Annotated in this window: 51 protein-coding genes, 4 tRNA genes, 2 rRNA genes and 1 pseudogene (2 of these 58 cut by a window edge); 47 read left to right on the top strand and 11 right to left on the bottom strand. The window is 62.9% G+C overall.

Annotation, left to right across the window (positions count from 1 at the left end):
- Together AAA969_RS03855 and rrf are read left to right on the top strand one after the other, a co-directional pair.
- Positions 1-1098 (top strand): 23S ribosomal RNA (locus AAA969_RS03855); it begins 1694 nt to the left of the window's first position.
- A 97-nt stretch (positions 1099-1195) separates the two neighbouring features.
- Positions 1196-1310: ribosomal RNA gene (gene rrf, locus AAA969_RS03860) — 5S ribosomal RNA — on the top strand.
- A gap of 166 nt (positions 1311-1476) precedes the next feature.
- Here rrf and pyrC read toward each other — a convergent pair.
- The 3 genes from pyrC to AAA969_RS03875 all read right to left on the bottom strand — a co-directional run bounded on the left by pyrC (position 1477) and on the right by AAA969_RS03875 (position 3678).
- Complete coding sequence (pyrC, locus tag AAA969_RS03865; RefSeq protein ID WP_338243824.1) at positions 1477-2571, bottom strand: dihydroorotase; 1095 nt, start codon at positions 2569-2571, stop codon at positions 1477-1479.
- Positions 2572-3082: 511 nt separating this feature from the next.
- Positions 3083-3158: transfer RNA gene (locus tag AAA969_RS03870), tRNA-Thr, on the bottom strand.
- Positions 3159-3243: 85 nt separating this feature from the next.
- Complete coding sequence (locus AAA969_RS03875) at positions 3244-3678, bottom strand: DUF1761 domain-containing protein (RefSeq protein ID WP_338243825.1); 435 nt, start codon at positions 3676-3678, stop codon at positions 3244-3246.
- Between the two features lie 120 nt (positions 3679-3798).
- Here AAA969_RS03875 and metG point away from each other — a divergent pair, with 120 nt between their 5' ends.
- The 3 genes from metG to AAA969_RS03890 all read left to right on the top strand — a co-directional run bounded on the left by metG (position 3799) and on the right by AAA969_RS03890 (position 6882).
- The gene (gene metG, locus AAA969_RS03880; RefSeq protein WP_338243827.1) at positions 3799-5514 is read left to right on the top strand and encodes a methionine--tRNA ligase; all 1716 of its coding nucleotides are present in this window, start codon (positions 3799-3801) and stop codon (positions 5512-5514) included.
- A gap of 209 nt (positions 5515-5723) precedes the next feature.
- The gene (locus tag AAA969_RS03885) at positions 5724-6590 is read left to right on the top strand and encodes a peptidylprolyl isomerase (RefSeq protein ID WP_338243829.1); all 867 of its coding nucleotides are present in this window, start codon (positions 5724-5726) and stop codon (positions 6588-6590) included.
- A complete protein-coding gene (locus AAA969_RS03890) occupies positions 6583-6882 on the top strand; it encodes a hypothetical protein (protein ID WP_338243831.1) in 300 nt (99 codons plus the stop codon). Before AAA969_RS03885 ends, AAA969_RS03890 begins: the two co-directional genes overlap by 8 nt.
- 22 nt (positions 6883-6904) lie before the next feature.
- Here AAA969_RS03890 and AAA969_RS03895 read toward each other — a convergent pair whose 3' ends face one another.
- Complete coding sequence (locus tag AAA969_RS03895) at positions 6905-7630, bottom strand: ABC transporter permease (protein WP_338243833.1); 726 nt, start codon at positions 7628-7630, stop codon at positions 6905-6907.
- A complete protein-coding gene (locus AAA969_RS03900; protein ID WP_338243835.1) occupies positions 7627-8520 on the bottom strand; it encodes an ABC transporter ATP-binding protein in 894 nt (297 codons plus the stop codon). Before AAA969_RS03900 ends, AAA969_RS03895 begins: the two co-directional genes overlap by 4 nt.
- A gap of 202 nt (positions 8521-8722) precedes the next feature.
- Here AAA969_RS03900 and AAA969_RS03905 point away from each other — a divergent pair, with 202 nt between their 5' ends.
- The 5 genes and pseudogenes from AAA969_RS03905 to AAA969_RS03925 all read left to right on the top strand — a co-directional run.
- Positions 8723-10084, top strand: coding sequence for a M20 metallopeptidase family protein (locus AAA969_RS03905; protein WP_338243837.1), 1362 nt, complete (start codon positions 8723-8725; stop codon positions 10082-10084).
- Between the two features lie 2 nt (positions 10085-10086).
- A complete protein-coding gene (locus AAA969_RS03910; protein WP_338243839.1) occupies positions 10087-10485 on the top strand; it encodes a RidA family protein in 399 nt (132 codons plus the stop codon).
- A gap of 23 nt (positions 10486-10508) precedes the next feature.
- Positions 10509-11120, top strand: coding sequence for a glutathione S-transferase family protein (locus AAA969_RS03915; protein WP_338243841.1), 612 nt, complete (start codon positions 10509-10511; stop codon positions 11118-11120).
- Between the two features lie 61 nt (positions 11121-11181).
- Positions 11182-12366, top strand: coding sequence for a DUF819 domain-containing protein (locus tag AAA969_RS03920; protein WP_338243843.1), 1185 nt, complete (start codon positions 11182-11184; stop codon positions 12364-12366).
- A 322-nt stretch (positions 12367-12688) separates the two neighbouring features.
- A pseudogene (locus AAA969_RS03925) lies at positions 12689-13429 on the top strand (GIN domain-containing protein); the annotation flags it as partial.
- A gap of 93 nt (positions 13430-13522) precedes the next feature.
- Here AAA969_RS03925 and rlmB read toward each other — a convergent pair.
- The gene (gene rlmB, locus AAA969_RS03930; RefSeq protein ID WP_338243848.1) at positions 13523-14323 is read right to left on the bottom strand and encodes a 23S rRNA (guanosine(2251)-2'-O)-methyltransferase RlmB; all 801 of its coding nucleotides are present in this window, start codon (positions 14321-14323) and stop codon (positions 13523-13525) included.
- A 144-nt stretch (positions 14324-14467) separates the two neighbouring features.
- Between rlmB and AAA969_RS03935 the strand changes: the two genes are divergently transcribed.
- The 4 genes from AAA969_RS03935 (at position 14468) to AAA969_RS03950 (ending at position 16872) form a co-directional block, all read left to right on the top strand.
- Positions 14468-14553, top strand: a tRNA-Tyr gene (locus AAA969_RS03935).
- 178 nt (positions 14554-14731) lie between these two features.
- Positions 14732-15877: a GGDEF domain-containing protein gene (locus AAA969_RS03940; RefSeq protein ID WP_338243850.1), complete on the top strand. Its 1146-nt coding sequence runs from the start codon at positions 14732-14734 to the stop codon at positions 15875-15877.
- Between the two features lie 168 nt (positions 15878-16045).
- Positions 16046-16119 (top strand) — tRNA-Gly (locus AAA969_RS03945).
- A 132-nt stretch (positions 16120-16251) separates the two neighbouring features.
- Positions 16252-16872: a DedA family protein gene (locus AAA969_RS03950; RefSeq protein WP_338243852.1), complete on the top strand. Its 621-nt coding sequence runs from the start codon at positions 16252-16254 to the stop codon at positions 16870-16872.
- Here AAA969_RS03950 and AAA969_RS03955 read toward each other — a convergent pair.
- From AAA969_RS03955 to AAA969_RS03975, 5 genes are read right to left on the bottom strand one after another with little or no spacing between them, the layout of a single operon-like run.
- Positions 16829-18091, bottom strand: a complete 1263-nt coding sequence (locus AAA969_RS03955; protein ID WP_338243854.1) for a glycosyltransferase — start codon at positions 18089-18091, stop codon at positions 16829-16831. The genes AAA969_RS03950 and AAA969_RS03955 overlap by 44 nt on opposite strands.
- A complete protein-coding gene (locus AAA969_RS03960; protein ID WP_338243856.1) occupies positions 18088-19368 on the bottom strand; it encodes a hypothetical protein in 1281 nt (426 codons plus the stop codon). Before AAA969_RS03960 ends, AAA969_RS03955 begins: the two co-directional genes overlap by 4 nt.
- On the bottom strand, positions 19365-20162 hold the full coding sequence (locus AAA969_RS03965; protein ID WP_338243859.1) for an MBL fold metallo-hydrolase: 798 nt from the start codon (positions 20160-20162) through the stop codon (positions 19365-19367). The genes AAA969_RS03960 and AAA969_RS03965 overlap by 4 nt, the downstream gene beginning before the upstream one ends.
- Positions 20159-21139, bottom strand: coding sequence for an NAD-dependent epimerase/dehydratase family protein (locus tag AAA969_RS03970; protein WP_338243861.1), 981 nt, complete (start codon positions 21137-21139; stop codon positions 20159-20161). The genes AAA969_RS03965 and AAA969_RS03970 overlap by 4 nt, the downstream gene beginning before the upstream one ends.
- Positions 21140-21143: 4 nt before the next feature.
- Entirely contained in the window at positions 21144-22193 is a 1050-nt protein-coding gene (locus tag AAA969_RS03975; RefSeq protein ID WP_338243864.1) for a 3-oxoacyl-ACP synthase III family protein, read from the bottom strand.
- Positions 22194-22620: 427 nt separating this feature from the next.
- Between AAA969_RS03975 and tuf (AAA969_RS03980) the strand changes: the two genes are divergently transcribed.
- The 33 genes from tuf (AAA969_RS03980) to rplE form a co-directional block, all read left to right on the top strand.
- Positions 22621-23811 carry an elongation factor Tu gene (gene tuf, locus AAA969_RS03980; RefSeq protein WP_338243866.1) on the top strand — a complete coding sequence of 397 codons (1191 nt, stop codon included), beginning with the start codon at positions 22621-22623 and terminating at the stop codon, positions 23809-23811.
- Positions 23812-23969: 158 nt separating this feature from the next.
- Positions 23970-24737: a 2OG-Fe(II) oxygenase gene (locus AAA969_RS03985; RefSeq protein WP_338243869.1), complete on the top strand. Its 768-nt coding sequence runs from the start codon at positions 23970-23972 to the stop codon at positions 24735-24737.
- Positions 24734-26866, top strand: coding sequence for a tetratricopeptide repeat-containing sulfotransferase family protein (locus AAA969_RS03990; RefSeq protein ID WP_338243871.1), 2133 nt, complete (start codon positions 24734-24736; stop codon positions 26864-26866). Before AAA969_RS03985 ends, AAA969_RS03990 begins: the two co-directional genes overlap by 4 nt.
- Positions 26863-28653 (top strand): tetratricopeptide repeat protein, encoded by a 1791-nt coding sequence (locus AAA969_RS03995; RefSeq protein WP_338243873.1) that lies wholly within the window; start codon positions 26863-26865, stop codon positions 28651-28653. Before AAA969_RS03990 ends, AAA969_RS03995 begins: the two co-directional genes overlap by 4 nt.
- Positions 28654-28932: 279 nt before the next feature.
- On the top strand, positions 28933-31773 hold the full coding sequence (locus tag AAA969_RS04000) for a TonB-dependent receptor domain-containing protein (protein ID WP_338243875.1): 2841 nt from the start codon (positions 28933-28935) through the stop codon (positions 31771-31773).
- A 163-nt stretch (positions 31774-31936) separates the two neighbouring features.
- Positions 31937-32953 carry a class I SAM-dependent methyltransferase gene (locus AAA969_RS04005; RefSeq protein WP_338243877.1) on the top strand — a complete coding sequence of 339 codons (1017 nt, stop codon included), beginning with the start codon at positions 31937-31939 and terminating at the stop codon, positions 32951-32953.
- Between the two features lie 115 nt (positions 32954-33068).
- Positions 33069-33144, top strand: a tRNA-Trp gene (locus tag AAA969_RS04010).
- 81 nt (positions 33145-33225) lie between these two features.
- The gene (secE, locus tag AAA969_RS04015; RefSeq protein WP_047160215.1) at positions 33226-33486 is read left to right on the top strand and encodes a preprotein translocase subunit SecE; all 261 of its coding nucleotides are present in this window, start codon (positions 33226-33228) and stop codon (positions 33484-33486) included.
- Positions 33487-33498: 12 nt separating this feature from the next.
- The gene (gene nusG / locus AAA969_RS04020) at positions 33499-34032 is read left to right on the top strand and encodes a transcription termination/antitermination protein NusG (protein WP_338243881.1); all 534 of its coding nucleotides are present in this window, start codon (positions 33499-33501) and stop codon (positions 34030-34032) included.
- A gap of 98 nt (positions 34033-34130) precedes the next feature.
- Complete coding sequence (gene rplK, locus AAA969_RS04025; RefSeq protein ID WP_338243882.1) at positions 34131-34559, top strand: 50S ribosomal protein L11; 429 nt, start codon at positions 34131-34133, stop codon at positions 34557-34559.
- A 4-nt stretch (positions 34560-34563) separates the two neighbouring features.
- On the top strand, positions 34564-35262 hold the full coding sequence (rplA, locus tag AAA969_RS04030) for a 50S ribosomal protein L1 (protein ID WP_338243884.1): 699 nt from the start codon (positions 34564-34566) through the stop codon (positions 35260-35262).
- Between the two features lie 303 nt (positions 35263-35565).
- Complete coding sequence (gene rplJ / locus AAA969_RS04035; protein ID WP_338243886.1) at positions 35566-36081, top strand: 50S ribosomal protein L10; 516 nt, start codon at positions 35566-35568, stop codon at positions 36079-36081.
- 56 nt (positions 36082-36137) lie between these two features.
- Positions 36138-36509: a 50S ribosomal protein L7/L12 gene (rplL, locus tag AAA969_RS04040; protein WP_338243888.1), complete on the top strand. Its 372-nt coding sequence runs from the start codon at positions 36138-36140 to the stop codon at positions 36507-36509.
- 213 nt (positions 36510-36722) lie between these two features.
- A complete protein-coding gene (gene rpoB, locus AAA969_RS04045) occupies positions 36723-40796 on the top strand; it encodes a DNA-directed RNA polymerase subunit beta (RefSeq protein ID WP_338243890.1) in 4074 nt (1357 codons plus the stop codon).
- Between the two features lie 65 nt (positions 40797-40861).
- Positions 40862-45079, top strand: a complete 4218-nt coding sequence (gene rpoC, locus AAA969_RS04050; RefSeq protein ID WP_338243892.1) for a DNA-directed RNA polymerase subunit beta' — start codon at positions 40862-40864, stop codon at positions 45077-45079.
- A gap of 328 nt (positions 45080-45407) precedes the next feature.
- Entirely contained in the window at positions 45408-45779 is a 372-nt protein-coding gene (rpsL, locus tag AAA969_RS04055; RefSeq protein ID WP_338243894.1) for a 30S ribosomal protein S12, read from the top strand.
- 11 nt (positions 45780-45790) lie between these two features.
- Entirely contained in the window at positions 45791-46261 is a 471-nt protein-coding gene (gene rpsG / locus AAA969_RS04060; RefSeq protein ID WP_338243895.1) for a 30S ribosomal protein S7, read from the top strand.
- A gap of 39 nt (positions 46262-46300) precedes the next feature.
- The gene (gene fusA, locus AAA969_RS04065; protein ID WP_338243897.1) at positions 46301-48376 is read left to right on the top strand and encodes an elongation factor G; all 2076 of its coding nucleotides are present in this window, start codon (positions 46301-46303) and stop codon (positions 48374-48376) included.
- A 53-nt stretch (positions 48377-48429) separates the two neighbouring features.
- Complete coding sequence (tuf, locus tag AAA969_RS04070; RefSeq protein WP_338243866.1) at positions 48430-49620, top strand: elongation factor Tu; 1191 nt, start codon at positions 48430-48432, stop codon at positions 49618-49620.
- Between the two features lie 83 nt (positions 49621-49703).
- Positions 49704-50018, top strand: coding sequence for a 30S ribosomal protein S10 (gene rpsJ, locus AAA969_RS04075; protein ID WP_011643734.1), 315 nt, complete (start codon positions 49704-49706; stop codon positions 50016-50018).
- Between the two features lie 4 nt (positions 50019-50022).
- Complete coding sequence (gene rplC / locus AAA969_RS04080; RefSeq protein ID WP_338243903.1) at positions 50023-50796, top strand: 50S ribosomal protein L3; 774 nt, start codon at positions 50023-50025, stop codon at positions 50794-50796.
- On the top strand, positions 50793-51428 hold the full coding sequence (rplD, locus tag AAA969_RS04085; protein ID WP_338243905.1) for a 50S ribosomal protein L4: 636 nt from the start codon (positions 50793-50795) through the stop codon (positions 51426-51428). The genes rplC and rplD overlap by 4 nt, the downstream gene beginning before the upstream one ends.
- A 1-nt stretch (position 51429) precedes the next feature.
- Positions 51430-51726 (top strand): 50S ribosomal protein L23, encoded by a 297-nt coding sequence (locus AAA969_RS04090; RefSeq protein ID WP_338243907.1) that lies wholly within the window; start codon positions 51430-51432, stop codon positions 51724-51726.
- A 1-nt stretch (position 51727) separates the two neighbouring features.
- A complete protein-coding gene (gene rplB, locus AAA969_RS04095) occupies positions 51728-52564 on the top strand; it encodes a 50S ribosomal protein L2 (protein ID WP_338243909.1) in 837 nt (278 codons plus the stop codon).
- Between the two features lie 10 nt (positions 52565-52574).
- A complete protein-coding gene (gene rpsS, locus AAA969_RS04100; protein WP_011643729.1) occupies positions 52575-52853 on the top strand; it encodes a 30S ribosomal protein S19 in 279 nt (92 codons plus the stop codon).
- A 3-nt stretch (positions 52854-52856) separates the two neighbouring features.
- Entirely contained in the window at positions 52857-53237 is a 381-nt protein-coding gene (gene rplV, locus AAA969_RS04105) for a 50S ribosomal protein L22 (RefSeq protein ID WP_338243912.1), read from the top strand.
- The gene (gene rpsC, locus AAA969_RS04110; RefSeq protein ID WP_338243914.1) at positions 53237-53941 is read left to right on the top strand and encodes a 30S ribosomal protein S3; all 705 of its coding nucleotides are present in this window, start codon (positions 53237-53239) and stop codon (positions 53939-53941) included. The genes rplV and rpsC overlap by 1 nt, the downstream gene beginning before the upstream one ends.
- A gap of 11 nt (positions 53942-53952) precedes the next feature.
- Entirely contained in the window at positions 53953-54366 is a 414-nt protein-coding gene (gene rplP, locus AAA969_RS04115; protein WP_338243917.1) for a 50S ribosomal protein L16, read from the top strand.
- 13 nt (positions 54367-54379) lie between these two features.
- The gene (rpmC, locus tag AAA969_RS04120) at positions 54380-54586 is read left to right on the top strand and encodes a 50S ribosomal protein L29 (RefSeq protein WP_047162727.1); all 207 of its coding nucleotides are present in this window, start codon (positions 54380-54382) and stop codon (positions 54584-54586) included.
- Positions 54587-54588: 2 nt separating this feature from the next.
- The gene (gene rpsQ, locus AAA969_RS04125; RefSeq protein ID WP_047162728.1) at positions 54589-54825 is read left to right on the top strand and encodes a 30S ribosomal protein S17; all 237 of its coding nucleotides are present in this window, start codon (positions 54589-54591) and stop codon (positions 54823-54825) included.
- A 40-nt stretch (positions 54826-54865) separates the two neighbouring features.
- Positions 54866-55234, top strand: a complete 369-nt coding sequence (rplN, locus tag AAA969_RS04130; protein WP_011643723.1) for a 50S ribosomal protein L14 — start codon at positions 54866-54868, stop codon at positions 55232-55234.
- Positions 55234-55548 (top strand): 50S ribosomal protein L24, encoded by a 315-nt coding sequence (gene rplX / locus AAA969_RS04135; protein WP_338243924.1) that lies wholly within the window; start codon positions 55234-55236, stop codon positions 55546-55548. The genes rplN and rplX overlap by 1 nt, the downstream gene beginning before the upstream one ends.
- Positions 55541-56100, top strand: partial view of a 50S ribosomal protein L5 gene (rplE, locus tag AAA969_RS04140; protein WP_338243925.1) — the 5' portion only. The gene runs 1 nt beyond the window's last position; 560 of the gene's 561 nt are visible here — the first part of the coding sequence; it begins with the start codon at positions 55541-55543; the stop codon is cut by the window's right edge — 2 of its three bases fall inside, at positions 56099-56100. The genes rplX and rplE overlap by 8 nt, the downstream gene beginning before the upstream one ends.

Below are 56100 nucleotides of genomic sequence, written 5' to 3' on the forward strand. Positions count from 1 at the left end.
TAAAAACACAGGGCTCTGCGAAGTCGCAAGACGACGTATAGGGTCTGACGCCTGCCCGGTGCCGGAAGGTTAAAAGGAGGAGTGAGAGCTCCGAATTGAAGCCCCGGTAAACGGCGGCCGTAACTATAACGGTCCTAAGGTAGCGAAATTCCTTGTCGGGTAAGTTCCGACCTGCACGAATGGCGTAACGACTTCCCCGCTGTCTCCAGCATAGACTCAGCGAAATTGAATTCTCCGTGAAGATGCGGAGTTCCCGCGGTCAGACGGAAAGACCCCGTGCACCTTTACTACAGCTTGACAGTGGTATTAGCGATTATTTGTGTAGGATAGGCGGGAGTCTATGAAACCAGGGCGCCAGCTCTGGTGGAGACATCCTTGAAATACCGCCCTGATAATTGTTGGTATCTAACCGCGGCCCATGAACCTGGGTCCGGGACCCTGTCTGGTGGGTAGTTTGACTGGGGCGGTCGCCTCCCAAAGAGTAACGGAGGCGCGCGATGGTGGGCTCAGAGCGGTCGGAAATCGCTCGTTGAGTGCAATGGCATAAGCCCGCCTGACTGTGAGACTGACAGGTCGAGCAGAGTCGAAAGACGGCCATAGTGATCCGGTGGTCCCGCATGGAAGGGCCATCGCTCAACGGATAAAAGGTACGCCGGGGATAACAGGCTGATGATGCCCAAGAGTCCATATCGACGGCATTGTTTGGCACCTCGATGTCGGCTCATCGCATCCTGGGGCTGGAGCAGGTCCCAAGGGTTTGGCTGTTCGCCAATTAAAGCGGTACGTGAGCTGGGTTTAGAACGTCGTGAGACAGTTCGGTCCCTATCTGCCGTGGGTGTCGGAAAATTGAGAGGAGCTGCCCCTAGTACGAGAGGACCGGGGTGGACGTATCTCTGGTGGACCTGTTGTTGCGCCAGCAGCATAGCAGGGTAGCTATATACGGAAGGGATAACCGCTGAATGCATCTAAGCGGGAAGCCCCCCTCAAAACCAGTTTTCCCTTGAGAGTCGTGGAAGACCACCACGTTGATAGGCCAGATGTGGAAGCGTGGCGACACGTGAAGCTGACTGGTACTAATTACTCGATTGTCTTGATCTTGAAGATGCTCATGTCCGGCGAACGCTTCGTCGAACAAAGCAACACCTCGAAAATACAGATCAGAATGTCTCTTCAATCCTTGGATCTAACGCGCTGACCGGGTGGTTATTGCAGGGGGACCGCACCCGTTCCCATCCCGAACACGGCCGTTAAGACCCCTAGCGCCGATGGTACTGCATCTTAAGGTGTGGGAGAGTAGGTCGCTGCCCGGTCTGCACGCTAGATCTAAGTCCTCCATAACATGATCAAACATAACGCCCCCGAGCCAAAAGCCGGGGGCGTTCTGCTGTCCAAATTCCACTCACAACTCAACAAAACAAACACAAGACCAGCCGCCTGCGGGGCCGTAAGGCCGCAGCCTTTTCCCCGGATGGCACCTTAGTTCGCGCCCGCTCCGGCGATCCGCCAGGCGAGCGTCTCGCCGGCGTGGAAGGGGCTGATCATGGCGCCGTTGGCCTCGATGCGCGCCGGCACGGGCTGCGGGTTGCGTTCCAGGACGATCTGGTCGGTATTCAGCGGCAGGCCGTAAAAGCGCGGACCATGTTCGGAGGCGAAACCCTCGAGGCGATCGAGTGCGTTTTCTTCTTCAAAGGTCTTGGCGTAGCTCTCGATCGCGTGGGGAGCATTGAAAACGCCGGCGCAGCCGCAGGCGGCTTCCTTGGCTCCGATGGGGTGGGGCGCTGAGTCCGTGCCAAGGAAAAACTTGGCCGATCCGGACGTTGCGGCGCGGCGCAGGGCCAGACGGTGCTGTTCCCGCTTGGCCACCGGCAGGCAGTAGAAATGCGGGCGAATGCCGCCCTCGAACATGGCATTGCGGTTGAATTCGAGGTGATGCGGCGTGATTGTCGCCGCCAGCGTCGGACCACCGGCCTCGACGAAGGCGACCGCGTCGGCCGAGGTGATATGTTCGAAGACGATCTTGAGCTCGGGGAAGTCGGCGATCAGCCCTTTGAGGATCCGCTCGATGAAGACCGCCTCGCGGTCAAAGATGTCGACATGGCGATCGGTGACCTCGCCATGCAGCAGGAGTGGCATGCCGATCCGTTGCATGGTCTCCAGCACACCATGGATATGCTTGATGTCGGTGACGCCATGATCGGAATTGGTGGTCGCATTGGCCGGGTAGAGCTTGCAGGCGGTGAACACCTGGTCGGCAAAGCCTCGCTCGATCTCGGCCGCGTCGATCGTGTCCGTCAGATAGCAGGTCATAAGTGGCGTGAAATCGAGGCCGGGCTCGACGGCGTCCAGGATACGCTGTCGATAGGCGTCTGCTGCGGCGACGGTGGTGACCGGCGGGGCGAGGTTCGGCATGACGATGGCGCGGGCAAACTGCCGCGCTGTGAAATTCACCACCGAGGACAGCATCGCCCCGTCCCGCAGGTGGACATGCCAGTCATCCGGTCGGCGCAGGACAAGCCGGTCGACGGCGCTGATTTCGGCTGCGGCGGTCGGATGCGGCGTTGCGTCGGTCATCAGTCTCGGGCCCCTGGAAAGCGTGGTGGCGTGTCAGTTCAAGCGTTGGCCGGACCATAACCCGGTTTGTCGCAACCCAGCTAGATGGATGCAGTGGCTGACTGCACGACGGGTGCAACAAACCTACCGGCCACGTCGAGGGCGGCTTCGTCCGTTCCGGCCAGTCGATCCGCTGATGCGATGACGTCATCAGTCGATTCTCGGGAAGCGGTCGCCAGCAACGGGATGCACCACGATTTGTCCCTGCCGGAAGAACCGGGACGGACACAATTATCGCGTGTCCGGGCGTGCACTCTCGCGCAGGCCGGCCCGGCGAGCGGCGGTGAAAAAGGGGACATGAAAAGTCCGCGCACACACCATTCTCGCGCACCGTTCCCGCCCACCATTCCAGCGCACGCATGCCGCGCCTCGCCGGAGCGCCGGTCTGTCATCCGTGACCCGGGTGTCGTTTCCTGAAATGCGGGCGAGAACATGCCGTCACAAATGCTGTCATACATGTCGCGGAAACATCTGGTGCCGGCTGAGGGACTCGAACCCCCGACCCCCTGATTACAAATCAGGTGCTCTACCAGCTGAGCTAAGCCGGCATCCAGAAACGGTCTGATACGCGGGCGCGGCGGGCGCGACAAGTGTTTGCTGCAATTGCGCCCGCCTCCATCCCTGCCAGCCCCGTCAGTCCTTGACGGCGACCTTGTCGAGTACGGTCAGAAGGACGGCCATGACCACGAAACCGGTCAGCATGTGGGCACCGTCGAGCACCAGCAGCATCAGCGGCTGAAGGGCGTAGATGATGTCATAGCTCATGGTGGTCAGGACAAAGCCGGCCCACTGGAAGACGGACCATTTGATGGCCGGGACGAGACCGTCCGCCTTGAGCGCCTTGAGGGCAAAGCCCAGCACGCCGGCGACCAGCAGGCTGAGCACAAAGCCGGCCCCCATGGTCGCGCCCATCGAGCCTTCCATGCGGGCTTCGTCGCTGGCGCCAAACCCCCACAGCCCCATCCAGAGATCAGCAAAAAGCACACCGTAGAAAAGCGCTCCGATGAACCAGAGCGCGATGCCGGCAACCAGCACGGCGATGATATTCAATCCAAAAATTCGCGGCATTTCCTGTTTCCTCCCCATGGCAGGGCTTGTATGTCTCGCCCTGCGAGGCGATGTCCCCCGAGACTCGCCTGTCACGCGAGCACTTTACTCCAATATCCGCGCGAGAGAAGAAGTCTGATTATGGCCCGTATACTGATCACCAGCGCTCTTCCCTACATCAATGGCGTCAAGCATCTGGGCAATCTGGCGGGGTCCATGTTGCCGGCCGATGTCTATGCGCGCTTTCAGCGCCTTCGCGGCCATGACGTCCTCTATATCTGCGCCACCGACGAGCACGGCACGCCAGCCGAACTGGCTGCCGACGCGGCCGGCATGGATGTGCGCGCCTATTGCGACGAGCAGCATGATATCCAGAAGCGGGCCGGCGACGGGTTTTCCCTGAGCTATGACTATTTTGGCCGCACTTCGAATGCGCCCAATATCCGCCTGACCCAGCATTTCGCGGATGTGCTGGAAGCCAAGGGGCTGATCGTCGAGCGCGTCGAGGAGCAGGTCTTCTCGATCGATGATGACCGCTTCCTGCCGGACCGCTATGTCGAGGGAACGTGCCCGCATTGCGGTTTCGAGCGTGCCCGCGGGGATCAGTGCGACAGCTGCGGCCGCCTGCTCGAGCCGACCGATCTGAAAGAACCCTATTCGAAGATCTCCGGTTCGAAGAATCTGGAAGTGCGCGAGACCAAGCATCTCCATCTCGTCCAGACCAAGATGGAAAGCCGGATCCGCGACTGGGTCGATGCCGCCACCGAATGGCCGAGCCTGGCCAAGTCGATTGCCTATAAATGGCTCGATGAGGGCTTGCGTGACCGGTCGATCACGCGGGACCTGAAATGGGGTGTGCCGGTCGCCCATGAGGGCACGCCGCGCGAAGGCTTCGAGACCAAGGTCTTCTATGTCTGGTTTGACGCCCCGATCGGCTATATCGGCGCCACGGCAGAATGGGCCGAGGCCGGGAACGGTGATTGGGAAAGCTGGTGGCGGACCGACAAGGGTGCCGACGACGTCACCTATGTCCAGTTCATGGGCAAGGACAATGTCGCCTTCCACACCGTCTCCTTCCCGGCCACGATCCTCGGCTCGGAAGAGCCGTGGAAGACGGTCGACAAGCTGAAGGCCTTCAACTGGCTGACCTGGTATGGCGGCAAGTTCTCGACCTCGGAAAAGCGCGGCGTCTTCATGGACCAGGCGCTCGATATCCTGCCGGGTGATTACTGGCGCTGGTATCTCACTGCGAACGCGCCGGAAGGCTCGGATGCGGCCTTTACCTGGGAGCATTTTCAGGGGCTGATCAATTCCGACCTGGCGAATGTTCTGGGCAATTTCGTCAACCGGATCACCAAATACACCGTCGCCAAGTTTGACGGCAGCTTGCCCTCCGCCGGCAGGCCGGGTGAGGACGAGGCGTGGATGGCGGCCGAGCTTGATCAGCGTCTCCCGGCCCTGATCGCCCATATGGAAGCAATGGAGTTCCGCAAGGCGGCGGCGGAAGTGCGCGCCATCTGGGCGGCCGGCAATGAATACCTGACCAGGGCCGAGCCCTGGGTGAAGTACAAGAGCGATGTCGACGCGGCCGCGGTTGGTGTGCGAACCGGTCTCAACCTGGTCGCCTTGTTCGGTATCCTCGCCCAGCCTTTCATCCCCGAGGCGGCCGCGAAGATCCTCGACGCGGTGGGTGTGCCGACGGACAGGCGCAGCTGGGAATTCGGGGATATTCCGGCCTTGCTCGATACCCTGCCGCATGGCCTCGCCATTACCCCGCCGGATGTGCTCTTCGCGAAGATCGAGGATGCGCAAGTGGCGGAGTGGACGGAGCGCTTTGGCGGGGCGCCGGGCGAGTAAGGCGCTCTGCCCCGCCCGCTCGCCTGGTTTCAGGCGCTATAAGGTATTGATCCCGTGCCGGGAATTCGCTCCGTGACGAAGACGTCGTTGAGGCGCATGCCCGCTTCGCGGCACCGTTGGGTGGCCTTGACGAACTCTTCGTCACGAGGCCCACTGGCCGACAAGAACTCAATGGGGGGATGGGCGCGGGCGCGCTCATCATTGACGCTATGAAACGTCTGACAGTTGCGCTTGCTGCCTGTGTCTTCGCGGGAACTGCCACCGCCCAGCCCGATCCCGACTGGCGTCCCGTCGCCCCGGAAGATCTTCTTCTGATCGAGGTCGAGGACGGCACCATCGCCATCGAGCTGGCCGACTGGATCGCGCCCAACCACGCCGATCGCATGCGCCAGGCCGCGCGGGACCGCTTTTTCGACGGGCTCAGCTTCTATCGCGTGATTGATGGCTTCGTGGCCCAGGGCGGGCGCGGTGAGGAGGCGGACTCGGTCGAGCTGCCAGAGTATCCGACCCTCGCCGGTGAGTTCACGGTCCCGGCCGACAGCGTCACCTTCACGGCCATGATGGATGCGGACCTGTATGCGCCGACGGTCGGTCATGTCGACGGCTTTCCCGCGGCCAGAAACGAAGCGGGCGACGAAGTCTGGCCGATCCATTGCCCCGGCACGGTCGCCATGGCGCGCGACAATGATCCGGACAGCGGGGATGTCGAATTCTACATCGTGATCGGGCACGGGCCGCGCCATCTTGACCGCATCATGTCGGTCTTCGGTCGTGTGATTGACGGCATGGAGCATGTCCAGGCCCTGCAGCGCGGCGACCCGGCGGTGAATTCCGGGGTGATCGCGGACCCTGTGGAGCGCGACACCATCCTGTCCGTCCGTATGGCCTCCGACCTTCCACCGGCCACGCGTCCGGCTTATGAGGTCATGCGAACCGACGGGCAGGCCTTCTTCAATGCCAAGCAGGCCCGCCGCAACCGGACGCATGAATTCTTTTTCGAAACCCCGCCGCCGGTGATCGAGGCCTGTCACATGCCCGGCCCGGTGCGGTTAGCCGAACAGCCGTTTGATGACTGACACACCCGATACCTACGCTCCTCTCGACATTGTCGGTATCGCCATGGATTGCGATGCGCTGGACGCGCTCGACGCGCCGCTGGCCTTCGCCGTGGCGTCGGACGATCCGTGGATGATCAATGCCGGCATTCTGGCCATCGGCCATGCGGCCCGTCGTTTCCAGTCCTATCCGGCGGCCCTGAAGGACTCGCTGTGGGCGCGGGTACATGACTTCCCGCAGGCCGAGCAGTTGCGCCCGGCTTGCCTCGCGGCCCAGGAAGATATCCGCCATTTCAAGGCCAAGCCGGTCTAGCCAGGCTGCGTGCGTGCTCCGGTCAGCCCCAGTCGCGGCGACTCAGCCAGACAATCGCGGCGGCGAAGGCAAGAACACCGCCGATACCGCCCATCATCACGGCAAGCTCCGCACGGCCGGCATCCGCGGCGAGCACGTTTACCGGCATCAGCCACGGAAAATACAGACCCGCCTGCGCCGAGGTCGCAGCGACCGCGACGAAGGTCCCGCCGATGCCGACCGAGACCGGGACGGCGAAGCTGCGAAAGCGCATGGCCAGGGTCCACTGGATCGCCATGACCAGGAGGCCGGCCACAAACATCAGGCCATAGAGGCGCAAGGCGAGGCGGGTGTCGAAGGCGCCGGTCATTGTCAGCTCGGGGTTGAGCATCAGCCCGACGGTGGTGCTGGCATAGCTGGCCAGGGCGACGGCGAGGCTCATGACGGCCAGCAAGCTGGTGCTGACGAGTGCCTTGGCCAGGAAAATTTGCCAGCGCGGGACCGGCAGGGCGAGGGTGTGTGACCAGGTGCTCGGACCATGCTCGACCTGGGCGATCAACGCCGTCACGCCGATCACGCTCATCGGCAGCAGGAAATATCCCCAGACCGCCGAGCCGGCCATGATGATGATGGCCCAGTCCTCGGGGGCATTGCCGCTGGCCACGGCGAGAACGCCGAGCGCGAACACCATCAGCGGCGGCGTTGCGGCGACTAGCAGGACGAGGGACCGGCGCAGCTTTGTCGTTTCGGCGATAAGGGTGTTGATCATGCTGCGGCCTCCGCAGATCCGGTCAGGGTCATGAAGGTTGTTTCCAGATCGGCGCGTTCCAGGCGCAGCTCGCTGACCGTACAGCCAGCGGTGTGAAGCGCGGCATTGAGTGCGGCCGCCCGATCCGGTGTGATCGCGACCGGGTCGGCAAGGGTGAAGCGGTCCTGTTCCCGGATCACATCGGTGAAGCCCGCCGCACCAATGACGGTTTCAGCATTATCGGCCGGACTGGCCGTGACCAGCAGGCGCGGGGTTTGCTGCTCGGACAGCGCCGCCATGGTCCCGTCGAAGAGGACATGGCCGTTCTTCAGAAGGCCGACATGCGTGGCGACCTGTTCGATCTCCGACAGCAGGTGACTGGACATGAAGATGGTCGCGCCGGTCCGGTCCGGCAAAGCGCGGATCAGGGCGCGCATGTCGCGAATCCCGGCCGGATCCAGCCCGTTGGTGGGCTCGTCAAGGATCAGCAGGCGCGGTTCGGCGAGCAGGGCCCGCGCGAGGCCCATGCGCTGTTTCATGCCGAGTGAATAGTGCCCCACCCGGCGATCCGCCGCGGCGCGCATGTCGACAAGATCAAGCGCCTGATCGATCAGGCCGGGTGCGAGACCCAGTAGGAGCCGGGTCACATCGAGGTTCTCGCGACCGGTGAGGTTGGGGAAAAGCGCCGGGGTCTCGATGACTGCGCCGACACTGGCGAGGGCCTTGCTGCGCGCTCGGGCGAGGTCGTGGCCATTGATGGTGACGCGTCCGGAGCGTGGTGTCAGCAAGCCCATGGCGCAGCGGATGGCTGTCGTCTTGCCGGCTCCGTTGGGTCCGAGAAAGCCGTAGATCGCGCCGGCCGGTATGGCGAGGTTGACTGCGTTCAGGGCTGTCGTCCTGCCGTAGCGCATCGTGACGTTGTCAAGGGATAGGACCGTATCTGTCATGGTGCCAGTAGGCGACGACGACCCGCCCGGTGACAAGGGCCGCGAGCTGCGGGGGCAGCGGGATTGTGGAAATCCGCGTCCCGCTCACCCTCGCACAGGCAGCGCGCATTGACCTTTGCCCGTTAGCTGGGTCGAATGGCGTCAGCTCATTGAGGGGAGTTCGATCATGAAACGCAATCTGTTCTCGGCCGTCGCCGCCGTCACGCTGGCACTGGCCATTCAGCCCGTTGCGGCCGCCTTCCAGGACGAGCCGGGCGATGACGCCCTTCGGCACGCCATTGCGGCTGACTACGAAGCGCATCTGGAAGCACTCTACCAGCATTTCCACGCCAATCCCGAGCTCTCCTTCCGCGAGACCGAGACGGCTGCCCGTCTGGCCAGCGAGCTTCGCGCGCTTGGCTTCGAGGTCACCGAGGGGGTCGGTCAGACCGGCATCGTTGCAGTGATGGAAAACGGTGAGGGGCCGACCCTCATGCTGCGCGCCGACATGGATGGCCTGCCGGTGCCCGAGCAGACCGGTCTGGACTATGCCTCGCAAGTGACGGGCACCGACCTTCGCGGCGTCGAGAGCCCGGTCATGCATGCTTGTGCCCACGATACCCACATGACCGCCCTGGTCGGTGCGGCCCGGCAGCTGGTCGAGCGGACCGATGAATGGTCCGGCACACTGGTGCTGATTGGCCAGCCGGCCGAGGAGCTCGGAGAGGGTGCGGTCGCGATGATTGAAGACGGTCTGTTCGAGCGCTTCCCGCAGCCGGACTTCAACGTCTCCTTCCACACCTTCTCGGCCATCCCGACCGGCACGATTACCTATGTGCCGGGATATGCGATGGCGAATGTCGATTCCGTCGACATCTATGTTCAGGGGCGCGGGGGTCACGGGGCCTATCCGCATACCACCAAGGACCCGATCTATCTGGCCTCGCAGATCGTCGTGTCGCTGCAGTCCCTGGTGTCGCGCGAAGTCTCGCCGCTCGAGCCGGCCGTGGTGACCGTCGGCGCCTTCAACGCCGGCACCAAGCACAACATCATTTCGGACCAGGCCCATCTCCAGCTCACCGTGCGCTCCTATACCGATGAAGTGCGCGAGCAACTGCTTTCCGGCATCCAGCGCATCGCGGCCGCCCAGGCTGCCTCCTACGGGCTGACCCCGGAGGAGTATCCGCGGGTGGAGATCGAGGAGACCTATACGCCGGCCCTCTACAACAGTCCCGACCTCGCGGCGCGGGCGGTCGAGGCGATGCGGGCCCGTTTCGGGGCCGAGGCCGTTGTTGAAACCTCACCGGTGATGGGCGGAGAGGACTTCTCGCAATATCACCGGACCGCAGCCAATATCCCCACCTTCATGTTCTGGGTCGGCGGCACGACCAGCGAACGTCTGGCCGATTACACCGCCCGCGGCCTGGTCCCGCCCTCGAACCATTCGCCCTTCTTCGCGCCGGACGATCCGGAAGGCTCCATCACCCAGGCTGCCGAAGCGATGACCGCTGTCGCGCTCGACATCCTGGCCGGTAGCGGAGCCGAATAGGCATGGGTGGCACGACGCGCCGGAGCTTCACCGGGGCGAGCTGGGAGAACCAGGTCGGGTATTGCCGCGCCATCCGGCGCGGCAATCTCGCCTGGGTCACCGGTACGGTTGCGTTGGGGGCCAATGGCGAGCCCTTCGCCATTGGTGACCCGGAAGCCCAGGCCCGGCGCTGTTTCGAGATCATCGCCGCGGCACTGGCTGATGTGGGCGGGACGATCGAGGATGTGGTGCGGACGCGGATGTTTGTGACCGACATCGATCATTGGGAGGCGTTCGGCCGGGCGCATGCCGCGGTTTTCAGGGACCATCCACCGGCCACCACCATGGTCGAGATATCCCGTTTCATCGGCCAGGATTTCCTGATCGAGATCGAGGCCGATGCCTGTTTCGATACCGACTGAGACTGCGCGTAACGGAGACGCCCATGACTGATGTCACACTCTATCTCTGCCCGAGAACGCGCAGTTTCCACGCCTTGTGGATGCTCGAGGAAATCGGCGAGCCCTATGAGCTACGCGTGGTCAACATTCGCGACGATATTCAGTCCGAGGCTTATAGCGCGGTCAATCCGATGCGGAAGGTCCCGGCGCTTGATGTCGGCGGAGAGCTGATCACCGAAAGCCCGGCCATCTGCGCCTGGCTGGCTGATCGCTATCCCGGGCAAGGGCTGGCCCCTGCGGTTGATGCGCCGGGTCGCGGCAGCTATCTGCGCTGGCTCTTCTTCGCCGGATCCGCCATGGAGCCCGCCTTCATCGACAAGGCCATGTCGCGCGAGACGCCGCGGCAGATGGCTGGCTGGGGCGATCTTGCCTCGGTCAAGGCCACGCTCGCCCAGGCGCTTGATGGCAAGGATTATTTGGTCGGGGACCGGTTCACGGCGGCCGATCTCATGGTCGGCTCGACGCTGAATTTCATGATGAATTTCAAACTTCTCGAGCGCACCGAGCCGTTCGCGGCCTATGTCGACCGCCTGGTCAGCCGCCCGGCGTTCAAACGCGCGATGGAGCGTGAAGCCGAATTGGCGGATGAGGGGTGATCGCTGATTGCGGGCATCAGGGCCGGCGTCTAGGCTCGCCCCAGATTTTGAGAGGAAATCCATGTCTTTGATTCCGGCTGATAATGCCGTTGCATCCGTGGCGGCGCTCTTTGCGATCGCGGCCGCCGGTTTTCTCATGGAAAAGACCCGCATCGGCGCGCTCCTGACCGGTGCGGTCTGGGCCATCCTGTTTGCCATCCTCGCGTCGAATATCGGGCTCATCCCGCAGGATTCGGAAGGCTATTCTTTCGTATTTCGCTATTTCGTCCCGGTGTTGATCCCGCTCTTCCTGATGAAGGCGGACCTGCGCAGGATTCTCTTCGAGACGGGGCGGATGACCGGCGCCTTTGCCCTGGCCTGTCTGGGCACGGTAGCCGGCGCCGTGGTCGCCTTCTCGCTGATTGCGCTTCCGGACTATGAGGCCGGTGTCCGCACGGCAGACATGGTGTCACGCGAATCCGGGGCCGTCGGAGCCTTCATTGCGACCTATATCGGCGGGTCGGTGAACTACGCGGCGCTGCTGGACGTGACCCGGCTGGGCGAAGCCGACCCGGCCTTCATCTCCGCGGCCACCGCGGTCGACAACCTGTTTTCGGGGCTCTTCCTCGCCCTTCTCGCCGTGATGCCGGGCGTCAGCTGGATCGCGAGCCGCTTCGTCAAGCGCGACCACAGCCAGGGCGACGTCGTTGTCGAGGAAACGCCCGGCAAGGTCACCGCCGCCTCGCTCGCCTATTCACTGACCTTCGCCCTGATCGTTGTGGCACTCGGGGACATGATCACGGCGCTCCTGTCGAGCCAGTTCGGGGAGGGCGCCGGCAATTGGCGCTATGCCATCATTACCGTGCTGGCGCTGATCCCGGCGACGGCCTTTCCCAAGACCATGGCCAGCCTGCATGGCGGCTATGAAATCGGGATTGCCCTGAGCTTCGTCTTTTTCGCCGCCATCGCGGCCGGGGCGGATGTCGTCGGGCTGGTGCAGTCAGCACCGATGCTGATCCTGATCATCGCAATCCTGCTGGCTGTGCACGGGCTGGTCGTGTTCGGGCTCGGCTCGATCTTGCGCTTCTCCCTGCCGGAATTGATCACCGCCTCGAATGCGGCGATCCTTGGCGCCACCACCGCGCCGGCGCTGGCAGCGGCAAAGGGCTGGAAAGACCTGGTGACACCGGGGGTTCTGGTCGGGGTGCTCGGTTATGCGGTCGGGACTGTGATCGCCACCGCGATTTTCCAGATCTGGCCGGGCTGACACGACCGACAGGATGACGCAGTCGTCATCTTCCGGACAGCGCATCGCAGGGCGACGTTCTCCATTATCACCGAGGCTTGCATCCGATCCGGTATCGGCATGCATCAGGGGATAAACACGTGAACAGGGACGACCCATGACCAAGACCTTCCTTCTCTCCACAGGCGCCGCGCTGGCCGGCCTCGCACTCTTCTCGGTTGCTGCAAGCGCGACCCAGTTGGCCGGAGCGCCGCAGAGCTATTCCGGCACCGCACTGGAGATCGAGAATTTCGTCGGACGGATCGAGATCCGCACCGGCAGCGCCGACACCGTTAGCGTGGCCATGACCAATACCGGCGGCCATGTCGACGATCCGGTTGTCAGCGACGCCGGCGGGACCGTCCGCATTGATGGCGGACAGCGCCTGCGCAATGTCAGCTGCAACACCCGCAACAACACCACGACGATCGGCCTCAACCGGGGTCAGCGGCATAATATCGATGAATATCCCAGCCTTGTGATCACGGCCCCGGCCTCGCTCGCTCTTGAGCTCGAGAACAGCGCCTTTATCGGCCAGGCGGGTGATCTCGGCTCGCTCACGATGAACATGCGCAGCTGCGGCCGCTTCACGGCCGGTGACGTCACCGGCGACGTGAGATTGCGGATCAGCGGATCGGGCGACGTGACGACGTCGTCGATAGGTGGTCGCGCCTGGATCGACATCAACGGGTCCGGGGATGTTGTGACGGGCCCGGTCGGCGACGAGGCCAGCATTGAGATTTCCGGCTCCGGGGATGTTCTGACCGGTGATGTCAGCGGCGATGCCGAGGTCGAGATCAACGGGTCTGGCGATGTCGCGTTCGGGAGCGTTGCAGGCCTGGCGGTAAACGTCTCCGGATCCGGAGACGTCGAGGCGGCATCGGTCAATGGCGCCTTCTCAGCCCGGATTTCCGGGTCGGGCGACATCGAGGTGCATGGCGGCCGCGCGGAACCTTTTGAGGCCTCCGTCAACGGCTCGGGCGATATTGCCTTCGGCGGTACCGCCGTCAATCTGACGGTCCGCGAGAATGGTGGTGGCGACATCTCGGTCGAGGCGATCGAGGGCAGCGTGAACTGGACCCGCAATGGCCGGACGGTCATGCGTGTCGGCAACGCCAACTAGCCAAGAACCAAACCATTAGGCAGGTGGCGTCTCGTCCCGGACGGGACGCCATTTTGCTGCTTCGTAGAGGGCGATCGCGGCGGCGTTCGAGACATTGAGGCTCTCAACCGCCCCGGTCATCGGAATCCGCACCAGCTGATCGCAGCACTCGGCGACGCGCTGGCGCAGGCCCTTGTCCTCCGACCCCATCACGAGAACCAGGCCCGGACCCCAGCCCTTGCCATCCGGTGCGGCGATCGCCGTCGCCAGGTCCAGCTCGGCCTCGCCGGCCAGTCCCAGCACATGCCGCCCTGCCTTGCGAAATTCGAGCAGGGTATCGGCGATATTGGTGACGCTGACATGGGGGACCCGCTCAGCGGCACCGACTGCGCTCTTGCAGACGGTCCCGAACAGCGGCGGTGCCTTGCGGTCCTGCATGACAACGGCACGGATCCCGAAAGCGGCTGCCGAACGCAGGATCGCACCGACATTGTGCGGGTCAGTGATCTGGTCGAGGACAAGCAGGGCGCCATGGGTCGGGTCGATCACGCCATTGACCGATTCAGCGGGCAGGGCCCGGGCCTTGGCCGCGAAGCCCTGGTGTACAGCCCCGTCGGGCAGCACGTGGTCAATGGCTCTCGGCTCGACCTGCTCGTGATCGGTCCCGGCCGGAAGCTCTCGCGCGGCATTGCGGGTGACCTTGAGTTCAAGGATTTCGCGACGCTTGTTGGCGACTGCAGCGAGCACCGCATGGCGCCCCCAGACCCAGCCGGAATCGCTTGCTCCTGCAGGCTTGGAGCGGCGGGTGTAATCGGTCCGTTTGGAGGTGTTGCGCATGGGAGTCTTCGTCACTATAGTCCGCGCTCCTGTTTTGGGGCGGTCGCTTGATTTGCCGAGGCATAACATGCCTCTTCGCAAGCTGAGACTGTTTCTTGCAGGACTCCGAAAGGCCGGTTAAATCGCGGCCTGAAGGCACCCTGTGGAGGGGTGGTCGAGTGGTTAAAGGCACCAGACTGTAAATCTGGCCGCGAGAGCGTACGCTGGTTCGAATCCAGCCCCCTCCACCATTTTCCGGCTGACGACGTCGCCGGCCCTGCCTCCCTCCCGTCGATAGGTCCTTGGTCGCTTGGTCCTTGAGCGCCTTCTCCGCATGGCGGTCGCCTCAGCCAGAATGTTGTGCCCGATTTAGCCGGTTGAAACCATTTGCTGGCATGGTGGTCGGCCTGCATCTGGAGAGTGCCTTTCATGCTCAGGCGTTACTGGCCCAAAAGTCAGCCCGATCAGCATGTCGACGTCGCGTCGCGGCGCTCGCTTGCCGGGTTCTGCGTGCTGGCCGGTTCGGCCGGAGTGGCGGTCACCCTCGTCAATATGCGCTTCTTTGCCGACACCCCCGAGGCGATTACCATTGGTGGCATCGCATCCGTGCTGTGCCTGCTCGCGCCGATCTGGGTCAATGCCAATGCGGCGTTCAAATTCCGGGCGCGTGTGGTTGGCTTTGGTGTGCTGGCCTTGCTGACGGTCCTTGCCGTGATGGGGCGAACCCTCATTACGCCCAGCAATCTCCTGATGATCCCCGGGATCATGACCTTCGCCCTCGCGGTGGGGTGGCGCACCGGGCTGAGCTATCTGGTGGCGACGCTGTCGATTTATGTCTGGTGCGTGATGCAATCCTCGCAGGTCGACGCCCAGTCCGTCACCAGCTACGGCCTGACGCTGCTTGCCGCACTCGGTGGCATGGCGATCTTCGTTTTCGTCGGCGCCACCATCTTCCGCAGCGAGATGATCAATGCCGCCGAACGGCTCGAGCGTGCCAAGCGCTCGGCCGAGGCGGCAACCGATCATTTTCGCGAGCGGGCCGCGACGGACGCGCTGACCGGCGCCGCCAACCGCACGTCGATTGACAAGCTGCTCAGCGCCAGTGTCGACCGCTGCCGCGAGACCGGGACCCCGTTCGCCGTCGTCGTCTTCGACCTGGATCACTTCAAGCGGGTCAATGACACCTATGGCCACCTGGCCGGTGACCGGGTGCTGATCGAGGTGGTTCGCGCAGTCCGGTCAGTCATTCGCCCGACCGATACGCTGGGGCGAATTGGCGGAGAGGAGTTTGCGGTCATCCTGGACGGGGTTGCCGGAGAGGCCGCCGTCCGTCTGACCGAGCGGATGCGCGAGGCGATCGAAAGCGTTGCCATCGATGTCGAGGGCCGCGGACGTGTGCGACCGACCGCCAGTTTTGGCCTGGCCGATGGCCATCCTGACCTGACCCCGAACGATCTGCTCGAACAAGCCGATCAATGCCTGTACCAGGCCAAGCGAAGCGGCCGAAACCGTCTTGAATTCAGGACCGAGTCCGACAGTCAGGTCGCCTCTATAGCGACCGCGAAGCGGGCCTGAGCGCGCGGCGTCTCTCTGCCGCGGGCGATCCCGCCGGCCCGTCGCCTCCCGTCGCCCGGCCACGGATCCTTGCGGGTGATCGGGTGCGATTTTGCTGCAGCACACGTGCAACACCCCTCTCGACCTCGCGGATGCTTGTCGCTAGACAATATGAGGCCGTTAGGTCTCGCGGGTATAGCACAATGGTAGTGCAGCAGCCTTCCAAGCTGAGGATGCCGGTTCGATCCCGACTACCCGCTCCAACCTTCTCCGGATGATCAGATCCTTGCCCCAAGCCGTGACGGGACCGGTGTCGTTCTCGCGCTGGCCGTGATGCGCGCGCTCATCGTCTTGCCATTTCGCCGGGCGGCCTCCGGGCCTAGTGTGATAAGGCGATGACGGATTTCCTTGCTCAGACCTCCGAAGCCTGGCTGCTGGCGAGCCTGTTCGCCGGCGCTCTTCTGGATGCCTTGCCGGGGCCGTGCCTGTTCGTATTTGGCGAAGTCTTTTTTCTGACGGCGGGCAATCTGGCTCACGAGACCGGGTCTGCCTGGCCGGTCCTTGCCGTTCTTGCCGGAGCCCTGATGGCCGACCAGATCGGCTATTTTCTCGGCAGCAAGTTGTCTGGAGCCTTGCGCCGCCTGGCGTTGCGGACCAGTCGACGCCGAGCCGCCTGGCGCCGGGCGCGGGCGGGTCTCGAAGCGCGGGCGATCCTGTTTGTCGCCGTCAGCCGATTGATGGGGCCTGTCGCGTGGATCACGCCGACCCTGGCCGGCAGCCTCGACATCTCCTGGCTTCGGTTCTCGATCGGGTCGCTGCTCGGCGTCCTGATCGGGGTTGGCCAGTTTGTGCTCTATGGATGGCTGCTGGCGGCCGGCTCCGGCCTCATCGGCTTCGATCTGGGCCGTTTCGTGATGACTCATGCCGCTTCCATCCTGATCGGAACAAGCGCGCTGGGGTTTATGTCTGTTGTTATCTGGCGCGGGCTCGCCAGTCGCCCGCCGTCTGCTCGATGATCCCGACAATGCGCTGTACCGCGCGCGCCGGGTCCGGCAGGCTGGCCGCCAGGCTTCGGGCTGCCCAACGGGTCTCGTCCGCCAGGGCGTGGCCGATCAGCATGTCGATCTCGTCGGCCTTTGGCCGCGGCGTTCTCGCATGCCCCGCTACGCCACGAGCGGTGAGCATGTGGGCGTTCCAGAACTGGTCGAGGACTTGCGGCAGAATGATCTGAGGGCAGCCGGCCCGGCTCGCCGTGTCCAGGGTTCCGGCGCCGCCATGGTGGATCACGGCCGCACAATGCGGGAAGAGATGGTCATGGGGCAGGGCGCCGGCAACGAAGTGCGGTCCGAGCGGGCCGGGGGGATGCCCGGCCAGGCTGGTCGCAATCACGGCCCTCTGGCCCGCCGCCTCGAGGCGCCCGAGCCAGGACGCCAGCAAGGCATCGCTGTCCGCTACCTCCATCGAGCCTAGCCCCAGATAAACAGGCGGCTGTCCGCTTGCGAGAAAGGCTGCGAGGGTCTCCGGGAGGGCGCTGTTTGGGGACTGCAGGGCCGGATAGTCGACCAGGTGGCTGGCCGGGTCAAAGTCGGCGGGTGACGTGACGCCGAGCGCCGCTGGCAGGGCGGTGAGCCGTGTCAGCGGCTCGCCAAGGTGACGACCCAGATTTGCGAAGCCGGGCCGGGGCACGGGAACGAGACGGCGTCTTGCCTTGCCGAGGCTGGCGGCGAGCCCGGCCAAGGCAAGGCTGACCGCCAGATAGCTGGCTTGGTTGAGCAGGGGCCCCATCGGCCGCCGGGCAATCATGGCGCAGGGCAGCGCACCGGTTGGTGTTATGACCGGCTGCAATGCCATCAGGATGAAGGGCAGGCCGGCGTGTTCGGCGGCAATCCGGGCCGGCACGGCAATCGGATTGGCAAGGACCAGATCGGCACCGCGCGCGGCCTCGAGCGATCGCTCCAGTACATCCTCGAGATGGGGCCGGATCATCACCGGCCAGTCACGGAAGAAGCGGACTGGACCGCGCAGCGTGCCGCGCGCCCGCGAGCGCTGCATCCAGTCGCTGACGGAGAAGGCGGGCGGCGTGGCCACCTGCACGCCGAATTGCCGGATCAGGGCCGAATAGTCGCGGGGCGCCAACAGGCTGATCGTGTGCCCGGCATCCATCAGGGCGCGCGCCAGGGTGAGAAACGGCAGGATGTCACCGCGCGTTCCGAGGGTCTGGATCGAGATCTTCATGGGCAGGACCGGACCACACGGCGCAGCTTGCGGGCATCCGACACGGGCAGGGCCTCGGCCCGCGCGTCGATCTCGACCTGGGCCCCGTGGCGCACAAAGAGCGCGGACAGCGCCCGTTGGGCATCCGGCAGAGCGGCGGCACTCTGGCGCGGCAGGCGCAGGTCAACCCGATCCGGTGCGATCTGGGTGACACGGAAATCATTGATGCAGGGGCCCGCATCGATCACGGCATTGCGGATAACGTCCGGGGTTACCGCGACCGGGGGCAAGTCGGTGGCACCCGGAGGCCGGGCGAGCAGGAAGACATCATCCATCCGGCCGACAACGGCGCGTACTACGGTAAAGGCGGATCCGCAGGGGCAGGGGGCGGGATCGAGGTCCAGCAGATCATTCATCCGGTAGCGCAGCATGATCTGGCTGCGTCTTGTGAAGTCGGTGATGACGGGGGCGAGCAGGGTCTCGCTCCCGGGCGCAGTCTCCCACTCAAAGGCGACATGGTCTTCCAGCAGGTGGAGGCGGCCTTGCGGACAGGCCACGGCGAACAGACCCTCCGTCGCCATGTAGATCTCGCGAACGGGACTGCCGAAGCGGGCCTCGATGATCCGCCTGTCTGCCGGGTCGAGTACTTCGGCACCGGAAAACACATGGCGGGGCGCGAGCGCGCTGTCGCGCTCGGCGAGCCGGCGCAGGACCTTGGGCGGTGCGATCACGACGTCCGGTCGCCAGGCTTCGACCGCGCTCGCCTGCCGGTCCAGCCCGTCATTGAGGTTGAAGAAGCGCAGGGCGAGGCGACCGCTTTCATTGGCGGCGTCATAGAGGCGGCTATTGGCCGACAGCATCACCGCAACGCGCAGGCGCTGACGCCAGAAACCGGGCAGGCCGCGCGCCAGGATGACGCCGAGCCAGGCATGTCGTTCGGCGTCGGAAACAACATAGAAGCCGCGATTGCCGCTGGTGCCGGTGCTGGCGCCGACGGCAAAGCCGCGCGGTGCGGTGCCGTCCTGCCAGGCCTTGCGGGCCGCCTGCGCGTCCAGGCCCAGGATATTGTAGCGCTCGAACGCGGCCATCATCCCGGCCTTGTCGATCGGCGCATAAGCCTCCAGCCGGCGGCTGCCCTGGCCCTCATAAGCGGCGACGGCGGGAATTCGCCTGGCGAGGAAGTGCTTGAGTGACCGGGCCTGCCAGGCCTCGATCGCCGTCCGGCTGGTCAGTCGCGACGCGAGCCAGCGGGCCCGGGCATAGGCGGCGAGTATGTCGATCGCGGGCGGGCGGATCATCCGGTGGCCGATCCGTATTCGGGAAGGATGTCCGGGTCGTGGCAATAGATCACGGCGCCGCCCTGCTCGCTGAACTGGCGAATGCGCCGGGCGGTGGAGCGGGCGAGGTCGGCATCATCCAGGATCAGCGCCGCGGGGCCCCCGGGCTGGCGGTCTTCCATGACGGCCTGGTGCAGCCATTGTGCGTCGGCAGCATAGAGCAGGGGCGTCTCGAACTGCGTAAAGCACAGGCCGACATGGCCGCGCATATGACCCGGCAGCGGCACCGCGAGGACGCTGCCATCGCCAAACAGATCGCGGGCCGGTCCCAGTCCCAGCGGCGCCGGGCGCTCCGGGCAGGCGTTGATGTCCGCGATCCGGTCGAGCGCATCGGGCGGCAGCAATTCCGCGAAGACGCCATGCCGCAGCCGGATTGGTCCGGCCGCCAGATAGTGCTCAAGCGCCGTCTTGTCGGCGATGATGCGGGCATCGGGATAATCGCGCAGGGCCGCGACATGGTCGGCGTGCAGGTGGGTGAGGATGATCGTGCGGGCGTCCGGCTGCGCGTCCGGCAAGGTCGCCATGGTCAGGCGCGGTCGGAGCAGGGCCGCATAAATCCGCAGGGCAAATGAGCGAGGGCCGGTGGTGACCCGGTGATTATAGCCGGTATCGATCAGGCAGGTGCCCGCCGCGCCATGCTCGAAGACGCCGTAGCGCACCGGAATGTCCAGAATCTGTCCGCGACCGCCCTTCAGGACCAGCCATTCCGGAGCCCGAATGATGGCCGAGTTCGGAAAGCTGAGGCTATGGATCATGGCGACACCGTTGTGAAGGTCCGCTCCAGCCCGGTCTGGAAATCAATCCGGGGCGACCAGCGAAGTGTGTCGCGCGCGGCCGACAGGTCGAGGGTCTGGCTGAAAGCAAAAATGCCGATCCCGTAGGCGGTGACGGGCGGTTCGGGCCGGTGCGGCAGGCGACGGCAGATGGTCTCCGAAACACGGGCAGCACCGAGGGCCAGCGAGACCGGGAGCGGGCGCCAGCGAATGGACAGGCCGGTCCGGGCTGCTGCCGCCTCCACGATCTCCCGTATGGCCATCGGCTGGCCGCCGGAGATATTGAAAACCCGGCGTTCGGGACCGGCATTGGGCATGGGTGCGAGATCCAGCGCGGCTTCCACCGCGCTGACCACATCATCGACATGGGTCAGGTCGGTGACGGCCGCCCCGTCCCGCAGCAGCGGCAGGGCGCGGCTGGCCGCGGCTTTCAGGAGGCGCGGCAGTAGCGCTGTGTCACCCGCGCCGTAAAGCCCGCGCGGGCGCAGTAGAATGGGGTCCAGCGTGGTTTCGCCAAGAACCAGTCCTTCCGCCTGTCGCTTGGTGCGGGCATAGCTGTTGACCGGCTCGCCCAGCGGCTGCTCCTCGCGCACATCAAGCTGGTCCGCGAAGCGGAAATAGACGCTGGGGGTCGAGATGTGAACAAAGCGACGCGCGCCGCGGGCCCGCGCCGAGTGCAGGACATGGCGGGTCCCGTCAACATTGGCTCGTTGGAAGGCCTGGTCCGGGCCCCACGGACTTGAGAGCGCCGCCGCATGGACGCAGGCATCGACGCGGTCTGTCGGGGGCAGGGGGGCGAGCGCGATATCGTGCGCGATTGTGTCCGCGCCGGCCTGCGCCAGGGCCTCCAGCCGATCCGCATTCCGTCCGACCGCGATCACGGTGTCGCCCCGGTCCAGTAGGCGCCGGACCAGATGGCCGCCGAGAAATCCTGTCGCGCCGGTGACCAGAATACGCATGACGCTAGCTCTCCAGCCCGATGCCGCCCAGGGACAGGCCGGCCGAGGTGCCGATCATCAATATCTTCATGCCCGGCCGGATCCGGCCCTCGGCGCGGGCGCTGGACAGAGCGACCGGAAGAGACGCGGCGATCAGGTTTCCCGTGTCGGCGACATGGTTGAAGACCCGGTCAGCATCAAAACCGCTGCGTCGGGCCATATGAGCGAGGGCGAGGGGTGAGGCCTGGTGGGGAATGACAAGATCGACCTCGTCGGCGCGCCAGCCCAACCGGTCAAGAAGGGACGCAATGAACGCAGGAAGCTTCTCGGCGGATAGGCGGAAAACCTCCGGCCCGTCCATCCGGAACAGGGCGTGGGCTGCGAAGGCTTCGCGCTCGGTCCGGAAGTCGAACCGCGTCCCGCCGGCCGCAAGGGCGCAGTAGTCGTACGCCTCGCAATGGGTTTCCATAAGCACGTCGCGGAGCCGAAGCTCGACGCTTGCCCCGGTGGCGTTGGCGGACACGACAAGGGCGGCGGCGCCGTCGCCAAACAGGCCGGCCGTCTTGGGGTCGGTGTCCCAGGGCAGAGCCCGGGACGCGATCTCGGAGGTAACCACCAGAACCGTCCTCGCGCGGCCACTGGCGATATGCAGGCTGGCGAGGTCAAGGGCCGTCAGGGCGCTCAGGCAGGTCGCGTTGACGTCATAGGCGGGAAAGGCAAGATCAGCCCCGCCCAGTTCGCGCTTCACAAGCGGCGCCGTCGCCGGGATGGGCTGACGCCCGACCGCGGCGCCGAACAGCAGCAGGTCGATGTCGGCCATCGCGAGCCCGGCATCGTCAAGCGCCGCGCGAGCCGCCCGGGCGGCCATGGCTTCCTGACTGTCACCCGGGCCGGCGACGGTGCGGGAGCGGACGCCGCACAATCGTTCCAGCCAACCGGGCGTGCGGCCCAGCTCGCGGTCGATCTCCGTCGAATCACGGCGCCGCGAAGCGAGGCAGTGGGCGAGGCCGCGGATCACGGGCTGGATGTGTGTGTTCGACGCCCGGACCGGCTCGATCTGGCTGATTACCGACATGATATGCGACCTTTCCGACGGCATCTCCGGAGAAACCGTAGTCAGTCGCGCCGGGGCAAGGCAAGAAAAAAGACAAGAGCCGTGAATCGTATTTACCTGATTTATAGACGCTTTTTTCGGTCATGAGGCGTCGCGCAGGTGCCCGGGCCGGTCTGCCGGTGGAGAAAGCCGGCCCGAGCCATGCGATCGCCTCCGTCGAGGCTGAGGGCTCGGCGGTGGCCGGAGCGGCAAATACACGACGGGCCGGGCGCTCCGGTCGTTTCCGTTGACGATCTTGATGCGCGGTCTGCATTCGGGCTTGCATAGCCGGTCGGACCTTGTGTATCAGGCGCCATCCTAAACCGGGTGTGCGTGGCATGCCCATCCAATCAACCACCATGTCGATCGGCCATTCGTCTCCAGATCGACGCTGTAGAGGTGAAGATCGATGGCGAAGGAAAAGTTTCAGCGGACTAAGCCGCACGCGAACATCGGCACGATTGGTCACGTTGACCATGGCAAGACGACGCTGACGGCTGCGATCACGATGGTGCTGGCGGAAGCCTCCGGCGGTGTCGCGAAGGGTTATGACGAGATTGACAGCGCGCCTGAAGAGAAGGCGCGCGGCATCACGATCTCGACGGCTCACGTCGAATACGAGACGGCGAACCGTCACTACGCACACGTCGATTGCCCGGGCCACGCTGACTATGTGAAGAACATGATCACGGGCGCGGCACAGATGGACGGTGCCATTCTGGTTGTGAACGCCGCTGACGGCCCGATGCCGCAGACGCGTGAGCACATTCTTCTGGCTCGCCAGGTTGGCGTTCCGGCGCTTGTTGTCTTCCTGAACAAGGTTGACCAGGTTGACGATGAAGAGCTGCTCGAGCTGGTGGAAATGGAAGTTCGCGAACTTCTGTCCTCCTATGATTTCCCGGGCGACGATCTTCCGATCGTTGCGGGTTCGGCTCTGGCGGCTGTTGAAGGCCGTGACGACAATATCGGCAAGGACAAGATCCTTGAGCTGATGGCGGCAGTCGACGAATACATCCCGACGCCTGAGCGTCCGGTTGACCAGCCCTTCCTGATGCCGATCGAGGACGTGTTCTCGATTTCGGGCCGGGGTACGGTTGTGACCGGTCGTATCGAGCGCGGCATCGTCAAGGTTGGTGAAGAGATCGAAATCGTCGGTGTCCGTGACACCTCGAAGACGACCTGCACCGGCGTTGAGATGTTCCGCAAGCTGCTCGACCAGGGCCAGGCTGGCGACAATGTCGGCGTGCTTCTGCGCGGCGTGGATCGTGAAGGCGTTGAGCGCGGTCAGGTTCTGGCCAAGCCGGGCTCCATCACCCCGCACAAGAAGTTCGTGGCTGAAGCCTACATCCTGACCAAGGAAGAGGGCGGTCGTCACACCCCGTTCTTCACCAATTACCGTCCGCAATTCTACTTCCGCACGACCGACGTCACCGGCGTCGTGACGCTGAACGAAGGTACGGAAATGGTGATGCCGGGCGACAACATCGAAATGAATGTCGAACTGATCGTGCCGATCGCCATGGAAGAGAAGCTCCGCTTCGCTATCCGTGAAGGTGGCCGCACCGTCGGCGCCGGCGTCGTCTCGAAGATCATCGAGTAGACCCACCCGATATTGGTGACAGATCACGGCGCGTTCCATCCGGGGCGCGCCGTTTTCTTTTGTGGTCGCGCGGGAAAGCCTGCTGACGGCTCGTCTGGACAGTCCCGGACGGGCTGGATAGGTGTTTGGGGTCTGTTTGTTACAGCTGGTGACCCTGCATGGCCGATACGCTTCACCTTCGTCTCAATCCGGCGCTCGAGCCCGACCGCTGGGCGCGGCAATATGCTGAAACCAGGCTGGTCCAGATTCCGGATGTCTTCGAGCCCGAGCTGGCCGAGGAAGTCAGCGCGATCCTGCGCGACACGCTGAACTGGCGGCTCGTTTTTCCCGAGCCCACGGCCCAGGGCGAGGGGCATGAAATCGTGGTTCAGCTGACCCAGCAGGATGTGCAGCGGATGGGCCGCGAGGCGGTGTCCGCCCAGATCGGTGCGGTCATGCAGCGCGCCCAGAAGAATTACGGCTATCTCTACGACGCCTATCCGATGATCCAGGCCTACACCTCGCATTGGGATCAGGGTCACCCCATTCACACAATCACCGAATTCCTCAATAGCCGCGAATTTCTTGATTTCGGCCGGACGGTGACCGGTGCGCCCGTTGTCACCAAGGCGGATGCTCAGGCGACGCGGTATGCGCGCGGACATTTCCTGACCCGCCATGTCGACGAAGGTCATGACCAGGAACGGGTGGCCGCCTACACGCTGGGGTTCACCCGCAACTGGCAGACCGATTGGGGTGGCTTGCTGATGCTGGTCGAGGAGGGGCTGGATGTCTCGCGCGCCTTCCTGCCGCGCTTCAACATGCTGTCGATCTTTGACGGGCGCCGCATGCACTCGGTCAGCCCGGTCGCGCCGTTTGCCGGGGATGGGCGTTACCAGATCACCGGCTGGTTCCGGAATGATCCGCCGGTACGAGGTGCCGGATGACCAGCCCTGACCCCCGATTGGCCGAGGCGCGGGAGCGGCGGCTGCAGGACGACTTTGGTCAGGCCCGGGCACTGTGTCACGCCGTACTGGAAACCCGTCCGGATGATGCCGAGGCGCTGGGGCTGCTGGGGATTTGCGATATTGAATGCGGGGATGTGACCGGTGGACGCGCCTGGCTGGACCAGGCGGAAGCGGCCGATCCCGGCAATGCCTCGGTGCATCTGTATCGGTCGATGCAGTTCGAGGCCGAAGGCAACGCCAAGGCGGCGCTGGATGCGGCCCGTCGGGCCAGCGAGTGCGATTCCGGCCGCTTTGACATCTGGGGGCGCCTCGGTGACCTCGCCGGCATTGGCGGCAATCTGCCGCTGGCGGCTGAATGTTTTGACAAGGCGTTGAGAGCCGAGGAACAGCACCCGGCCCGGGCCCATGTTGCCTTGCGCCTGGCGGGCCTCGAATTGCAGCTTGGTCGGACCGATGCTGCCGAAGCAGCGCTCCAGGCGACGGAAGCCGCTAGCGGCGGCGGCCTGCCACCGGAAGGCCTTGCCATTCGTGCAGCCGTCGCGCGCAACCGGGCGGACTGGTCGCTCCTGCGCGATGTCGCGCAGGACTGGCTTGATGCCGTGCCGAATGACAATGACGCCCGCGGCGCGCTCGCCCAGGCCCTGTCCCAGCTCGGCTATTACCGTCGGGCGATCGAGATATTTAGCCCCGTCGTGGCCGAACGTGGCGCGGATCCCGGCTCGCTGGCGGCCCTCGGGCGATTGTATCTCGGCGCGCGCGATACCGAGGCGGCCAGAAAGACGTTCGAGTCGGCCCTCGAGATCGATCCGAATTCAGCCGATGCCCTGTTCGGTCTCGCCCGTATCGGCAATTTCGCCGGACGTGTGGATGAGGTTGAAACCTACTGCCGCCGCATTCTTGCCGCCCATCCCGATCATCTTGATGCCTGTGCGTTCCTGTCCGAGACGACGGGGGGGCGGATCGAGGATGACGAGTTGGCGACGCTGGAAACCGCCCGCGAGCGGTCCGACTTGCCGGCAGACCGCCGTTCGGTCGCATTGTTTGCGCTCGGCGATGCCTATCACCGGCGTAAACGGCGCGCCGAGGCTTTCGCGGTCTGGACTCTGGCGAATGAGACCAAGTGGCTGCAACATAACGGTCGCTTGGAATCCGGCTATGACCGGGATGCCCAATGCGCTCGTGTCGACAGACTCATCACGCAGTTCGACGGGCGCGAACCGGTCGGCCTCGACCCGGTCGGGCCGACGCCGATCTTCATCGTCGGCATGCCGCGTTCCGGCACAACCCTGCTCGAGGCCGCCATCTCGGCACATGATGATGTCGAGCCTTCGGGCGAACTACCGGCCCTGCCGTTCATTTTCGAACAGTTTGAACGCTGGGCGCGAGAGACCCGCTGGCAGGGCGGGCGCATTCCGGACGACCGGCTGGACGCCTGGCGGGAGATATATTTCAAGCAGCTGCGCGAGTATGGCCTCGATGGCGCGCAGTGGGTCACCGACAAGCAACCCAGCAACTTTCAGGCAGTTGGCCTGATCCGTCAGCTCTTCCCGCGCTCGCCGGTCATCCACATCCGGCGTCGGCCGCTGGAAACCGCGTTTTCGATCTATCGGCGCAACTTCACCCGCCAGTGGCCGTTCGCGCACGCACTCGACGATATCCGGCACTATTATGTCGAGCAGGCGCGGATGTGTGATCACTGGCTGCGGACCTATCCGGACAATGTGACCGACATTCAGTACGAGACGCTCGTCATCGCATTCGAGGACAGCTTGCGGTCGTTGTTGGCCCACATTGGATTGTCGTGGGATCCCAAATGCCTGGAGTTCTACAAGCAGGAACGCCAGATCATGACCTTCAGTGCGATGCAGGTCCGGCGTCCGCCCTCGGCTGACCACCTCGACTCGACGACACCTTATCTCGAGTGGCTCGGTGATTTCGAGGCGGGCCTTGAGGCGTGCGGTGTCGATCCGGAAACCGGTGAGTGGCGGTCCGCCAATGAGGGTCAGGCTGGCTCTCCCCGCCCGGGCCCGAAGGCCACCGAACCGGAGCCGGCGTCGGGTGGCTTCTGGCGGCGCCTGTTCAATCGCAGGGGCGGCGCTCAATCATGATGCCGACCCTGCAGCGCGCCGCGGGCTTGTTGCAGGCCGGGCAGGCTGGCGAGGCGATCAGCCTGCTTGACCGGGTGCTTCTCGATCATCCGGGGCAGGCCGACGCCTTGCTGTTGAGGGCGATGGCGCGGAGCCGGGCGGGCGAGGATGAGGCCGCGACCGCCGACTTTGCAGCCGCCAGTCGTCACCACCCCCAAACCCAGGTGGTGCAGAACAATCTCGGCAATCACCATCGCCGGGCCGGACGCCTGGACGCAGCCGTGCGCGCGTATGAGACCGCGCTGGCGCAAACTCCCGACTATCTCGACGCGTGGATGAATTTGGCGCTATGCCATGCGGCCATGGCGGCATTCGAGCCCGCCGAGGCGGCGATCATGGCGGTCCTGCTGCGACAGCCCGATCATGTCGCCGCTCTCAATGAGATGGGCAATCTGAAACGACGACAGGGTGATCTCGCCGCCGCTGAGGACGCGTTCGACCGGGCGATAGCCGGTGATGCGAGCGCGCCCTTTCCGCTGATCAATCGCGGGGCCTTGCTGCGGGAGCTGGGTCGCCTCGACGCGTCGCGCGCGGATCTGGAGGCGGCGTGTCGCCTTGTGCCCGGGCTGGCGGAGGCCCATGCACAGCTGGCCCATACCCTGCGCACACAGCGGGATGTGACCGGTGCGGAGCTTGCCTATCGCCGCGCTCTGGCGCTGGCACCGCTCGATCCCGGCTATCACGCAGACCTGGCCAGCCTGCTCTCGGAGGCGGGGCGCGGCCCGTCGGCGCTTGCGACCCTTGAAAACGCTGCGACAACGAGCGGGGATGCCCGTCTCCGTGAGGTGCTGGCGCGCGCCCTGCTGCGCTCCGGGAGACCGAAGGACGCCCGCGCGGCGGCCGAGGCGGCGCTGACCCGCGATCCGGCGTCGGTTGAGGCCCCCATACTCCTGAGCGAGCTGGCCTTGCGGTCCGGGGGTGCGGCCGATGCGGTGGCCCAGGCCCGTCGGGCCTGGGTGTCGGGCGGGCCGGCTAATTGGCCGGCGCGTCATGCGCTGGCCGAGGCGCTGCTTGTAAGCAAGGCCTGGCAGGAGGCGCTCGATCTCCTCGATGCCGAAGCGCCCGCACCGCATTTGCAGAAGCATCTGGCCTTGCAGTCGGTCGCCTGGCGGCTGGCCGATGACCCCCGCTATCGCCAGCTCTGCGACTATGACTGTTTCGCCCGCAAGTTGAAGATCGATACCCCGGCCGGCTTTGAGTCGCTGGAGGCTTTCAACGCGGCGCTTTCGGAGAGTATCCGCCGGTTGCACGCAGACGGTGCGGCGCCCCTCGAGCAGACCTTGTTCGGCGGCACGCAGTCGCCGGGTCGGTTGTGGAATAGCGACGACCCGGTGATTCGCGCCCTGGCGGCGGCGCTCGAGGCTTTGGCTGCCCGGTATCTCGCCGAATTGCCCGTGGATAACGATCACCCCTTTCTCGGCCGCAATACCGGCCGCGCAAAGCTGGCTGGTGCGTGGTCGGTGCGGTTGCGATCCGGCGGCGGGCATGTCGATCATGTGCACCCGGCCGGCTGGGTCAGCGCGAGCTATTATGTCCAGGTCCCGGAGAGCGTGATGGCGGGCGAGCGGGCGGGCTGGTTGCGACTGGGCGTGCCAGGTCTGCCTGGACTGGCCCTGCCAGCCGAACGCTACATCAAGCCGGAACCGGGCCATGCGATCGTCTTCCCCTCATTCTTCTGGCACGGCGTGGAGGCGTTCGAGAGCGATGAGGTCCGGGTGACCGCGCCATTCGACCTGGTGCCCGATTAGAAAGCCGGCGGGCGCACGCCAGACCGGAGCGCCGGAAGCCGCTGATATTGGTCTTTCGTCTGCGGCAAAGCTGCAACAGTGTATCGCAAACACCGTTTGTGACAGTGGCATGTCATTGACCCCCCCGTTTTTGCAGACGTACGTTGCAAATAAGGAAAGCTAACTGGCGATCCGATTTGAGGGGTGTCCGGGATTCTTCTGGATGAACGGGCTGACCTTTTTTCACTACCTTACTCGGAGGGATTAAGAGTGAGATCCAAGTCCTTGAAGACTTGCCTGATGGCAAGCACGCTGATCAGCGGTCTGGCCGTCGCGGCCCCCGCTGTCGCGCAAGACGATGACGTCGTCGTCGTAACCGGTTCGCGCATCCAGCGCACCGACACGGTTGCGCCGAGCCCGATCACGAACGTTTCGGCTGAGCAGCTGGCTGTCGTGAACACGGTCAACACCGAAGACTTCATCAATACGCTGCCGCAAGTCGTTCCGGCGTTCGATTCGACCTCGAACAACCCGGGTAACGGTACGGCAACCGTCAGCCTTCGCGGCCTCGGCACGACCCGTACGCTCGTCCTCGTCGACGGCATGCGCTTCGTCGGCTCCGGCCCGTCGCAGATTGTCGACCTCAACAACATCCCGACCGCGCTTGTCGAATCTGTCGACATCGTGACCGGTGGTGCGTCGGCCGTTTACGGTTCCGACGCTGTTGCCGGTGTCGTCAACTTCATCATGAAGGACGACTTTGAAGGTGTTGATATCGCCGCGTCGCAGGAAACCTCGCTGGGTGACCTCGATGGTGAGATCACCAACCTGTCGATCACGATGGGTGGCAATTTCGACGATGGTCGCGGTAACGCTGTCATCTCGATGGGCTACACTAACCGTAACGCTGTCTTCCAGGGCGATCGCGGCTTCTCCTCGCTGACCAACTGGGATCCGGGCCCCGGCAATGCCGCTTCCGGCTTCATCGCCGGCGGTTCGTCGAACATTCCGGGTACGCGTTTCCGTGGCGCCACGACCTCCAACTTCGGCCTGAACACGGCCGCTGTTGAAGCGTTTGACGGCGATTGCGTCGGCAACTCCTGCTCGGGCTTCTTCGTGAACGAGCAAGGCCAGGTTCGTGGTATGCGTTTCGGTAACCCGAACGACACCTACAACTATGCGCCGTCGAACTACCTTCAGCTGCCGCAGGAACGCTACAACATCTCGGCGTTTGCGACGTATCAAGTGAATGACCATCTCGAGCTGTATGGTCGCGGTATCTATGCCAACAACGTTGTTGACTCCCAGCTGGCTCCGACGCCGGCCGGTGTGACCCTCAATGTCGATCTGGCTGACCCGAACATCCCGGCTGCCCTGCTGGCCCTGATGACGAACGACGCGGCCACCAACAATGGTGACGGAACGGCCACGATCCGTACCAGCCGTCGTTATGAGGAACTCGGGACGCGTAACTCGCTGCGCGACACGAGCTCCTTCCAGCTGGTCTTCGGTGCTCGCGGTGACATCAACGAAAACTGGAACTATGACGTGTTCGCGAACTACTCGCGTTCGTCGATCTCGCAGATCCAGTCGGGCAACCTGTCCGTCTCGGCCCTGCAGGATGCGGTTCTCTGTCACCAGAACGCCGTTGGTTGTTCGGCGCCTTACGCCAACATCTTCGGCGGCCCGGGCTCGATCTCGGCTGAAGGCGCGGCTTACATCTCCCGCACCGGTGCCCAGATCGACAATGTCGAGCTGTTCCAGACTGTTGCGACCGTGAACGGCGAACTGCCGGCCTTCCAGCTGCCGACGGCTGAATACGCCCCGGCCCTGGTTCTCGGTGTCGAGTATCGTGAAGCTTCCGCCGAATCGATCCCTGACTCCGTGCTTGGCCCGGACGTTCGTGGCTTCAACTCCTCCCTGCCGGTTTCCGGTGTGGTTGATGTCTACGAGTTCTTCGCTGAAGCCGAAGTCCCGCTCATCACCGGCAAGGCGATGGTCGAGTCTCTCAGCCTGAATGCAGCCTTCCGTACCTCTGAGTACAACACGGTCGGCAACACCGAGACCTTCGCTGTCGGCCTCGGCTGGCAGATCAATGATCAGGTCCGTCTGCGTGGTAACTTCAACCGCGCCGTCCGGGCTCCGAACGTTGGCGATCTGTTCTCGCCGTTCACCAACGGCTTCCCGGGCGCAGGCGATCCCTGTTCCGGCGGTGCCAATGGTAGCTACGGTGCCTCCACGATCGATGCGACTTGTATCGCAGCGGGCGTGCCGGCTGGCCAGGTTGGCGCTCCGTTCCAGGGCAATGCCCAGATGGAAGCCCTCTTCGGTGGTAACGTGAACCTCGGCGTGGAAACGGCTGATACCTACACCATCGGTGCAGTGATCGAGCCGAGCATGATCGAAGGTCTGACCGTCCAGCTCGATTACTACAATATCGAGATCGAGGACGCGATTTCCACGGTTCCGCTCCAGACGCTGCTCAATGAGTGCCACCAGACCGGCATTCAGGCTTCGTGTGACACCCTGTATCCGGTTGGTTCTACGAACCGTAACCCGGCAACGGGTGAGCTCGGCGCCAACGGCTTCACGCCGAACCTGTCGCCGGTCAATGTGGCCACGCTGGCCGTCGAAGGTATCGACGTCCGTGTGGACTACAGCTTCGGCGCTGACGTGATCGGCCTTCCGGGCGACATGGCTATCACCTACTACGGTGGCTACATGATCGCTTCGGATTACACGACCTCGGCAACGTCGCCGGTCATCGAATGTGCGGGCCTCTATGGTCTGGACTGCGGTGAGCCGACGCCGGAGTACAAGCACTCCATGCAGACGTCTTGGTACACGGGGCCGTTCACGACCTCGCTGCGCTGGCGTCACATTGGTGCGCTTGACGCTGACCCGACGACTCTCGCCTTCGTTTCCGACCTTTCGGACGACATCACCGCGAAGAACTACTTCGACATCACGTTCAACTATGACGTGAACGAAGCCTTCACGGCGACGGTCGGTGTGACCAACTTCACCGACACCGACGTTCCGGAACTCGGCTCGACCGCGTCGGAGCAGGCCAACACCTGGCCGGCAACGTACGAAACGCTGGGCCGTCGCCTCTTTGTGGGCGGTCGCCTGCGCTTCTAAGCGTCAGCTGATCTGAAATGGGAAAGGGCGGGCCAATCGGTCCGCCCTTTTTCTTTGGGCCGGCTTCACCGGCTGTCGAATGCGCGGTGTCAGGCCGGCATCAGGTTCGGGCAGGCTGCCGCCGGGGATTGTCACCGCTTCGGCGTGCCGTCAGGCTGCTCCCATGACCCGTCCGACCTCTCTTCGCCAATCCTCGCCCGGATTCACTCGTGCGGCCTGGACCGAATTCTGGGACGCCTCTGTTTCGCGTGGCGATCACCGTTTTCGGGATGATCGGACCGCCGACCGTTTGCGTGCGCACTGGAACGGCGTCTTCGCCCGGCAATTCCGCCCCGGGGACAGCGTGACCCTCCTCGATGCGGCGTGTGGCGAGGGCGAGCTCGTGCGCCGGGCCCGCAGCTGCGCGGAACCGGTCGCGGACTTTGATCTCTCCATACATTGCACCGACATCGCGGCCGCTGCGGCCGCCGCCGCGGCACGTCCGGGTTCGGGAGAGCCTGTCGCCTTCCCGGTCGTCGCGGACGGCGCGGCTCTGCCTTTCCCGGATGAGAGTTTTGACTGTGTCGTCAGTCAGTTCGGTCTCGAATACGCGGGGCCGGAGGCCTTCGCTGATGCCGCCCGGGTCACATCCGGGGCGGGCGCCTTGCATGCCCTGGTGCATCGGGCGGGCGGGGCAATCGAAGCTGAATGCCGGGCCAATCTCTCATTGCTTGACGCGATCGGCCAAGCCGGTCTGTTGCGCCGCCTCGACCGCCTGGTGGGTCTCGCGGCGCGTCATGCCGCCGGTCGGGCCGCTCCCGCGGCGCTGGAGCGGTCAATGGCGGCCTTCCTGGCGGCGCTGGAAGCGTCCCGCGAGGCGCTGCATGGTGCGGATGAGGGCGCAGCCCGCGTGCTTGTACAGCGGCTTGTGCAGGACTGTGCGACTGTCGCCGGGCAGCTCGATCGCTACGCCGCTGACGAACTCAAGGGCTGGTTGGCTGCCCATGCGGCCGATCTGGCGGCTTATGCGCATCGTATGCGGTCAATGATCGAGGCCGCCTGCAGTGACGCAGCGGTCGCCGGTATTGTCGATAATCTGGGGCAGGGTGGCTTGCCGGATGTATCGATCGGCGAGGTGACAACGGCCTCCGGGGCGCAGGTCCTGGCCTGGTCCGTCACGGCGTCCTCGGGCCGACGCTGAGCACGGCAAAGCAGGAATGTGCGTTTTAGCTGTTTTCATATGGCCGTCCTCATTGTAGACAGCTGCGCTCCGGATATGGCGGTGGCGTTGTCACCGTGATACTCCGCGCGGTCTTAGGGGTGTAGCTCAGTTGGTAGAGCATCGGTCTCCAAAACCGAGGGTCGGGGGTTCGAGTCCCTCCGCCCCTGCCAGGCCGTTTTGACTTTCAGGTGGTTGCGAATGTCGCCAGCCACCTCTTGAATAAAGGGCCCGAGCGGGCCAGATGGACTTGAATGACGCGGAACGCGAAGAATACGACACCGGCCAAGGCCAAGGCTGAAACGGCGGCGCCCAAGAAAAAGGGTGTTGGTCCGTTCCAATACCTGTCACAGGTGCGTCAGGAAGCGCGCAAGGTGACCTGGACGACGCGCCAGGAAACGCTTGTGTCGACGATCCTCGTCCTGATCCTGACCCTGATCGCGATGCTGTTCTTCTGGGGTGTCGATACCGTCATCAGCTGGACCATCCAGCAAATTCTCGCTCTCGGCGCCTAAGGAGGAGGCTGTATGTCTGCCAAGTGGTACATCGTGCATGCCTATTCGAACTTCGAGAAGAAGGTCGCTGACGCGATCCGCATCGAAGCGTCGATCCAGGGGCTGGAAGACACATTCGAGGAAATCCTTGTTCCGACCGAAGAGGTTGTGGAAGTTCGCAAGGGCCGCAAGGTCAATGCCGAGCGCAAGTATTTCCCGGGTTATGTTCTTGTGAAGATGAACATGACCGACCAAGCCTATCACCTCGTCACCTCGACCCCGAAAGTCACCGGCTTTCTGGGTTCGGGCAAGAAGCCGATGCCGGTTTCCGAAAACGAGGTGAAGCGGATTCTCGGACAGATGGTTGAGGATGCGGAGCGTCCGCGCCCGACCGTCAGCTACGAGATCGGCGAAACCGTCAATGTCATCGACGGTCACTTTCAGAGCTTCAACGGTGTTGTCGAGGAAGTGGACGACGAGCATGGCCGCCTGAAGGTTGCCATCAACATCTTCGGCCGGGCGACCCCGGTCGAGCTCGAATACTCGCAGGTCGAAAAGACGGCCTGACGAGTGCATCTGCGGGAGGTGCCGGCGCAAAGACCATGCCGGGCCGTACCGCAAACCCCGAAGGCGCGATGGGCGCGCCTTTTTAATGGAGTGGGATCATGGCCAAGAAAATTGCCGGCTATATCAAGCTGCAAGTGCCCGCGGGCGCTGCAAACCCGTCTCCGCCGATCGGCCCGGCCCTGGGTCAGCGCGGCGTGAACATCATGGAATTCTGCAAGGCCTTCAACGCGAAGACCCAGGAGATGGAAAAAGGGATGCCGATCCCGACGACCATCACCGTCTTCTCCGACAAGTCCTTCACCTTCGCCACCGCGACTCCGCCGGCCAGCTTCTATCTGAAGAAGGCCGCGAAGATCCAGAAGGGTTCCACCTCGCCGAGCCAGGTGACGGCCGGTACGGTCTCCCTGGCCCAGTGCCGCGAGATTGCTGAAGCAAAATTCGCTGACCTCAATGCGAACGACCTCGACCAGGCGACCAAGATCATCGCCGGTTCCGCGCGTTCCATGGGCCTGCAGGTGACGGAGTAAGATCATGGCGAAGCACGGAAAACGCCTCTCGGCTGCGCGCGAAACCTTTGACCGCGACACGCTGTACACGATCGACGATGCCGTCGCTCATGTGAAATCCAATGCCAAGGCCAAGTTCGATGAGACCATCGAACTTGCCATCAATCTGGGTGTTGACCCGCGCCACGCCGACCAGATGGTCCGCGGCGTGTGCAACCTGCCGAACGGCACGGGCCGCTCGGTCCGGGTTGCGGTCTTTGCCAAGGGTCCGAAGGCTGACGAAGCCACCAAGGCCGGCGCTGACGTTGTCGGTGCGGAAGACCTGATGGAACAGATCCTCGGCGGCAACATCAATTTCGACAAGGTCATCGCGACCCCGGACATGATGCCGCTGGTCGGTCGTCTCGGTAAGGTGCTCGGCCCGCGCGGCATGATGCCGAACCCGAAGGTCGGCACGGTCACCATGGACGTCACCAAGGCGGTGAATGATTCCAAGGGTGGTGCTGTCGAGTTCCGCGCCGAGAAGGCCGGGATCATCCACGCCGGTGTCGGCAAGGCCAGCTTCACCGAAGCCGCCCTCGCTGAGAACATTCGGGCGCTGGTTGACGCGATCGTCAAGGCCAAGCCGTCGGGCGCCAAGGGCACCTATGTCCGTCGCATCGCGCTTTCGTCGACGATGGGCCCGGGCGTCAAAATCGACACGTCTGGCGCTGCTTCAGCGTAAAAGACTTGAGTTTCAGCCCGGACCGGACTATCCGGCCGGGCTGAGCGGTCTGATCCACGCGTTGTGTGGGTCCGGCCGACCTGTCCGAGATCACAGGGGGTGGGCCGAAAGGTTCCGCCTTAATCCAATTCGGGCCCTGTGTGAGACAGAGCGAGATCGATCTGACCTTGTTGAAGGGTCTGTCGGTTCAAGCCCTGGGACAGGACGCGTCATGACGGCGTCCACCCCGCGAGGGAGAAGGCGCAGTGATGGCGTTTTCACCGAGCCGTCCACGGTGGGCGGCTCAAACAGGGAGTCCGCAAAATGGATCGCAATCAAAAAGAAGCGTCCGTTGAAGAGCTGAACAGCATCTTCTCGGAAGCTGGATCCGTGGTGATGGCCCACTATACGGGCATGACCGTTGCGGAAATGACGAAACTGCGCGCCAAGCTCCGTGAGCTGGGCGGCACGTTCAAGGTGGTGCGTAACCGCCTCGCCAAGATCGCACTGCAAGGCAAGCCGGGTGAGGGCGCCGCTGACCTGTTCACAGGTCCGGTGGCTATCGCTTACTCGGAAGACTTTGTGGCTGCGCCCAAGGTGCTGGTCGAATACGCCAAGGAAAACAGCAAGCTCGTCATTCTCGGCGGCTTCATGGAAGAAGATGTGTTCGACGCCGCCGGCATCGACGCGCTCTCCAAGATGCCGTCACGCGAAGAGCTTATTGCCACCATCTCGGCTCGCCTCATGGGGCAGGCCTCCCAGGTGGCCCAGCGCCTCATGGCTCCGGGTCAAGGTCTGGCGGGGGCGATCGACGTCATCCGCGAGAAGGCCGACGCCTAGTCTCGTCATTCTCCGCTAATGAACTGACACACTGAACACGACAAGGAATTGATCAAATGGCTGATGTAGCTAAACTCTGCGACGAACTTCTCGCCCTTACCATCCTTGAAGCCAAGGAACTCAACGATCTTCTCGAAGAAAAAGGCATCAAGGCAGCGGCTGCTGTCGCCGTTGCCGGTCCGGCTGGCGGTGGCGATGCCCCGGCTGCTGAAGAGAAGGACGAATTCGACGTTGTCCTCACCTCTGCTGGTGACAAGAAGATCAACGTCATCAAAGAAGTCCGCGCCATCACCGGCCTGGGCCTGAAAGAAGCCAAGGACCTCGTCGAAGGTGCACCGAAAGCCGTCAAGGAAGGTGCTCCGAAGGCTGAGGCCGAGGACATCAAAGCCAAGCTGGAAGCCGCTGGCGCCAGCGTTGAGCTGAAATAGTCTCGCTTCGGCGTGACTGACACGGTGCTACGGGCGCGTGGGGTAATCCTGCGCGTCCGTTAGCCCGTCTTTGGAATACCCAATCCTGCCGCTGTCGTTCCAGGCGGGATTGTTGATCGGCCCGGGACCTCAAAATCCTGGACCAACCGGAGCGGCGCCGCGGGGGCGATCCCCGCATATAATTGCGCAGTGCTGTCTGCGAAGGGAGCCGACATGGGTCTGTCGTTCACCGGCAAAAAGCGGATTCGCAAATCTTTCGGACGTATTCCGGAAACCGTTGCGATGCCGAATCTCATCGAAGTCCAGAAGAGCTCATACGAGCACTTCCTGATGAAAGAGGTGCCTGCCGCCGAGCGCGACGACACCGGCATGCAGGCGGTCTTCAAGTCCGTCTTCCCGGTCAAGGATTTCGCCGAGCGGGCTGTCCTCGATTTCGTGTCCTACGAGTTCGAAGCGCCGAAGTTCGACGTGGAAGAGTGCCAGCAGCGCGACATGACGTTCGCCGCGCCACTCAAGGTCAAAATGCGTCTCATCGTGTTTGATGTTGACGAGGAAACCGGCGCCCGCTCGGTCAAAGACATCAAGGAGCAGGACGTCTACATGGGCGATATCCCGCTCATGACGGACAAGGGCACCTTTGTCGTCAACGGTACCGAGCGCGTCATCGTCTCTCAGATGCACCGCTCTCCGGGCGTTTTCTTCGATCATGACCGTGGCAAGACCCATGCCTCGGGCAAGTATCTGTTTGCCGCCCGCATCATTCCCTACCGGGGTTCCTGGCTCGACTTCGAGTTTGACGCCAAGGACGTGGTCCACATGCGTCTCGACCGTCGCCGCAAGCTGCCGGCAACGACGCTGCTGTACGCGCTGGGCCTCGACAAGGAAGAGATCCTCTCGACCTTCTACAACACGGTCACCTACAAGGCGTCCAAGAAGGGCTGGACCGTTCCCTACGTGAAGGAACGCTGGCGCGGTGTGAAGCCGGCGCGTGATCTTGTCGACGCCAAGACGGGTGACATTATCGCTCCGGCCGGCAAGAAGATCTCGGCCCGTGCCGCCAACAAGTTCGCCGAAGACGGCCTGGCTGCTCTGCTGGTCTCCGACGAGCACCTGCTCGGCGGCTACCTCGCTGATGACATGGTCAATGTCGAAACCGGCGAGATCTTCGCCGAGGCCGGCGACGAGATGAGCGAAGAGATCCTTGAGACGCTGAAGAATACCGGCGTCAAGGAACTCAACCTTCTCGACATCGATCCGGCCACCGGCGTCGGTCCGTACATCCGGGCGACCCTGGCCGCCGACAAGAATGACAGCCGCGAACAGGCGCTGGTGGATATCTACCGCGTCATGCGTCCGGGCGAGCCGCCGACGGCGGAGACCGCCGAAGCGATGTTCCAGGGTCTGTTCTTCGATCCAGAGCGCTACGACCTTTCGGCCGTTGGTCGCGTGAAAATGAACATGCGTCTTGACCTCGACGCGCCGGACGACATGCGCACCCTGCGCAAGGAAGACATCCTCGCCGTCCTGAAGACCCTCGTGGGTCTGCGTGATGGTCGCGGCGAAATCGACGACATCGACAATCTCGGCAACCGCCGTGTGCGTTCGGTCGGCGAGCTGATGGAAAACCAGTACCGCATCGGTCTGCTGCGCATGGAACGGGCGATCAAGGAGCGCATGTCCTCGGTCGATATCGAAACCGTGATGCCGCACGATCTGGTCAACGCCAAGCCGGCGGCTGCCGCCGTGCGCGAGTTCTTCGGCTCCTCGCAGCTGTCGCAATTCATGGATCAGACCAACCCGCTGTCGGAAGTCACCCACAAGCGCCGTCTCTCGGCGCTTGGCCCGGGTGGTCTGACGCGTGAGCGTGCCGGCTTCGAAGTCCGCGACGTGCACCCGACCCATTACGGCCGGATCTGCCCGATCGAGACCCCGGAAGGCCCGAATATCGGCCTGATCAACTCGCTCTCGACCTTCGCCCGCGTCAACAAGTACGGCTTCATCGAGAGCCCGTACCGCAAGGTCGAGAATGGCAAGCTGACCGACCAGGTCGACTACCTCTCCGCCATGCAGGAATCGCGTTACGCGATCGCCCAGGCGAATGCGCATGTCAGCGAGAATGGCGAGCTGGACAACGAGTTCGTCAATTGCCGCATCGCCGGTGACGTGACCCTCGTGCCGCGCGAGGACGTGGAATATATCGACGTGTCGCCGAAGCAGGTTGTTTCGGTCGCTGCGGCGCTTATTCCCTTCCTTGAAAACGATGACGCCAACCGCGCCCTGATGGGCTCGAACATGCAGCGTCAGGCCGTGCCGCTCGTGAAGGCGGAAGCCCCGCTGGTCGGCACCGGCATGGAAAGCATTGTGGCCCGCGATTCCGGGGCAGCTATTGCTGCGCGACGGACCGGTGTGATCGAACAGGTCGATGCGACCCGTATCGTGATCCGCGCCACCGAGGATCTCGACGCTGCCAAGTCAGGCGTCGACATTTATCGCCTGGCCAAGTTCCAGCGCTCCAACCAGTCGACTTGTATCAACCAGCGCCCGATCGTGCGCGTGGGTGACCTGGTCAACTCCGGCGATATCATTGCCGATGGCCCGTCGACTGACCTGGGTGAGCTCGCGCTCGGCCGGAACGTCGTCGTCGCCTTCATGCCGTGGAACGGCTACAACTTCGAGGACTCGATCCTGATCTCCGAGCGCATCGTGCGCGACGACGTCTTTACATCGATCCACCTGGAAGAGTTCGAGATCGCGGCCCGCGATACCAAGCTCGGCCCGGAAGAAATCACCCGCGACATCCCGAATGTCGGCGAGGAGGCCCTGCGCAATCTCGACGAGGCCGGTATCGTGGCCGTGGGTGCGGAAGTTGCTGCCGGTGACATCCTCGTCGGCAAGGTGACCCCGAAGGGCGAGAGCCCGATGACGCCGGAAGAAAAGCTTCTGCGCGCCATTTTCGGTGAGAAAGCCTCGGACGTCCGTGATACCTCGCTTCGCATGCCGTCCGGTGCCACCGGTACGGTGGTCGAAGTCCGCGTCTTCAACCGTCATGGTGTCGACAAGGACGAGCGCGCCATCTCGATCGAGCGTGAGGAAATCGAACGTCTCGGCAAGGACCGCGATGACGAGCTCGCCATCCTCGAGCGCAACATCTACCAGCGTCTCGGCGATCTCCTGCTCGGCAAGACCGCTGTCTCCGGACCGCGTGGCTTTGCCAAGGGTGAAGTGACCCAGGACGCTCTCGACGAGACCCCGCGCAGCGGTTGGTGGCGGATTGGCCTCGATGACGAGAAGGCGATGGCCGAAGTCGAAGCGCTGCAAAAGCAGTATGACGACTCCAAGGCGCGTCTGGATCGCCGCTTCGAAGACAAGGTCGACAAGCTCCAGCGCGGCGATGAAATGCCGCCGGGCGTGATGAAAATGGTCAAGGTCTTCGTGGCCGTGAAGCGCAAGCTTCAGCCGGGCGACAAGATGGCCGGCCGTCACGGCAACAAGGGTGTCATCTCCAAGATCAACCCGATCGAGGACATGCCCTTCCTGGCCAATGGCGAAGCGGTGGATATCGTCCTCAACCCGCTTGGCGTGCCGTCGCGCATGAATGTCGGTCAGATTCTCGAGACGCACCTGGGCTGGGCCTGCCGCGGTCTTGGCAAGCAGATCGGTGAGGCCTACGAGGCGTATCAGCGTGATGGCAGCACGGCCGGTCTCCGGTCCGAGCTGGATCGTGTCTATGAAGGCGACGAGCTTCCGGAAACGGATGCCAACATCGCCGAGCTGGGCCGTAACCTGTCCAACGGCGTACCGATCGCGACCCCGGTCTTCGACGGTGCCCGTGAGCCGGATGTGGCGCATTGGCTGGAGAAGGCGGGCTTTGATCCGTCCGGCCAGTCGACGCTCTATGACGGTCAGACCGGTGAACCCTTCCGCCGCAAGGTGACGGTGGGTGTGAAGCACCTGCTGAAACTGCACCACCTGGTGGATGACAAGATCCACGCCCGTTCCATTGGCCCGTACAGCCTTGTGACCCAGCAGCCGCTCGGTGGTAAGGCCCAGTTCGGTGGCCAGCGCTTCGGCGAGATGGAAGTGTGGGCGCTGGAAGCCTACGGTGCGGCGTACACGCTGCAGGAAATGCTGACGGTGAAGTCGGATGACGTGGCCGGCCGGACCAAGGTCTATGAGGCCATTGTCCGCGGTGACGACACCTTCGAAGCCGGCGTTCCGGAAAGCTTCAACGTGCTTGTCAAGGAAATGCGTTCACTCGGCCTCAACGTCGAGCTCAAGAACGGCTAAGGCTGAACCATATTTTGCGGGGCAGGGCTCTCCCTGTCCCGTCTACCCTTTTGGGAGACGGCGACATGAATCACGACGTCATGAACATCTTCAATCCGGCTGCCGAAGGCCCGTCCTTCGACCGGATCCGCATCGCCTTGGCCAGCCCGGAGAAAATCCACTCCTGGTCCTTCGGCGAAGTCAAAAAACCCGAGACGATCAACTACCGGACCTTCAAGCCGGAGCGTGATGGTCTGTTCTGCGCCCGGATCTTCGGACCGGTGAAGGACTATGAGTGCCTGTGCGGCAAGTACAAGCGCATCAAGTACAAGGGTATCGTCTGCGAGAAGTGCGGCGTCGAAGTGACCCTTGCCCGCGTCCGTCGCGAGCGCATGGGTCACATCGAGCTGGCTGCGCCGGTTGCCCACATCTGGTTCCTGAAGTCGCTGCCGTCGCGGATCGCCATGATTCTCGACATGGCCCTGAAGGACGTCGAGCGCGTTCTCTACTTCGAGAACTACGTCGTCATCGAGCCGGGCCTGACGCCGCTCCAGCCCTTCCAGCTGCTCTCTGAAGAAGAGTATATGGAAGCGCAGGACGAATACGGCGAAGACGCTTTCACGGCTGGCATCGGTGCTGAAGCGGTCCGCGAAATCCTCATCAACATGGATCTGGAAGCCGAGTGCGCCAAGGTCCGTGAGGACATGAAAGAAACCGGTTCCGAGCTGAAGCTGAAGAAGTACGCCAAGCGTCTCAAGCTGATGGAAAACTTCCTCACTTCGGGCAACCGCCCGGAGTGGATGATCATGACGGTCATTCCGGTCATTCCGCCGGAACTGCGTCCGCTCGTGCCGCTCGATGGCGGCCGTTTCGCGACCTCCGATCTCAATGATCTCTATCGCCGCGTCATCAACCGCAACAACCGCCTCAAGCGCCTGATCGAGCTGCGCGCGCCGGACATCATCATCCGGAACGAAAAGCGGATGCTGCAGGAGTCGGTCGACGCCCTGTTCGACAATGGTCGTCGTGGCCGCGTCATCACGGGTGCCAACAAGCGTCCGTTGAAGTCACTGTCCGACATGCTCAAGGGCAAGCAGGGTCGCTTCCGTCAGAACCTGCTCGGTAAGCGCGTCGACTATTCCGGCCGTTCGGTCATCGTGGTGGGTCCGGATCTCAAGCTGCACGAGTGCGGCCTGCCCAAGAAGATGGCGCTCGAGCTGTTCAAGCCCTTCATCTATGCGCGTCTCGACGCCAAGGGGCTGTCCGGGACCGTCAAGCAGTCCAAGAAGCTGGTCGAGAAAGAGCGTCCGGAAGTCTGGGATGTGCTCGACGAGGTCATCCGTGAGCACCCGGTTCTCCTGAACCGCGCTCCGACCCTGCACCGTCTCGGCATCCAGGCGTTTGAACCGAAACTGATCGAGGGCAAGGCCATCCAGCTGCACCCGCTGGTCTGTGCCGCCTTCAACGCCGACTTTGACGGTGACCAGATGGCTGTTCACGTGCCGCTTTCGCTGGAAGCCCAGCTCGAAGCGCGGACGCTGATGATGTCGACCAACAACATCCTGTCGCCGGCCAACGGCAAGCCGATCATCGTGCCGTCGCAGGATATCGTGCTGGGCCTGTACTACCTGTCCATCGAGAAGGACAAGGAGCCGGGCGAGGGCATGGCCTTTGGTAGCCGGGCAGAACTGGAAGCGGCGCTCGAGTCCGGTTTCGTCACCCTGCACACCAAGATCAAGGCGCGCTGGGAAGGTATCGACGTCGAAGGCAATCCGATCACCAAGGTGATTGAGACCACGCCGGGCCGGAAGATGATTATCGATCTCCTGCCCAAGCACGCCAAGATGCAGCCGGAAATGATCGGCGAGCTTCTGACCAAGAAAGCCATCGGTGGCCTGATCGATCAGGTCTATCGTCACTGCGGTCAGAAGGCGACGGTCATCTTCTGCGACCAGATCATGGGTCTCGGCTTCAAGGAAGCGGCCAAGGCCGGCATTTCCTTCGGCAAGGACGACATGCTGATCCCGGACGCCAAGGCCGATCTGGTCGGGGCAACCCGCGACATGGTGTCGGACTACGAGCAGCAATATGTCGACGGTCTGATCACCAAGGGTGAGAAGTATAACAAGGTCGTTGATGCCTGGGCCAAGTGTACGGACAACGTCGCTGACGCCATGATGGACGAGATCTCCAAGACGACGATCGGCGAAGATGGCCGGACGTCCGAGGTGAACTCGGTCTACATGATGGCCCACTCCGGCGCCCGTGGTTCGAAGAACCAGATGAAGCAGCTGGCGGGTATGCGAGGCCTTATGGCCAAGCCGTCCGGCGAGATTATCGAGACGCCGATCATCTCGAACTTCAAGGAAGGTCTGACCGTTCTTGAATACTTCAACTCGACGCACGGTGCCCGTAAGGGTCTGGCCGATACGGCGCTGAAGACGGCGAACTCGGGTTACCTGACGCGTCGTCTCGTTGACGTCGCCCAGGACTGCATCATTACCGAGGAAGATTGCGGCACCTCCGAGTGCTTCGAGATTTCCGCGGTGGTCGATGGCGGTGATGTCGTGGTGTCGCTGGAACAACGCATCCTCGGTCGTACGCTGGCCAAGGAAGTCAAGGATCCGGCGTCCGGCGAAGTCATCTGCGCGGCCGACACCTATATCGACGAGGATCTCGCCCTGGCCATTGAAATGGCCGGTGTGCAGGCGGTGTGGGCTCGTTCCCCGCTGACCTGTGAGACCCGCGTTGGTGTCTGTGCGACCTGCTATGGTCGTGACCTGGCCCGCGGTACCCGCGTCAATATCGGTGAAGCTGTCGGCGTCATTGCCGCCCAGTCGATCGGTGAGCCGGGCACCCAGCTGACGATGCGGACCTTCCACATCGGCGGTACGGCCCAGGTCTCCGAGCAGTCCTTCATCGAAGCCGGCTCGGAAGGCACAGTGACCTTCAAGAACCCGTCCACCGTCACCAATTCCGACGGTGACCTCATCGCCCTGTCGCGCAACATGCAGCTGGTGATCGAGGATAGCGAGGGCAAGGAGCGCGAAAGCTACAAGCTCGGCTACGGCACCAAGCTGAAGGTCAAGCAAGGCGACAAGACCGTTCGCGGCCAGCGTCTCGGCGAGTGGGACCCTTATACGGCCCCGGTCGTGTCCGAAGTGGGCGGCAAGGTGAAGTTTGTCGATATCGCCGAAGGCGTGTCGGTGAAGGAAGAGACTGACGAAGCGACCGGTATCGCCTCGAAGGTGGTCATCGACTGGCGCGGTTCGGCCAAGGCCAACGCCCTCCAGCCGACGATCGTCGTCCAGGATGACAATGGTGAGCCGATCAAGCTCTCCTCCGGTTCCACGGCCAGCTACATGCTGTCGGTGGGCGCGGTTCTCTCGGTTGCCGATGGTGACACGGTTCGTCCGGGTGACATCGTTGCCCGTATCCCGACCGAAGGCGCCAAGACCCGCGATATCACCGGTGGTCTGCCGCGCGTCGCCGAGCTCTTCGAAGCCCGCCGTCCGAAGGACCACGCGGTCATCGCCGAGATCACGGGTCGCGTCGAATTTGGTCGCGACTACAAGAACAAGCGCCGCATCGCGATTGTTCCGGAAGGCGAAGATCAGGAGAAGGTCGAGTACCTTGTCCCGAAGGGCAAGCACCTCACCGTCCAGGAAGGCGATGTGATCCAGAAGGGCGAATACCTGCTCGACGGTCACCCCGCGCCGCACGACATCCTGGCGATCCTCGGCGTTCCGGCCCTAGCCAACTACCTGATCGACGAGATCCAGGAGGTCTATCGACTGCAAGGCGTTCCGATCAACGACAAGCACATCGAAACTATCGTTCGTCAGATGCTGCAGAAGATCGAGGTCAAGGATCCGGGCGACAGCACTTTCCTGGCTGCCGAGCAGGTCGACAAGATCGAGTTCATCGAGACCAACGAGCGTCTCGAGGCCGAGGGCAAGCGGATCGCTACGGGTGACCCGGTTCTTCTGGGGATCACCAAGGCGTCCCTGCAGACGCGTTCCTTCATCTCGGCAGCCTCCTTCCAAGAGACGACCCGCGTCCTCACCGAGGCGGCCGTCCAGGGCAAGGAAGACACGCTCGAGGGTCTCAAGGAGAACGTCATTGTTGGCCGCCTGATTCCCGCCGGTACCGGCGCCATCATGCGCCAGTACCAGGCGATCGCTGACGATCTTGATGCGGATATGCTCGCAGAGCGTGAAGCGGCGGTTGAGGCCGAAGGCCTGCCGACGGAGATCGCCGACGCAGCTGCTGAGGAATTGGCCGCTGAAGAGGGCGCAAACTAGCCCATTTCAGGGACGATCCCCCTGTTATACCAGAGAAAAGGCCGCCAGGAGACTGGCGGCCTTTTTGTATCGGCCGGTACCGGGCCGTAGCGCCTCAGAAAACCTCTGAACAAGCGCTTGACGAATGCGAGTCGTCTGCGTAGTTTCCGCGCTCGTTTTGAGGACGGGCCGTAACCCACGCGGTTAGACGTCGTCCACGGTAACGGAAAAGCCCCAGATGCCGCCGTGCGAACCTCGCGTTCGAGCGTCGGGATCTTTCTTTGCGTCCATCAGCATTTCAACATGCTGGGGGGCGTGGTTGTTGAGATTAGGAACGGATTAGAGCGGGATGCCAACAATCAACCAGCTCATTCGCAAGCCGCGAAAAGACAAGCCGAAGCGCAACAAGGTGCCGGCCCTGCAGGCTTGCCCGCAGCGCCGTGGCGTCTGCACGCGCGTCTATACCACGACCCCGAAAAAGCCGAACTCGGCCTTGCGGAAAGTCGCCAAAGTGCGTCTGACCAACGGGTATGAAGTTGTGAGCTACATCCCGGGTGAGGGTCACAATCTGCAGGAACACTCAGTTGTCCTTATCCGCGGTGGTCGCGTGAAGGACCTTCCGGGTGTCCGCTATCACATTCTTCGCGGCGTTCTGGATACCCAGGGCGTCAAGGACCGCAAGCAACGCCGTTCGAAATACGGCGCCAAGCGTCCTAAGTAAGGGAGACGTCCATGTCGCGTCGTCACCGCGCAGAGAAACGCGAGATCTTTCCGGACCCCAAGTTTGGGGATCGCGATCTCACGAAATTCATGAACTACATCATGCTCGACGGCAAAAAGTCTGTCGCCGAGCGCATTGTCTATGGCGCTCTCGACATCGTCGAAGAGAAGCTGAAGCGCGAGCCGATCCGCGTCTTCCACGAGGCCCTGGACAATGTGGCGCCTGAAGTCGAGGTCCGCTCCCGCCGCGTTGGTGGTGCGACCTATCAGGTGCCGGTTGAAGTCCGTACCGAACGCAAGAAGGCCCTCGCCATTCGCTGGCTCACGGGTGCTGCGCGCGGTCGTAACGAGAATACCATGCGCGAACGTCTCGCCGCTGAAATGATGGACGCTGCCGCCAATCGCGGTACGGCCGTCAAGAAGCGCGAAGACACGCACCGGATGGCGGAAGCCAACCGGGCTTTCTCGCACTACCGCTGGTAACCCCCTACAGGCACAGACCCGTACCAAGGACCCTTACAAATGGCCCGCGACTACAAAATCGAGGACTACCGCAACTTCGGCATCATGGCTCACATTGATGCCGGCAAGACGACGACGACCGAGCGGATCCTCTATTACACCGGCAAGTCCCACAAGATTGGTGAAGTGCACGATGGTGCCGCCACCATGGACTGGATGGAGCAGGAGCAGGAGCGTGGCATCACGATCACGTCTGCTGCAACGACCTGTTTCTGGAACGGCAAGCGCCTGAACATCATCGACACGCCCGGCCACGTCGACTTCACGATCGAAGTCGAGCGCTCGCTGCGTGTTCTTGATGGTGCTGTTTGCTGTCTGGACGCCAATGCCGGTGTCGAGCCGCAGACCGAAACGGTGTGGCGTCAGGCCGACCGTTACAAGGTCCCGCGTATGGTGTTCATCAACAAGATGGACAAGCTGGGCGCCGACTTCTTCAACTGCGTCAAGATGATCGAAGATCGTCTCGGCGCCACGCCGCTGTGCGTTCAGCTGCCGATCGGGTCAGAGATCGAATACGAAGGTCTCGTCGATCTGGTCACGATGAAGGAACTGGTGTGGCAGGGTGAAAACCTTGGCGCGACCTGGGAAGTCCGGGATATCCGTCCCGAGCTGGCTGACCAGGCTGCCGAATACCGTGAGAAGCTCGTCGAGACGGCCGTTGAGCAGGACGAAGCTGCCATGGAGGCCTATCTCGAGGGCGAAGAGCCGTCCGAGGAGACCCTCAAGCGCCTCATCCGCAAGGGCTGCATCGAGCTCGCCTTCAACCCGATCCTGTGCGGCACCGCGTTCAAGAACAAGGGCGTCCAGCCCCTGCTGGATGCTGTCGTCGATTACCTGCCGAGCCCGGTCGAAGTGCCGGCCATCAAGGGTATCGATTTCAAGACCGAGGAAGAAGTCACGCGCCGCGCTGCCGATGACGAGCCGACCTCCCTGCTCGCCTTCAAGATCATGAACGACCCGTTCGTCGGCTCGCTCACCTTCGCGCGCATGTATTCCGGTCACCTTGAGACGGGCGTGTCCCTGCTCAACACGGTGAAGGACAAGAAAGAGCGTATCGGCCGCATGCTGCTGATGCACTCCAATTCGCGTGAAGACATCAAGGAATGCTTTGCCGGCGACATCGTCGCGATTGCAGGCCTGAAGGACACCACGACGGGCGACACCCTGTGTGACCCGATGAAGCCGGTGATCCTGGAGCGCATGGAATTCCCGGATCCGGTCATCGAGCTGGCCATCGAGCCGAAGTCGAAGGCCGACCAGGAGAAGCTTGGCGTTGCCCTGCAGCGTCTGGCTGCCGAGGATCCGTCCTTCCGCATGAAGACCGACGAAGAATCCGGCCAGACCATCATTGCCGGCATGGGCGAGCTTCACCTCGACATTCTCGTCGATCGCATGAAGCGCGAGTTCAAGGTTGAGGCCAATGTCGGCGCGCCGCAGGTGGCCTACCGCGAATCGCTCGGCCAGGCTGGTATCGTCGACTACACGCACAAGAAGCAGTCCGGTGGTTCGGGCCAGTTCGCCCGCGTCAAGATCGAATTCGCACCGGGTGAGTCCGGCTCGGGTTTTGTCTTCGAGAGCAAGATCATCGGTGGCTCTGTGCCGAAGGAATACATTCCGGGCGTTGAAAAGGGTCTGAAGTCGGTTATGGATGGCGGCCTGATTGCCGGTTTCCCGGTTATCGACGTCCAGGCGACCCTGATCGACGGTGCCTACCACGACGTTGACTCCAGCGTCCTCGCCTTCGAGATCGCGGCTCGTGCCGCTTTCCGTGAAGCCAAGTCGCATTGTGCGCCGAAGCTTCTGGAGCCGATCATGAAGGTCGAAGTCGTGACGCCGGACGAATACACCGGTGGTGTTATTGGTGACCTGAACTCCCGTCGGGGTCAGATCGCCGGTCAGGAAATGCGCGGCAACGCAACCGTCGTGAATGCGATGGTGCCGCTGGCGAACATGTTCGGTTACGTGAACAACCTGCGGTCTGCGACCCAGGGCCGGGCTCAGTTCACCATGCTTTTCGATCACTATGAGGCGGTGCCCAAGGCCGTCGAACAAGAAGTCATCGCCAAGTCCGCCTAAGCGGACCTCTGGTCACAGTAAAACAACGAACACACGGATTTCGGAGCGAGATCATGGCGAAGGAAAAGTTTCAGCGGACTAAGCCGCACGCGAACATCGGCACGATTGGTCACGTTGACCATGGCAAGACGACGCTGACGGCTGCGATCACGATGGTGCTGGCGGAAGCCTCCGGCGGTGTCGCGAAGGGTTATGACGAGATTGACAGCGCGCCTGAAGAGAAGGCACGCGGCATCACGATCTCGACGGCTCACGTCGAATACGAGACGGCGAACCGTCACTACGCACACGTCGATTGCCCGGGCCACGCTGACTATGTGAAGAACATGATCACGGGCGCGGCACAGATGGACGGTGCCATTCTGGTTGTGAACGCCGCTGACGGCCCGATGCCGCAGACGCGTGAGCACATTCTTCTGGCTCGCCAGGTTGGCGTTCCGGCGCTTGTTGTCTTCCTGAACAAGGTTGACCAGGTTGACGATGAAGAGCTGCTCGAGCTGGTGGAAATGGAAGTTCGCGAACTTCTGTCCTCCTATGATTTCCCGGGCGACGATCTTCCGATCGTTGCGGGTTCGGCTCTGGCGGCTGTTGAAGGCCGTGACGACAATATCGGCAAGGACAAGATCCTTGAGCTGATGGCGGCAGTCGACGAATACATCCCGACGCCTGAGCGTCCGGTTGACCAGCCCTTCCTGATGCCGATCGAGGACGTGTTCTCGATTTCGGGCCGGGGTACGGTTGTGACCGGTCGTATCGAGCGCGGCATCGTCAAGGTTGGTGAAGAGATCGAAATCGTCGGTGTCCGTGACACCTCGAAGACGACCTGCACCGGCGTTGAGATGTTCCGCAAGCTGCTCGACCAGGGCCAGGCTGGCGACAATGTCGGCGTGCTTCTGCGCGGCGTGGATCGTGAAGGCGTTGAGCGCGGTCAGGTTCTGGCCAAGCCGGGCTCCATCACCCCGCACAAGAAGTTCGTGGCTGAAGCCTACATCCTGACCAAGGAAGAGGGCGGTCGTCACACCCCGTTCTTCACCAATTACCGTCCGCAATTCTACTTCCGCACGACCGACGTCACCGGCGTCGTGACGCTGAACGAAGGTACGGAAATGGTGATGCCGGGCGACAACATCGAAATGAATGTCGAACTGATCGTGCCGATCGCCATGGAAGAGAAGCTCCGCTTCGCTATCCGTGAAGGTGGCCGCACCGTCGGCGCCGGCGTCGTCTCGAAGATCATCGAGTAGACTACCAAATCCGGCCGGGGCGGTGCCGCAGGTATCCGCCCCGGTCATGCTCTTTTTGAAAGTTAAGAAACGGGATCGGTTTGATGGAACGTCAAAACATCCGCATTCGCCTGAAGGCGTTCGACCACCGGGTTCTGGATAACTCCACCCGGGAGATCGTCTCGACAGCCAAGCGCACGGGCGCCAACGTCCGTGGTCCGATTCCGCTGCCGACGCGCATCGAAAAATTCACGGTGCTGCGCTCGCCGCACATCGACAAGAAGTCGCGCGAGCAGTTCGAAATCCGGACGCACAAGCGCCTTCTCGACATCGTCGACCCCACTCCGCAAACCGTGGACGCGCTCATGAAGCTCGACCTGTCGGCCGGCGTGGACGTCGAGATCAAGCTGGGAGCGTAGGACTATGCGCCAGGAAGATCGCAGAACAGGCGTGATCGCCCGCAAGCTGGGCATGACGCGTATTTTCGCCGAAGACGGTTCGCACGTGCCTTGCACGGTGCTTCACATGGACGGTGTCCAGGTCGTGTCTCACAAGACCGCCGACCGGGACGGCTATGTGGCGCTCCAGCTCGGTGCCGGTGCAGCCAAGGCCAAGCGGACGCCGAAGGCGATGCGCGGTCACTTCGCCAAGGCCAAGGTTGCGCCCAAGCGCAAGCTGGTCGAATTCCGCGTTGCCGAAGACGCGCTGATTGAAGTCGGCTCCGAGCTGACCGCGGACCATTTCGTCCCGGGCCAGAGAGTGGATGTCGCCGGCATCTCGATCGGTAAGGGTTTTGCAGGTGCCATGAAGCGCCACGGTTTTGGCGGCCTTCGTGCCACGCACGGTGTGTCAATCTCGCACCGCTCGCATGGTTCGACCGGTCAGTGTCAGGATCCGGGCAAGGTCTTCAAGGGCAAGAAGATGGCCGGTCACATGGGCGCTGTCCGCGTGACCACACAGAATATCGAAGTCGTTCGTGTTGACGTCGAGCGCGGTATTGTCCTGGTCAAGGGCGCCGTTCCGGGGTCAGCCGGTGGCTGGGTTGAGTTGCGCGACGCGATCAAGGGTCATGGCGATGCCGAGCTTCCCGTTCCGGGCAAGTTCCGTACGCTGGACGAGCTGAACGCACCGGTCGCGACGGACGCCGACACTGCGGCTCCGGCTGCGGCTGACGGTGAAGAAGGAACGGAAGCATGAAGATCGAGGTCAAAACCCTCGCGGCGAAGGACGCCGGTGCCATCGATCTCGACGATGCCGTCTTCGGCATTGAAGAGGTGCGCTCCGACCTCCTGCAGCGCGTTGTGAAGTGGCAGCTGGCAGCACGCCAGCAGGGCACGCACAAGACGCTCGGCCGCTCCGAAATCAATCGGACCAAGAAACGCTTCGGTCGCCAGAAGGGCGGCGGTACGGCCCGTCACGGTGCCCGCTCCGCGCCGCAATTCGTCGGCGGCGGCAAGGCCCACGGTCCCCGCGTTCGCAGTCATGCGCATGAGCTTCCCAAGAAGGTTCGTGCCCTCGGCCTGCGCCACGCCCTGTCGGCCAAGCTCGGCGCCAAGTCGCTCATCATCCTCGATGATGCCGCGCTTGATGCCCCGCACACGAAGTCGCTCCGCACGTCCTTTGAAGGTCTGGGCATCACCAATGCTCTGGTCATCTCCGGCGTCGAAGTGAATGAGAATTTCGCCAAGGCGGCTCGCAACCTGCCGTGCATCGACGTTCTGCCTGCACAGGGCCTGAATGTTTATGACGTGCTGCGTCGCGACACCCTGGTGCTGACGAAGGCGGCTGTGGAGCAGATCCACGCCCGCCTCAGCGCGAAGGAGGCTTAAGATGACGGCTGCTGCGCGCCATTACGACACGATCCTGAGCCCGGTGATCACCGAGAAGGCCACACTGCTTTCGGAAGAAAGCAAGGTTGTCTTTTTCGTGCCGCTCTCTGCCAACAAGAAGGAGATCGCGGAAGCGGTCGAAGAGCTCTTCAAGGTAAAGGTGACGGCTGTGAACACCATCAAGGTTCACGGAAAGACCAAGCGCTTCCGGGGTATTCCCGGTCGCCGCAATGACCAGAAGAAAGCGGTCGTGACTCTCGCAGAGGGTCACTCGATCGACGTGACGACGGGTCTGTAAGATGGCTTTGAAAACATTCAAACCGACCTCTCCGGGCCGCCGTGCCCTCGTGCTGGTGGATCGTTCCGCCCTGCACAAGGGACGCCCTGAGAAGACACTGGTCGAAGGCCTCACCAAAAAGGGTGGGCGCAACAATATGGGTCGCATCACGGCCCGCCGGCGTGGCGGTGGCGCGAAGCGTCTCTATCGCCTGGTCGACTTCAAGCGCCGCAAGTGGGACATGCCCGCGACCGTCGAGCGTCTTGAGTACGATCCGAACCGGACGGCTTTCATCGCCCTCATTCAGTATGAGGACGGCGAAAAGGCCTATATCCTGGCTCCGCAGCGCCTTTCCGAAGGTGATACGGTCATCGCGTCCGCCAAGTGCGACGTGAAGCCGGGTAACGCGATGCCGCTGAAGGCAGTGCCGGTTGGCACCATCCTTCACAATGTCGAGATGAAGCCGGAGAAGGGTGGGCAGATTGCCCGTTCCGCCGGTGCGTATGTCCAGCTGGTCGGCCGTGATGCCGGCTACGCCCAGATCCGTCTGGCGTCTGGCGAGCTGCGCATGGTCTCGGACAAGTGCATGGCGACGGTCGGTGCGGTTTCGAACCCGGACCACCTCAACATCAACCTCGGCAAGGCCGGTCGCAAACGCCATCTCGGCAAGCGTCCGTCTGTTCGCGGTGTTGTCATGAACCCGGTTGATCACCCGCATGGTGGTGGTGAAGGCCGTACCTCTGGTGGTCGCCACCCGGTGACCCCGTGGGGCAAGCCGACCAAGGGTGCCAAGACACGCTCGAACAAGTCGACTGACAAGTTCATCATCCGCTCGCGCCACGAGCGCAAGAAGCGATAGGGAGCAGACGATGCCTCGCTCTGTCTGGAAAGGTCCGTTCGTCGACGGCTATCTGCTGAAAAAAGCGGAGAAGTCGCACGAAGGCGGACGTAAGCAAGCGATCAAGACCTGGTCGCGCCGTTCAACCATCATGCCGCAGTTCGTGGGCCTGACCTTTCAGGTTCACAACGGCAACAAGTTCGTGCCGGTGCTGGTGACCGAAGACATGGTCGGCCACAAGCTCGGTGAATTTTCTCCGTCGCGGACCTATTACGGTCACGCAGCGGATAAAAAAGCGAAGCGGAGATAAGCGATGGGACAGACTTCAAACCCCCGTCGCGTCGCCGACAATGAAGCGCGTGCCAAGCTGCGGATGATCCGTATCAGCCCGCAGAAGCTCAACCTTGTCGCCGCGCTCATCCGCGGCAAAAAGGTCGAGCGGGCCCTGGCCGAACTGGAATTCTCGCGCAAGCGGATCTCCAAGGAAGTCAAGAAAACGCTCGAGTCGGCTATTGCGAACGCTGAAAACAACCACGGCCTCGACATCGACAGCCTCGTCGTGTCGGAAGCCTTTGTTGGCAAGAACCTGGTCATGAAACGGTTCCGGGCTCGTGCACGCGGTCGCGGTGCAAAGATCCTGAAGCCGTTTTCCGAGCTCACCATCGTGGTGCGCGAAGTCGAGGAGGCCGCCTGATGGGTCAGAAAGTAAATCCGATCGGTCTGCGCCTTGGCGTCAACCGCACCTGGGAATCCCGCTGGTATGCCGGCGCTGGCGAATACGCCAAGCTGCTGCATGAAGACATCAAGATCCGGAAGATGCTCAAAGAGCGTCTGAAGAATGCCAGTGTCTCGAAGATCGTGATCGAGCGCCCGCACAAGAAGTGCCGCGTCACCGTCCATACGGCTCGCCCGGGTGTGGTGATCGGCAAGAAGGGTTCGGACATCGAGACGCTCCGCAAGGAGCTGTCGAAGATGATCGACAGCGAGGTTTTCCTGAACCTCGTGGAAGTGCGCAAGCCCGAAATCGACGCAACCCTGGTGGCTGAGTCCATCGCCCAGCAGCTCGAGCGTCGCGTGGCTTTCCGCCGCGCGATGAAGCGTTCGATGCAGTCGGCGATGCGCATGGGCGCCAAGGGCTGCAAGATCGTCTGCGGCGGTCGTCTCGGCGGTGCGGAAATTGCCCGTACCGAGCAGTATAATGAGGGCTCCGTGCCGCTTCATACGCTGCGTGCCGATATCGATTACGGAACCGCCGAAGCCAAGACCGCGATGGGTATCATCGGCATCAAGGTCTGGATCTACAAAGGCGAGATCATGGAACACGATCCGAACGCCCAGGAGCGCCGTCTCCAGGAGTCCGGTGAACAGCGCGCCCGCTCGGGCCGCCAAGCCGCGTAAGGAATTCAGCCATGCTGCAACCGAAACGCACGAAATTCCGCAAGGCGCACAAAGGCCGTATCAAGGGCGCAGCGAAGGGTGGCTATACGCTGAACTTCGGCTCCTACGGCCTCAAGGCGCTCCAGCCGGAACGCGTTACCGCGCGCCAGATCGAAGCCACGCGTCGGGCGATTACTCGCCACATGAAGCGTGCAGGTCGCGTGTGGATCCGCATCTTCCCGGACGTACCGGTTTCCAAGAAACCGACCGAAGTCCGGATGGGTAAAGGTAAGGGCTCGCCCGAGTTTTGGGCGTGCAAGGTCAAACCCGGCCGCATCATGTTCGAGATCGACGGTGTTCCCGAAAATGTTGCGCGCGAGGCTCTCGAGCTGGGCGCTGCAAAGCTGCCGGTCAAGACCAAAATCGTCGCCCGTGTGGGCGAGTAGGGAGAACACAACGATGAAACCCGTTGACGTTCGCGCCATGACCGAAGATCAGCTGAAGGACGCGCTCCTGAAGCTGAAGGAAGAACAATTCAAGCTGCGGTTCCAGCAGGCCTCCGGCCAGATGGAAAACACCGCTCGCTACGGCCAGATTCGCCGCGATATCGCGCGCATTCGTACGGTCCAGAGCGAGCGGAAATCGCACGAAGAGCAAGGGAGCTAGCGATGCCGAAGCGTATCCTGCAAGGCGTCGTAGTGAGTGACAAGGGTGCCAAGACCATCGTGGTGCGTGTGGAACGGACTTTCCTCCACCCGCTGCTGCGCAAGACGGTCCGTCGCACCAAGCGTTACCACGCGCATGACGAAGCCAATGCGTTCAAGGTGGGTGATCAGGTCCAGATTCAGGAATGTGCACCCAAGTCGAAGTTGAAGCGGTGGGAGGTGGTCACCGTCGAGGCGTAAGCCTGGCGAGAGACCAATCCTTTCCTAAGGAGGATCTGCGATGATCCAGATGCAAACCAATCTGGACGTGGCTGACAATTCTGGCGCCCGCCGTGTGCAGTGCATCAAGGTGCTCGGCGGTGCCAAGCGTCGCTATGCCCACGTCGGCGACATCATTGTCGTCTCGGTCAAGGAAGCCATTCCGCGTGGTCGCGTTAAGAAGGGTGATGTCCGCAAGGCCGTCGTCGTTCGCGTGGCCAAGGACATCCAGCGTAAAGACGGTTCCGTCATTCGCTTCGATGGCAACGCGGCTGTGATTATCAACAATAACAACGAGCCGCTCGGCACGCGTATCTTCGGACCGGTTCCGCGCGAACTTCGCGCCAAGAACCACATGAAGATCGTCTCGCTGGCGCCGGAGGTGCTGTAATGGCTGCCAAGATCAAGAAGGGCGACAAAGTCGTCATTCTCGCCGGCCGTGACAAGGGCAAGACCGGCGAAGTCACCAAGGTCCTGCCGACCGAGGATCGCGTCTTTGTGTCTGGCGTGAATGTGGTCAAGCGCCACACGCGTGCGACCCAGACCGACCAGGGCGGCATCAAGGAAAAAGAAGCCTCCATCCACGTCTCGAACGTGGCGTTGGCCGATCCGAAAACCGGCGAGGCAACTCGTGTCGGCTTCAAGATTGAAGACGGCAAGAAGGTGCGCGTCGCCAAGAGCTCGGGCGAGGTTATCGATGTCTGATACCGCCACCTACACCCCGCGTCTCCGCACGAAGTACAAAGATGTCATCCGTGCGGCGATGAAAGAAAAGTTTGGCTATGCCAACGACCTGCAGATCCCGCGTCTCGACAAGATCGTGATCAACATGGGCGTTGGCGAGGCTTCCCAGGACTCCAAGAAAATCAAGGGCGCCCTGGAAGATCTCGAAGCCATTTCCGGCCAGAAGCCGGTCAAGACCGTTGCCAAGAAGTCGATCGCCGGCTTCAAGCTCCGTGAGGAGCAGGTGATTGGTGCGAAAGTGACGCTGCGCCAGGACCGTATGTACGAGTTCCTGGACCGTCTGATCACGATCGCCCTGCCTCGCGTGCGTGACTTCCGTGGACTCAATGGTAAGAGCTTCGACGGTCGCGGAAATTACGCGATGGGACTGAAAGAGCATATCGTGTTCCCGGAGATCGACTACGACAAGGTCGAGAAGATCCGGGGTATGGATATCGTTGTCTGCACGACCGCAGGCAGTGATGAGGAAGCGAAGGCCCTGCTGGCCGAGTTCGATTTCCCCTTTACGAACTA

The organism is Maricaulis maris (assembly GCF_036322705.1).
Lineage (GTDB): Bacteria > Pseudomonadota > Alphaproteobacteria > Caulobacterales > Maricaulaceae > Maricaulis > Maricaulis maris_B.

Excerpts from the sequence above, each read along its gene's own strand:
- pyrC (WP_338243824.1), bottom strand. The coding sequence starts at position 2,571 with ATGACCGACGCAACGCCGCATCCGACCGCCGCAGCCGAAATCAGCGCC.
- AAA969_RS03875 (WP_338243825.1), bottom strand. The coding sequence starts at position 3,678 with ATGCCGCGAATTTTTGGATTGAATATCATCGCCGTGCTGGTTGCCGGC.
- metG (WP_338243827.1), top strand. The coding sequence starts at position 3,799 with ATGGCCCGTATACTGATCACCAGCGCTCTTCCCTACATCAATGGCGTC.
- AAA969_RS03885 (WP_338243829.1), top strand. The coding sequence starts at position 5,724 with ATGAAACGTCTGACAGTTGCGCTTGCTGCCTGTGTCTTCGCGGGAACT.
- AAA969_RS03890 (WP_338243831.1), top strand. The coding sequence starts at position 6,583 with ATGACTGACACACCCGATACCTACGCTCCTCTCGACATTGTCGGTATC.
- AAA969_RS03895 (WP_338243833.1), bottom strand. The coding sequence starts at position 7,630 with ATGATCAACACCCTTATCGCCGAAACGACAAAGCTGCGCCGGTCCCTC.
- AAA969_RS03900 (WP_338243835.1), bottom strand. The coding sequence starts at position 8,520 with ATGCGCTACGGCAGGACGACAGCCCTGAACGCAGTCAACCTCGCCATA.
- AAA969_RS03905 (WP_338243837.1), top strand. The coding sequence starts at position 8,723 with ATGAAACGCAATCTGTTCTCGGCCGTCGCCGCCGTCACGCTGGCACTG.
- AAA969_RS03910 (WP_338243839.1), top strand. The coding sequence starts at position 10,087 with ATGGGTGGCACGACGCGCCGGAGCTTCACCGGGGCGAGCTGGGAGAAC.
- AAA969_RS03915 (WP_338243841.1), top strand. The coding sequence starts at position 10,509 with ATGACTGATGTCACACTCTATCTCTGCCCGAGAACGCGCAGTTTCCAC.
- AAA969_RS03920 (WP_338243843.1), top strand. The coding sequence starts at position 11,182 with ATGTCTTTGATTCCGGCTGATAATGCCGTTGCATCCGTGGCGGCGCTC.
- rlmB (WP_338243848.1), bottom strand. The coding sequence starts at position 14,323 with ATGCGCAACACCTCCAAACGGACCGATTACACCCGCCGCTCCAAGCCT.
- AAA969_RS03940 (WP_338243850.1), top strand. The coding sequence starts at position 14,732 with ATGCTCAGGCGTTACTGGCCCAAAAGTCAGCCCGATCAGCATGTCGAC.
- AAA969_RS03950 (WP_338243852.1), top strand. The coding sequence starts at position 16,252 with ATGACGGATTTCCTTGCTCAGACCTCCGAAGCCTGGCTGCTGGCGAGC.
- AAA969_RS03955 (WP_338243854.1), bottom strand. The coding sequence starts at position 18,091 with ATGAAGATCTCGATCCAGACCCTCGGAACGCGCGGTGACATCCTGCCG.
- AAA969_RS03960 (WP_338243856.1), bottom strand. The coding sequence starts at position 19,368 with ATGATCCGCCCGCCCGCGATCGACATACTCGCCGCCTATGCCCGGGCC.
- AAA969_RS03965 (WP_338243859.1), bottom strand. The coding sequence starts at position 20,162 with ATGATCCATAGCCTCAGCTTTCCGAACTCGGCCATCATTCGGGCTCCG.
- AAA969_RS03970 (WP_338243861.1), bottom strand. The coding sequence starts at position 21,139 with ATGCGTATTCTGGTCACCGGCGCGACAGGATTTCTCGGCGGCCATCTG.
- AAA969_RS03975 (WP_338243864.1), bottom strand. The coding sequence starts at position 22,193 with ATGTCGGTAATCAGCCAGATCGAGCCGGTCCGGGCGTCGAACACACAC.
- tuf (WP_338243866.1), top strand. The coding sequence starts at position 22,621 with ATGGCGAAGGAAAAGTTTCAGCGGACTAAGCCGCACGCGAACATCGGC.
- AAA969_RS03985 (WP_338243869.1), top strand. The coding sequence starts at position 23,970 with ATGGCCGATACGCTTCACCTTCGTCTCAATCCGGCGCTCGAGCCCGAC.
- AAA969_RS03990 (WP_338243871.1), top strand. The coding sequence starts at position 24,734 with ATGACCAGCCCTGACCCCCGATTGGCCGAGGCGCGGGAGCGGCGGCTG.
- AAA969_RS03995 (WP_338243873.1), top strand. The coding sequence starts at position 26,863 with ATGATGCCGACCCTGCAGCGCGCCGCGGGCTTGTTGCAGGCCGGGCAG.
- AAA969_RS04000 (WP_338243875.1), top strand. The coding sequence starts at position 28,933 with ATGGCAAGCACGCTGATCAGCGGTCTGGCCGTCGCGGCCCCCGCTGTC.
- AAA969_RS04005 (WP_338243877.1), top strand. The coding sequence starts at position 31,937 with ATGACCCGTCCGACCTCTCTTCGCCAATCCTCGCCCGGATTCACTCGT.
- secE (WP_047160215.1), top strand. The coding sequence starts at position 33,226 with ATGACGCGGAACGCGAAGAATACGACACCGGCCAAGGCCAAGGCTGAA.
- nusG (WP_338243881.1), top strand. The coding sequence starts at position 33,499 with ATGTCTGCCAAGTGGTACATCGTGCATGCCTATTCGAACTTCGAGAAG.
- rplK (WP_338243882.1), top strand. The coding sequence starts at position 34,131 with ATGGCCAAGAAAATTGCCGGCTATATCAAGCTGCAAGTGCCCGCGGGC.
- rplA (WP_338243884.1), top strand. The coding sequence starts at position 34,564 with ATGGCGAAGCACGGAAAACGCCTCTCGGCTGCGCGCGAAACCTTTGAC.
- rplJ (WP_338243886.1), top strand. The coding sequence starts at position 35,566 with ATGGATCGCAATCAAAAAGAAGCGTCCGTTGAAGAGCTGAACAGCATC.
- rplL (WP_338243888.1), top strand. The coding sequence starts at position 36,138 with ATGGCTGATGTAGCTAAACTCTGCGACGAACTTCTCGCCCTTACCATC.
- rpoB (WP_338243890.1), top strand. The coding sequence starts at position 36,723 with ATGGGTCTGTCGTTCACCGGCAAAAAGCGGATTCGCAAATCTTTCGGA.
- rpoC (WP_338243892.1), top strand. The coding sequence starts at position 40,862 with ATGAATCACGACGTCATGAACATCTTCAATCCGGCTGCCGAAGGCCCG.
- rpsL (WP_338243894.1), top strand. The coding sequence starts at position 45,408 with ATGCCAACAATCAACCAGCTCATTCGCAAGCCGCGAAAAGACAAGCCG.
- rpsG (WP_338243895.1), top strand. The coding sequence starts at position 45,791 with ATGTCGCGTCGTCACCGCGCAGAGAAACGCGAGATCTTTCCGGACCCC.
- fusA (WP_338243897.1), top strand. The coding sequence starts at position 46,301 with ATGGCCCGCGACTACAAAATCGAGGACTACCGCAACTTCGGCATCATG.
- tuf (WP_338243866.1), top strand. The coding sequence starts at position 48,430 with ATGGCGAAGGAAAAGTTTCAGCGGACTAAGCCGCACGCGAACATCGGC.
- rpsJ (WP_011643734.1), top strand. The coding sequence starts at position 49,704 with ATGGAACGTCAAAACATCCGCATTCGCCTGAAGGCGTTCGACCACCGG.
- rplC (WP_338243903.1), top strand. The coding sequence starts at position 50,023 with ATGCGCCAGGAAGATCGCAGAACAGGCGTGATCGCCCGCAAGCTGGGC.
- rplD (WP_338243905.1), top strand. The coding sequence starts at position 50,793 with ATGAAGATCGAGGTCAAAACCCTCGCGGCGAAGGACGCCGGTGCCATC.
- AAA969_RS04090 (WP_338243907.1), top strand. The coding sequence starts at position 51,430 with ATGACGGCTGCTGCGCGCCATTACGACACGATCCTGAGCCCGGTGATC.
- rplB (WP_338243909.1), top strand. The coding sequence starts at position 51,728 with ATGGCTTTGAAAACATTCAAACCGACCTCTCCGGGCCGCCGTGCCCTC.
- rpsS (WP_011643729.1), top strand. The coding sequence starts at position 52,575 with ATGCCTCGCTCTGTCTGGAAAGGTCCGTTCGTCGACGGCTATCTGCTG.
- rplV (WP_338243912.1), top strand. The coding sequence starts at position 52,857 with ATGGGACAGACTTCAAACCCCCGTCGCGTCGCCGACAATGAAGCGCGT.
- rpsC (WP_338243914.1), top strand. The coding sequence starts at position 53,237 with ATGGGTCAGAAAGTAAATCCGATCGGTCTGCGCCTTGGCGTCAACCGC.
- rplP (WP_338243917.1), top strand. The coding sequence starts at position 53,953 with ATGCTGCAACCGAAACGCACGAAATTCCGCAAGGCGCACAAAGGCCGT.
- rpmC (WP_047162727.1), top strand. The coding sequence starts at position 54,380 with ATGAAACCCGTTGACGTTCGCGCCATGACCGAAGATCAGCTGAAGGAC.
- rpsQ (WP_047162728.1), top strand. The coding sequence starts at position 54,589 with ATGCCGAAGCGTATCCTGCAAGGCGTCGTAGTGAGTGACAAGGGTGCC.
- rplN (WP_011643723.1), top strand. The coding sequence starts at position 54,866 with ATGATCCAGATGCAAACCAATCTGGACGTGGCTGACAATTCTGGCGCC.
- rplX (WP_338243924.1), top strand. The coding sequence starts at position 55,234 with ATGGCTGCCAAGATCAAGAAGGGCGACAAAGTCGTCATTCTCGCCGGC.